General features: G+C 68.7%; 48 protein-coding genes, 1 tRNA gene and 1 pseudogene (1 of these 50 only partly in view). 24 read left to right on the top strand and 26 right to left on the bottom strand.

Annotated elements, in window-relative coordinates; all coding sequences use genetic code 11:
- Positions 1–57: 57 nt before the first annotated feature.
- From NBG84_RS28515 to NBG84_RS28500, 4 genes are read left to right on the top strand one after another with little or no spacing between them, the layout of a single operon-like run.
- Positions 58–948, top strand: a complete 891-nt coding sequence (locus NBG84_RS28515) for a phosphatase PAP2 family protein (protein ID WP_250922648.1) — start codon at positions 58–60, stop codon at positions 946–948.
- Entirely contained in the window at positions 878–1999 is a 1122-nt protein-coding gene (locus NBG84_RS28510) for a hypothetical protein (protein ID WP_250922493.1), read from the top strand. Before NBG84_RS28515 ends, NBG84_RS28510 begins: the two co-directional genes overlap by 71 nt.
- Positions 1990–3576: a hypothetical protein gene (locus tag NBG84_RS28505; protein ID WP_250922492.1), complete on the top strand. Its 1587-nt coding sequence runs from the start codon at positions 1990–1992 to the stop codon at positions 3574–3576. The genes NBG84_RS28510 and NBG84_RS28505 overlap by 10 nt, the downstream gene beginning before the upstream one ends.
- Positions 3573–4904, top strand: a complete 1332-nt coding sequence (locus tag NBG84_RS28500) for an AAA domain-containing protein (protein ID WP_250922491.1) — start codon at positions 3573–3575, stop codon at positions 4902–4904. The genes NBG84_RS28505 and NBG84_RS28500 overlap by 4 nt, the downstream gene beginning before the upstream one ends.
- A gap of 794 nt (positions 4905–5698) precedes the next feature.
- Here NBG84_RS28500 and NBG84_RS28495 read toward each other — a convergent pair.
- Entirely contained in the window at positions 5699–7150 is a 1452-nt protein-coding gene (locus NBG84_RS28495) for an NsdA family TPR-like regulatory protein (protein WP_250922490.1), read from the bottom strand.
- Between the two features lie 227 nt (positions 7151–7377).
- On the opposite strand from NBG84_RS28495, the gene NBG84_RS28490 reads away from it, so the two are divergent.
- Positions 7378–7899: a hypothetical protein gene (locus tag NBG84_RS28490; RefSeq protein ID WP_250922489.1), complete on the top strand. Its 522-nt coding sequence runs from the start codon at positions 7378–7380 to the stop codon at positions 7897–7899.
- A gap of 391 nt (positions 7900–8290) precedes the next feature.
- Positions 8291–9160 (top strand): spermidine synthase, encoded by an 870-nt coding sequence (locus NBG84_RS28485; protein ID WP_250922488.1) that lies wholly within the window; start codon positions 8291–8293, stop codon positions 9158–9160.
- A gap of 58 nt (positions 9161–9218) precedes the next feature.
- Here the strand turns inward: NBG84_RS28485 and NBG84_RS28480 are convergent, their stop codons facing one another.
- Positions 9219–9716, bottom strand: a complete 498-nt coding sequence (locus NBG84_RS28480) for a hypothetical protein (protein ID WP_308312119.1) — start codon at positions 9714–9716, stop codon at positions 9219–9221.
- Positions 9717–10026: 310 nt separating this feature from the next.
- Between NBG84_RS28480 and NBG84_RS28475 the strand changes: the two genes are divergently transcribed.
- The 3 genes from NBG84_RS28475 to NBG84_RS28465 all read left to right on the top strand — a co-directional run bounded on the left by NBG84_RS28475 (position 10027) and on the right by NBG84_RS28465 (position 14207).
- Positions 10027–10728, top strand: a complete 702-nt coding sequence (locus NBG84_RS28475) for a response regulator transcription factor (RefSeq protein ID WP_250922486.1) — start codon at positions 10027–10029, stop codon at positions 10726–10728.
- 52 nt (positions 10729–10780) lie between these two features.
- Entirely contained in the window at positions 10781–12208 is a 1428-nt protein-coding gene (locus NBG84_RS28470) for a sensor histidine kinase (protein WP_250922485.1), read from the top strand.
- Positions 12209–13394: 1186 nt separating this feature from the next.
- Positions 13395–14207, top strand: coding sequence for an alpha/beta fold hydrolase (locus NBG84_RS28465; protein ID WP_250922484.1), 813 nt, complete (start codon positions 13395–13397; stop codon positions 14205–14207).
- A gap of 287 nt (positions 14208–14494) precedes the next feature.
- Here the strand turns inward: NBG84_RS28465 and NBG84_RS28460 are convergent.
- The 3 genes from NBG84_RS28460 to NBG84_RS28450 form a co-directional block, all read right to left on the bottom strand.
- Positions 14495–14567 (bottom strand) — tRNA-His (locus tag NBG84_RS28460).
- A 226-nt stretch (positions 14568–14793) separates the two neighbouring features.
- Positions 14794–15396 carry an oligoribonuclease gene (gene orn, locus NBG84_RS28455; RefSeq protein ID WP_250922483.1) on the bottom strand — a complete coding sequence of 201 codons (603 nt, stop codon included), beginning with the start codon at positions 15394–15396 and terminating at the stop codon, positions 14794–14796.
- 9 nt (positions 15397–15405) lie between these two features.
- On the bottom strand, positions 15406–16599 hold the full coding sequence (locus NBG84_RS28450; protein WP_250922482.1) for a GlxA family transcriptional regulator: 1194 nt from the start codon (positions 16597–16599) through the stop codon (positions 15406–15408).
- Between the two features lie 1718 nt (positions 16600–18317).
- Here NBG84_RS28450 and NBG84_RS28445 point away from each other — a divergent pair.
- Positions 18318–18839, top strand: a complete 522-nt coding sequence (locus tag NBG84_RS28445; RefSeq protein WP_250922481.1) for a universal stress protein — start codon at positions 18318–18320, stop codon at positions 18837–18839.
- A 275-nt stretch (positions 18840–19114) separates the two neighbouring features.
- Entirely contained in the window at positions 19115–19684 is a 570-nt protein-coding gene (locus tag NBG84_RS28440) for an acetate uptake transporter (protein ID WP_250922480.1), read from the top strand.
- 253 nt (positions 19685–19937) lie between these two features.
- On the opposite strand, the gene glmS is transcribed toward NBG84_RS28440, so the two are convergent.
- The 3 genes from glmS to NBG84_RS28425 form a co-directional block, all read right to left on the bottom strand.
- A complete protein-coding gene (gene glmS, locus NBG84_RS28435) occupies positions 19938–21755 on the bottom strand; it encodes a glutamine--fructose-6-phosphate transaminase (isomerizing) (RefSeq protein WP_250922479.1) in 1818 nt (605 codons plus the stop codon).
- Positions 21756–21844: 89 nt separating this feature from the next.
- Positions 21845–22135: a hypothetical protein gene (locus tag NBG84_RS28430; RefSeq protein ID WP_250922478.1), complete on the bottom strand. Its 291-nt coding sequence runs from the start codon at positions 22133–22135 to the stop codon at positions 21845–21847.
- 67 nt (positions 22136–22202) lie between these two features.
- Positions 22203–23102 carry a DUF4429 domain-containing protein gene (locus NBG84_RS28425; protein WP_250922477.1) on the bottom strand — a complete coding sequence of 300 codons (900 nt, stop codon included), beginning with the start codon at positions 23100–23102 and terminating at the stop codon, positions 22203–22205.
- Between the two features lie 325 nt (positions 23103–23427).
- Here NBG84_RS28425 and NBG84_RS28420 point away from each other — a divergent pair, with 325 nt between their 5' ends.
- Positions 23428–25035 (top strand): beta-N-acetylhexosaminidase, encoded by a 1608-nt coding sequence (locus NBG84_RS28420; RefSeq protein ID WP_250922476.1) that lies wholly within the window; start codon positions 23428–23430, stop codon positions 25033–25035.
- A gap of 283 nt (positions 25036–25318) precedes the next feature.
- Here the strand turns inward: NBG84_RS28420 and NBG84_RS28415 are convergent, their stop codons facing one another.
- The 4 genes from NBG84_RS28415 to NBG84_RS28400 all read right to left on the bottom strand — a co-directional run bounded on the left by NBG84_RS28415 (position 25319) and on the right by NBG84_RS28400 (position 31092).
- Complete coding sequence (locus tag NBG84_RS28415) at positions 25319–26485, bottom strand: acyl-CoA dehydrogenase family protein (RefSeq protein WP_250922475.1); 1167 nt, start codon at positions 26483–26485, stop codon at positions 25319–25321.
- A 4-nt stretch (positions 26486–26489) separates the two neighbouring features.
- On the bottom strand, positions 26490–27428 hold the full coding sequence (locus NBG84_RS28410; protein WP_250922474.1) for a hydroxymethylglutaryl-CoA lyase: 939 nt from the start codon (positions 27426–27428) through the stop codon (positions 26490–26492).
- Entirely contained in the window at positions 27421–29388 is a 1968-nt protein-coding gene (locus NBG84_RS28405) for an acetyl/propionyl/methylcrotonyl-CoA carboxylase subunit alpha (RefSeq protein ID WP_250922647.1), read from the bottom strand. Before NBG84_RS28405 ends, NBG84_RS28410 begins: the two co-directional genes overlap by 8 nt.
- 87 nt (positions 29389–29475) lie before the next feature.
- Positions 29476–31092, bottom strand: a complete 1617-nt coding sequence (locus tag NBG84_RS28400; RefSeq protein WP_250922473.1) for a carboxyl transferase domain-containing protein — start codon at positions 31090–31092, stop codon at positions 29476–29478.
- Between the two features lie 288 nt (positions 31093–31380).
- Here NBG84_RS28400 and NBG84_RS28395 point away from each other — a divergent pair, with 288 nt between their 5' ends.
- From NBG84_RS28395 to NBG84_RS28385, 3 genes are all read left to right on the top strand, one after another.
- Positions 31381–31980, top strand: a complete 600-nt coding sequence (locus tag NBG84_RS28395; protein ID WP_250922472.1) for an SACE_7040 family transcriptional regulator — start codon at positions 31381–31383, stop codon at positions 31978–31980.
- Positions 31981–32294: 314 nt separating this feature from the next.
- On the top strand, positions 32295–33074 hold the full coding sequence (locus tag NBG84_RS28390) for a phosphatase (protein WP_250922471.1): 780 nt from the start codon (positions 32295–32297) through the stop codon (positions 33072–33074).
- A gap of 102 nt (positions 33075–33176) precedes the next feature.
- Positions 33177–33407 carry a hypothetical protein gene (locus tag NBG84_RS28385; RefSeq protein WP_250922470.1) on the top strand — a complete coding sequence of 77 codons (231 nt, stop codon included), beginning with the start codon at positions 33177–33179 and terminating at the stop codon, positions 33405–33407.
- A 34-nt stretch (positions 33408–33441) separates the two neighbouring features.
- On the opposite strand, the gene NBG84_RS28380 is transcribed toward NBG84_RS28385, so the two are convergent.
- The 3 genes from NBG84_RS28380 to NBG84_RS28370 form a co-directional block, all read right to left on the bottom strand.
- On the bottom strand, positions 33442–33837 hold the full coding sequence (locus tag NBG84_RS28380; protein WP_250922469.1) for a hypothetical protein: 396 nt from the start codon (positions 33835–33837) through the stop codon (positions 33442–33444).
- 66 nt (positions 33838–33903) lie between these two features.
- Positions 33904–34554 carry a COX15/CtaA family protein gene (locus tag NBG84_RS28375; protein WP_250922468.1) on the bottom strand — a complete coding sequence of 217 codons (651 nt, stop codon included), beginning with the start codon at positions 34552–34554 and terminating at the stop codon, positions 33904–33906.
- Positions 34555–34659: 105 nt separating this feature from the next.
- Complete coding sequence (locus NBG84_RS28370) at positions 34660–35397, bottom strand: MerR family DNA-binding transcriptional regulator (protein ID WP_250922467.1); 738 nt, start codon at positions 35395–35397, stop codon at positions 34660–34662.
- 137 nt (positions 35398–35534) lie between these two features.
- Here NBG84_RS28370 and NBG84_RS28365 point away from each other — a divergent pair, with 137 nt between their 5' ends.
- A complete protein-coding gene (locus NBG84_RS28365; protein ID WP_250922466.1) occupies positions 35535–36851 on the top strand; it encodes an erythromycin esterase family protein in 1317 nt (438 codons plus the stop codon).
- A 26-nt stretch (positions 36852–36877) separates the two neighbouring features.
- Here the strand turns inward: NBG84_RS28365 and NBG84_RS28360 are convergent, their stop codons facing one another.
- Positions 36878–37972: a WD40 repeat domain-containing protein gene (locus NBG84_RS28360; RefSeq protein WP_250922465.1), complete on the bottom strand. Its 1095-nt coding sequence runs from the start codon at positions 37970–37972 to the stop codon at positions 36878–36880.
- 291 nt (positions 37973–38263) lie between these two features.
- Between NBG84_RS28360 and NBG84_RS28355 the strand changes: the two genes are divergently transcribed.
- Positions 38264–39118, top strand: coding sequence for an SMI1/KNR4 family protein (locus tag NBG84_RS28355; RefSeq protein ID WP_250922464.1), 855 nt, complete (start codon positions 38264–38266; stop codon positions 39116–39118).
- Here NBG84_RS28355 and NBG84_RS28350 read toward each other — a convergent pair.
- On the bottom strand, positions 39076–39714 hold the full coding sequence (locus NBG84_RS28350) for a hypothetical protein (protein ID WP_250922463.1): 639 nt from the start codon (positions 39712–39714) through the stop codon (positions 39076–39078). The genes NBG84_RS28355 and NBG84_RS28350 overlap by 43 nt on opposite strands.
- Positions 39715–40206: 492 nt before the next feature.
- On the opposite strand from NBG84_RS28350, the gene NBG84_RS28345 reads away from it, so the two are divergent.
- Together NBG84_RS28345 and NBG84_RS28340 are read left to right on the top strand one after the other, a co-directional pair.
- On the top strand, positions 40207–41115 hold the full coding sequence (locus NBG84_RS28345) for a radical SAM/SPASM domain-containing protein (protein WP_250922462.1): 909 nt from the start codon (positions 40207–40209) through the stop codon (positions 41113–41115).
- Positions 41116–41134: 19 nt separating this feature from the next.
- A complete protein-coding gene (locus NBG84_RS28340; protein ID WP_250922461.1) occupies positions 41135–41932 on the top strand; it encodes a protein kinase in 798 nt (265 codons plus the stop codon).
- A 182-nt stretch (positions 41933–42114) separates the two neighbouring features.
- Here the strand turns inward: NBG84_RS28340 and NBG84_RS28335 are convergent, their stop codons facing one another.
- Together NBG84_RS28335 and NBG84_RS28330 are read right to left on the bottom strand one after the other, a co-directional pair.
- Positions 42115–42315 (bottom strand): DUF397 domain-containing protein, encoded by a 201-nt coding sequence (locus tag NBG84_RS28335; protein WP_250922460.1) that lies wholly within the window; start codon positions 42313–42315, stop codon positions 42115–42117.
- On the bottom strand, positions 42312–43133 hold the full coding sequence (locus NBG84_RS28330; RefSeq protein ID WP_250922459.1) for a helix-turn-helix domain-containing protein: 822 nt from the start codon (positions 43131–43133) through the stop codon (positions 42312–42314). The genes NBG84_RS28335 and NBG84_RS28330 overlap by 4 nt, the downstream gene beginning before the upstream one ends.
- A gap of 340 nt (positions 43134–43473) precedes the next feature.
- On the opposite strand from NBG84_RS28330, the gene NBG84_RS28325 reads away from it, so the two are divergent.
- A complete protein-coding gene (locus NBG84_RS28325) occupies positions 43474–43986 on the top strand; it encodes an ATP-binding protein (protein ID WP_250922458.1) in 513 nt (170 codons plus the stop codon).
- Positions 43986–44879: pseudogene (locus tag NBG84_RS28320) on the top strand (endonuclease/exonuclease/phosphatase family protein); the annotation flags it as partial. The gene NBG84_RS28325 and the pseudogene NBG84_RS28320, both read left to right, overlap by 1 nt.
- A gap of 37 nt (positions 44880–44916) precedes the next feature.
- Here NBG84_RS28320 and NBG84_RS28315 read toward each other — a convergent pair.
- On the bottom strand, positions 44917–45870 hold the full coding sequence (locus NBG84_RS28315; RefSeq protein ID WP_250922457.1) for a cation diffusion facilitator family transporter: 954 nt from the start codon (positions 45868–45870) through the stop codon (positions 44917–44919).
- 508 nt (positions 45871–46378) lie between these two features.
- Between NBG84_RS28315 and NBG84_RS28310 the strand changes: the two genes are divergently transcribed.
- Positions 46379–47245 (top strand): GNAT family N-acetyltransferase, encoded by an 867-nt coding sequence (locus NBG84_RS28310; protein ID WP_250922456.1) that lies wholly within the window; start codon positions 46379–46381, stop codon positions 47243–47245.
- 78 nt (positions 47246–47323) lie between these two features.
- Here the strand turns inward: NBG84_RS28310 and tesB are convergent, their stop codons facing one another.
- Positions 47324–48202, bottom strand: coding sequence for an acyl-CoA thioesterase II (gene tesB, locus NBG84_RS28305; RefSeq protein ID WP_250922455.1), 879 nt, complete (start codon positions 48200–48202; stop codon positions 47324–47326).
- A gap of 5 nt (positions 48203–48207) precedes the next feature.
- Positions 48208–49365: an acyl-CoA dehydrogenase family protein gene (locus NBG84_RS28300; protein ID WP_250922454.1), complete on the bottom strand. Its 1158-nt coding sequence runs from the start codon at positions 49363–49365 to the stop codon at positions 48208–48210.
- 411 nt (positions 49366–49776) lie between these two features.
- Between NBG84_RS28300 and NBG84_RS28295 the strand changes: the two genes are divergently transcribed.
- On the top strand, positions 49777–51459 hold the full coding sequence (locus NBG84_RS28295; protein ID WP_250922646.1) for a thiamine pyrophosphate-binding protein: 1683 nt from the start codon (positions 49777–49779) through the stop codon (positions 51457–51459).
- A gap of 239 nt (positions 51460–51698) precedes the next feature.
- Here the strand turns inward: NBG84_RS28295 and NBG84_RS28290 are convergent, their stop codons facing one another.
- The 4 genes from NBG84_RS28290 to NBG84_RS28275 all read right to left on the bottom strand — a co-directional run bounded on the left by NBG84_RS28290 (position 51699) and on the right by NBG84_RS28275 (position 56474).
- Complete coding sequence (locus NBG84_RS28290; protein ID WP_250922453.1) at positions 51699–53639, bottom strand: HtaA domain-containing protein; 1941 nt, start codon at positions 53637–53639, stop codon at positions 51699–51701.
- Positions 53640–53930: 291 nt separating this feature from the next.
- Entirely contained in the window at positions 53931–54296 is a 366-nt protein-coding gene (locus NBG84_RS28285) for a hypothetical protein (protein ID WP_250922452.1), read from the bottom strand.
- 265 nt (positions 54297–54561) lie between these two features.
- Positions 54562–55212, bottom strand: a complete 651-nt coding sequence (locus NBG84_RS28280; protein WP_250922451.1) for a response regulator transcription factor — start codon at positions 55210–55212, stop codon at positions 54562–54564.
- Between the two features lie 47 nt (positions 55213–55259).
- The gene (locus NBG84_RS28275) at positions 55260–56474 is read right to left on the bottom strand and encodes a sensor histidine kinase (RefSeq protein WP_250922450.1); all 1215 of its coding nucleotides are present in this window, start codon (positions 56472–56474) and stop codon (positions 55260–55262) included.
- A gap of 108 nt (positions 56475–56582) precedes the next feature.
- Between NBG84_RS28275 and NBG84_RS28270 the strand changes: the two genes are divergently transcribed.
- On the top strand, positions 56583–56854 hold the 5' portion of the coding sequence (locus NBG84_RS28270) for an ABC transporter ATP-binding protein (protein WP_250922449.1). 661 nt of this gene lie beyond the right edge of the window; the window shows 272 of its 933 coding nt (coding positions 1–272); it begins with the start codon at positions 56583–56585; its stop codon lies off the right edge, out of view.

The raw sequence follows: 56854 nt of genomic DNA, 5'->3' as shown, positions 1-56854 counted from the left end.
CCGTACGGTTGATCGGTGGCTGCTGACCACCGGAACATCTTTGGGGGAAAAGCTCGGATGCCGTACGCCGTGCCTCGACACCGGCCCCGCTGGTGGACCGAACTACTACTGCTCGCCGTCGTCTACGTCGCCTACTCGGCCGGCCGTCTGCTGGCCCGTGGTGATGTGAACACCGCGGTCGACCACGGCTTGGCGATACTCCGGGCCGAGAAGGCACTCTTCCTCGACGCCGAGACCCCCCTGAACCGACTCTTCACGGAAGTCCCGGCCATCGGCATCCCCGCCGACTTCCTCTACGCCTCCCTGCACTATCTCGTCACCCCCGCCATACTGATCTGGCTCTTTCGCCGTCGTCCGGCCCACTACCGGGCGGCTCGCACCTGGCTGATGCTCTCCACCCTCCTCGGTCTGGTCGGCTTCACCCTGATGCCGACCTGCCCACCGCGACTGCTGCACGCCAGCCATGGCTTCGTCGACACGATGGCCCAGTACAGCTCCTACGGTTGGTGGGGTGCCGAGGCCAGCGCCCCCCGAGGTCTCGGCGGGTTGACCAACCAGTACGCCGCCATGCCGAGCCTGCACGTCGGCTGGGCGCTGTGGTGCGGCGTACTCCTGTGGCGATACGGCCGTACACCGCTCATGAAGACGCTTGCCGTCGCCTACCCCCTGATCACCGTCATCGTGGTGATGGGCACCGCCAACCACTACTTCCTCGACGCCGTCGCCGGCGCCGCGGTGATGGGCGTCGGCGCACTGCTCACCCGCCCCGCCATGCGGTTCGCCAGCCGGGTGCGGGAGCGGTTCATCTCACAGCAACCGGCCGCCGAGGCACCCGGTGGCTCCCCCGTTGTCGGTGGCGGATGCCAGACTGCGCCGGGTGAGCGAATCCCTGGACAGCGGACCCCCTCCGCCGACGCCGACGACAGCACTGCGGCAGCGGCTCGCTGAATTGCGCGGCCCCGCCGCCCGCCCCCGCCCGCTCGATGCCCGGGCTCTCGCCGCACTCGCGGCCAACCCCGGGTGCAAGCGGCGTGCTCTGCTGGATGGCGCCGGGGTGGACAAGGGTGCTCTCGCTGCCGCGCTTGGCTCACCCATGGCGTCCGGACAGTCGCAGTTCGCCTTTATGCGGGGTAACGCCTTCGAAGCACGGGTGAAATCGGACGGCGGCGCTGAGTTGATGCGGCTGCTGGGGGTGGCGGATCCGACCGGACTCCAGCTCCCCGACCTCTCCGCGGCGGGTCCCGACGGTCGGGCGGCGCGCACCGCGCTCGCCCTGCGGGAGGCGACCACCGCCAAGGAATGGACTCTTCTGGACCATCCCATGCTCGCTCTGGAGGTCGCCGGCTCCCCCGCGTATCTGGAACCGGACGCGGTGGTAGTCCACCCCGACGGCCAGTGGACCGTCGTCGAGATCAAGTCCTTCCCGATGATCGACGCCTCCGCTGACGCTGCGAAAGTGGGTGCGGCGGCACGTCAAGCCGCGGTCTACGTGCTGGCGCTGGAGCAGGTTGCCGCCCGGACCGAGGGCGCGCAGGTCGCCCAGAGCGTGCTGCTGGTCTGCCCCAAGGACTTCTCCAACCTGCCCACGGCCTCCGTCGTCGACGTCCGCAAGCAGCTGTCGGTCACCCGCCGCCAGCTCTCCCGACTGACCCGCGTCGAAGACATCGCCGCCACCCTCCCGCAGGGAGCGACCTTCGATCTGGAGCGTTCTGGCGACGAGCTGATGGCAGCCGTCGACTCGGTGTCGGCCGCCTACGCCCCCGACTGCCTCGCCGCCTGTGAAATGGCCTTCCACTGTCGGGCCGCCGCCCGCACCGACGGTGACATCAGCGCACTCGGCCGCTCACTCCGCGGCGAGTTGGGCGGCCTGACGACCGGTAGCGCCGTGCTGGCCGCCGCTCGCGGCGAAGCGGGTGACCCGCGTGATCCGGCCGTAGCCGCGCTGCGCCGTGCAGCGGCCCTGCGCGCAGGCGCCCTGGAGGCCGCCGGATGTCGCTGATCACCACCTTGGCCCGGCTGGAGGCCGTCGAGTCAGGACGGGCCAGCCCGCTGGCGACCGTGCGCCACCGACAGCTGTCCGAGCACCCCCTGGTGCTGGTGCCACTGACGACGGCAGGTGAGGCCGGTGCTCCCTTGGGCGCGCTCATCGGCACCGACCGTCAGCAGCCACGGCTGCTCACGGTGGCCCAGCCGCGCGACCGCGAGCTCCGATTCGCCTTCCTCGCCGAGCTGGCCGATGCCGTGCTGCCCTATCTGGAGGCATACGGCGACGACGTCGAACTGGTCGAGCGAAACGCCACGGACGCCGAGTCGGGCAAGCGGATCAAGGAAGAGGTCGAGCTCTGCGCCGACGCGCCCCAACTGATCGTGCCGGGCCGGGCGGGCATCGACTTCGTCCGACTCCTGGGCCGGTCCATGCGCTTTCGCCGCACGGTCGAGCAGGACCCTGACGCGGCCTATCCCGCACCGCCCCATGTCCCACTCCTCGGCCGCTGGCTGACCCACTACGGTGAGCGCGCCCGGGTCCCCGGCTCCTCGCTACTGCTCGCGGCGACCGATCTCCTCAACCGGCACTGGGCGACCGGGCAATCCTCCCTGGAGGACCAGCACCTCGGCGCGTTGCTCGCCTGGATCGACCCCGCAGAGGGCGAGTCGGGGGCGCAGGCAGCGCTCCGGGCCGAGTCATATCGCGACCCGCGGGGACAGCTCGTCTGTCCGCCCGCCGGACCGGCCACCGACCCCGCCTTCGACAACCGTCTACTCGCTCCCGCGGTGGAGGCGTACGACCGGGTCCGCCAGCGCTGGCAGGCGGCCCAGGACGGTGATGAGGCCGACTCCTGGATGGGCGAACTCGCCATCGCCGAACGCGAGATCCGTCGACTGCTGCGCACCCAGATGGAACCCACCTGGCACTCCGTGTGGCGCGCCATCGACCTCGCTCGTGAGCTCCCGGAGGGCGCCAGGGTCGCGGACCGCTGGACTCGCGACCGCTGGTCGTTCACCGCTCACCGCGATCGGGTCAGGGCGGGGGAACCCCCCCAGCCTCGCCGCGATGACGCCGTCACCGCCGCACGCAAGCTCGCCTCCCGCGAGACCGCGCAGGCCCAACTGGAGGCCCAGGAGGCACTGGACGACCCCCTGGTGCTCGCCGGGCGCAGACTGTCCGGGGAGGCGTTCATCGGCGAGGTGACCGACGTCGTGATGGCCTGGTCCGAGTCCAAGCGTCCCGCACCCCGGCCCCTCCTCACCTTCCACACCGATGACCGCCCACATCTGGGCGAGCGGACCAAGGTCTACCGTTCACTGGACGGCAAACCGCAGTCGGCGGAGTTCGTACGGTACGAGACCGATGGCGTCCTGGTGCTGCGGCTGACCGACCGCATGGGCCGCGCCAAGGACCCTGCTGAGGGATCGGTTCCGGAGAAGGGCGACCGGATCGCCTGGACCCTGTTCGAGCACGACCAACGGGGCGGGCCCAAGCTGCCGGACCCCGAAGAGACGCCCTGGACCCACGGTGGCCCGCCCGGCACGGACGCCGAGTCCCCCGACCTCATCACCCCGGAGGACCTTCTGTGACCGTCTTCGACCCGGCGGCAGAAGCAGCCAAGGCGACCGACGCGATCCTCTCCGACACCCTGCACGGCACCCACCGGGGGATCGTCGTCGACTCACCTCCGGGTGCCGGGAAATCGACGCTCGTGGTCAGCGCCGCACGGGAGTTGGCCGCGGTGGGGCGGTCGTTGATGGTGATCGCCCAAACCAACGCCCAGGTGGACGATCTTGTCCTCCGACTGGCCGAGAAGGACCCCGAACTGCCCGTGGGGCGACTCCACAGCAACGACCCCGACCCCTACGACAAGGCCCTCAACGGTCTGGAGAACGTCCGCAAGTCCTCGAAGGCATCCGACCTCGCCGGCCTGGACATCGTGATCTCCACGGCGGCGAAGTGGGCACACGTCCAGAACGTCGAGCCTTGGCCGCACGCCATCGTGGACGAGGCGTACCAAATGCGCTCGGACGCGCTGCTCGCGGTCGCGGGCCTCTTCGAGCGGGCGCTCTTCGTGGGCGACCCGGGGCAGTTGGACCCGTTCTCGATCGTGGGCGCCGACCAATGGGCCGGACTGTCGTACGACCCCTCCGCAAGCGCGGTGTCGACCCTCCTCGCGCACAATCCGGAGCTGCCCCAGCATCGACTGCCGGTGTCCTGGCGACTCCCCGCATCCGCCGCGCCGTTGGTCTCGCAGGCCTTCTACCCGTACACCCCCTTCCGCAGCGGTACGGGACCGGAGGACCGGAAGCTGTCCTTCGGAGTGGTCGGGGACGGTTCCGCGCATGATCGTGTGATCGATGAGGCGGCTTGGTCAGGGTGGGGTCTGCTGGAACTGCCGGCCCGCCACACCCCGCGTACGGACCCGGAGGCCGTACGGGCGGTGGCGCAGGTCGTCCGCAGACTCCTGGACCGCGGCGGCGTTGCCACCGGCACGGCCGGGGCGACCCCGGCCCCGGTGACCGCCGACCGGGTGGCGGTCGGCACAGCCCATCGGGACCAGGCGGCCGCGGTACGAGCCGCTCTCGCCGAGCTGGGCGTGACGGATGTGACCGTGGACACGGCCAACCGGCTCCAGGGCCGCGAATTCGATGTGACCGTCGTACTCCACCCGCTCTCGGGCCGCCCGGACGCGACCGCCTTCCACTTGGAGACGGGGCGGCTGTGTGTGCTGACCTCACGCCACCGGCATGCGTGCATCGTGGTGTGCCGCGCTGGGGTGGCGGAGCTACTGGACGAACATCCCTCAACGGAGCCGGTTCAGCTGGGGGTGACGGTGAAGTTCCCGGACGGCTGGGAAGCCAACCACGCCGTCCTGTCCCACCTCGCCGAACACCGCGTCCCCCTGACCCGCTGAAACCCCTACGACCAGCACCCCTCACCCCCGGCCCCACCAGCCAACCCCCGGACAAGAGACCCCAACCCCGGGAACCTCGGACGCCTGAGCGCCCAGCCGGCACCCCCAGCCCTTCCGAAGGACACCCACCGGGGGCCACGGAGAACGGGCCTGGGCGTGGACGCGCGCAGGGGTGTTCCTTGGTTCCCCGCAGGGCGGGTGCCCAGGGGAGGAAGGGATACAGATCTCGGCGTGGTTGCGCACCGGGGGTTTCCCTGGTTCCTGCACAGGTCAGGGACCCGGGGTCAGGGGAGGCGAGTTTCGGATGGGTGCGCGCCGGGGTTTCCCCTGGTTCTTGCACAGGTCAGGGACCCGGGGTGAGGGGAGGCGAGTTTCGGATGGGTGCGCGCAGGGGGTTTCCCTGGTTCTTCCACAGGTCAGGTACCCAGGGGCAGGGGGATGCAAGTGTCGGATGGGGGCGCGCAGGGGGTGTCCCCGGAAGCGATCGACGGCAAGACCCGCATGCCGGCTCGGAGTCGCTTCAGGCCGTCGACGCTGAGGAGTCACCCCCGATAGCACCCCCCAACCCCCACCAACACAAGACCCCTCAGGCCAGGAAGCCCAAGGCCTCGACCACCAGCAGCCCCACGCAGACAAAGCACCCCGCCAAGGGGCATCCTCAGCCCGTCCGGCGTTTGAGGACGGAACCCTCCACCCCGGGTGAGGACACCCATCACGAGGACGCCGACCCCAGGCGCCCAAGCCCCCGAGCACAAGCACCCCCACCCCGGGTGAGGACACCGACACGGGGGCGCTCAGCCCAGGCGCCCAAGCCCGGAGGCAACCGCACCCCCACCCCCATACCTCCCCAGAAACTCCGACACCCCCGAGGCCGACCTATGCCCCCGTAGCGCCGTCGCCGTGGTGGTCAGGGTGGCTTCGATGCGCGTGGACTGGACTCCGTCCAGGAGTTCCAGCACGCGCAGACCCGCCTCCGCCGCTTCCTCCGGGGCACCCCCACGAGCGAGGTTCGCCGCCAACTCCGCCCGGTACAGCGCCAGATTGCGGGTGAAGCGGCGGTCCTGGAGCGAGGAGGCGCGGCGGGCGTGGCTGATGGCCCGTTGCCAGTCGCCCAGGGCTGCCCAGCACTGTGCTTGGAGGGCCTCGACCTCCGGCTCCCCGAAGAAGGACATCCACTCCGGGTCCGCGTCGGCCGCTCCCCTGGCGAAGTGGCCGTGTGCCCACCCCAGGGCCCTGGCGCACTCCGAACGGTCCCCCAGCCCTGCCCAGCCCCCCGCCTCGCGCAGCGCCAGCAGGGCCATGAGCCGCGGCGACCCTAATCCGCGGGCGGCCCCCAGCCCGGCCTGGGCCGAGCGGACGGCCTCTCGGTAGCGGCCCGCGTCGCGGGCCAGGAAGGACGTGTTGGAGAAGGCGTGTGCCTCCAGTCCCTGGTCTCCGGAGACTCGCGCGGTCGACAGCGCCTCCGCGTAGTGGGAGCGTGCGTCGTCGAAGCGGCCGGAGTCATGGGCCAGCCACCCCACGGACAGGGCGAGTTCACCGGCTCCCGTGTGGAGGCGGTCGGTGGTCGCGCGCCGGGTGGTGATGCCGGCGTCGAGGAGGGCGTACGCGGCCCGCAGTGGCTGGGCGGCCCGCTGGTAGAGCCCTTCCGCCCCGTGCCGGTCATCGAGGAGCCGGATGCGGCGTACCGCTTCTTCGAGGGCGGCGACCTCGGGCTCACCGACCCTTCGCTGAAGCGGTACGGACCCGGCGCCGGGTTGAGCCTCGTTCCCGGACCGCAGCACGGGGCCGAGCCCCAGCCCCGCCCCCAGTCCGAAGGACGCGGCCGCCACGGTGGCCGAACCGCCTGTCATGAATGCGCGACGCAACACGTCGTTCTCCTCGTCGCCGACGCTGTCGGTCCTACTGTCGACCTCGCTGCCGGACTGCGACCGTTCCGGCGCCGGTTCGACTGTCGGTCTGGTTCCCCGCCGTCCGCCACGCACCCGTTCCCGTTCTGCGAACCCCAGGTCCTTCAGCGTGAGGCCGGGGTACATATGGAGGAAGACCCGTTCGTACGCATAGTTCGGGCAGCGGATTTCGCCCGCTTCGACGCGCCCGATGTAGCGCGCGTCGCAGGAGACCTGTTCTCCGATCTCCCGAGCGGCCTTGCGTACGGCCGCCGCGAACTCCCCTGGTGAGAGCTGGCCCCTCAGCCGTCGGAAGACGGTGTTGGGAACTGCCCCGGATGTCCCTGACCTCGACGCCATGGCCGAGCCCTCTCTTGCGTGCGGCCGTGCTCTTGGCGAGCCAAGAACGTACCCGCTGTGACGAGTGGTCCGAGTTGAGTTTGGCTACAAAAGGGATAACTCGCCTGCGATCTGCCATGAACTGCCATCGTTTGGGCGGAGTGGCGCCGTAGCCCTTGACGCCTGAGGGCGTTGAACTCCTTGGAGGCGCAGTCCGTGTCTTCAGCCGAGTGAAGAGGGGAATCCCCATGTTGGATGTCGGCATGGAGACCAACGCCGGCGGCGGCGTACGGAAGCCCGCGACACCTGCCACGACTGCCGCTGCACCCTGCGTGACCACCGCCTATCCCACCCCGTGTGGGGCGCCCCCCGCCCCCGCGGGATCGCCCCGGCACGGCTGCGCGGCCTCGCCCGATCAGCTGGGAACGCCCTGCGATCTGGTGACCGTGCCCGCCCGTCAGGGGCTTGAGGCGGTGGACATCCTGCGCCGGACCGCTGCTCCGGCCGTCGGCCCGGTCCTCCACGACGGCGCCTGCGACACCCTGGGGTTCCTGGTCCCGCCGGGTACGGCGGACGGCTGGGATCTGCCGGGCAGCTCCTGTACGCGGACCTCGGGCCGGGGGCCGCGTATCCCCAGGGAGCTACCTGTTCGGGGCACGGGCTGGCTCCTCCCGCCGGGGGACGCGGACGAGGTCACGGACCCTGAGGCCCTTCGGGAAGCGCTGGATGAGGCGGCTCGGCTGATCGAGGCCGCGGACAGCTGCCGCTAGGCGGTGGTGGGAGCCCGTGCGGAGCGGCCGGTAGGAGGCTCAGAGATGCCCGTAGATGCCCGTAGATGTCTATGGCGCCCGTAGATGGCCGTACGGGTCAGCAGAGCAGTCGTACCAGACGGCCAGGTAGAAGACAGGGCGGCTCTCGGCGGGGAAGGGCCGCCCCGTCCCCCCTGCGGTGAGGCGCCCCCGGTCGTGAAGCGCCCCTGCGGTGAGGCGCCCCCGGTCGTGAAGCGCCCCTGCGGTGAGGCGCCCCCGGTCGTGAAGCGCCCCTGCGGTGAGGCGCCCCCGGTCGTGAAGCGCCCCTGCGGTGAGGCGCCCCCGGCGAAGCCCCCCGCCGCTCGGGGACCCCCGCAGGCGAAAGCCCTGCTCACCCGCCCATAATGGTCGGGTGGCAAAGAGCAAGCGGCGACGCGGTGGCGGGAGCGGCCCCGAACCGATCGTCGCGAAGGTGGACGGTGGGACGGCCGAGCTCATACCCGATCCCGAGCGCCCCCGGGCCTGGACCCTTCTGATCGACAGTGCTCCGCAGTCCCACACCGACCTCGACGACCCGGCCTATCTCTCCTTTGAGTACCAGCGCCGCCTGGGGCACATCGCGGACCTCGCCGCCGCGCCCGGCCGTCCGCTCAAGGTCGTTCACCTCGGTGGCGGGGCTTTCACCCTGGCGCGCTACATCGCCGCGACCCGCCCCCGTTCCACCCAGCAGATCGTCGAGTTGGATGCCCCGCTGGTCCAACTGGTGCGCGAACAGCTTCCCTTGGACCCCGGTGCTCGCATACGGGTACGGTCCACCGACGCCCGTGCTGGGCTTGGCAGGGTCCCGGACGGTTGGGCGGATCTGGTGATCGCCGATGTGTTCGGCGGAGCCCGGACGCCCGCGCATCTCACGAGCGTGGAGTTCCTCGCCGAGGTACGTCGAGTGCTCAGCGCCGATGGGCACTATGCGGCGAACCTCGCTGACGGGCCGCCCCTCGCCTATCTGCGCGCCCAGATCGCCACCGCGGCGGCCGTCTTCCCGGAGCTTGCGCTCGCCGCCGACCCTGCCGTGCTCCGAGGCCGTCGCTTCGGCAACGCCGTACTGCTGGCCTCGGGCGTTTCGCTGCCGGTGGCCGAGTTCACCCGCCGGGTCGCGGGTGATCCGCACCCCGGCCGTGTCGAGCACGGACGGGAGCTGATGGACTTCACCGGCGGGGCCACCGCGGTCACCGATGCCAGTGCCAAGCCGTCCCCCGCGCCACCGCCCGCGGTCTTCCGCTGACCACCGGCCGTTGAGGACCAGGCAGCGGACTGAGCCGCCGGGCCGGTCTGCGGGCCACTCACTTGTTGTAGAACTGCACCGTCGGCGTGGTCTCGTACCAGGTGCAGATGACCGCCGCTTCCTTGTCATCCTTGGTGAAGGAGACCCGGATCCAGTAGTCCTGCTTCCACACTTCCATCTTCCAACCGGCGTTGGGCGTCGCGGAGGCCAGTTCGGCCGAGGACGCGGTCATATCGAAAACGACCCGGCCCCCGTCCACCGTGTACGCCTGCACATCACTTGATGGATCGGAGGTCGTGGGGGTACCCGCGGGCTCCGACGATGCGGAAGGCGTGACGCTCTTCGTCGGCTTCTCGTCCGTCGGTTCATAGGACGGAGCGGGGACCTGCTCTGTCGGGGGTTCGTACGGAGTGTCGTGCGAACTTGGCCTCGCCGGTTTGCTCGACTTGTCCGACGGGTTCTTGCTCACCGATTCCTGCGGCTTGGAGCCCTGGGTGGTAGGGGTGTCCGCCTTGATCGGCAGCGCGAGCGGTCGGTCGTACGCGGTCCCGGACATCACCGTATGGACGCCCCACCAAGACAGCGTTACCGCAGCCCCCGTGGACAGCGACCACGCTATGGCATGTACAAGTCCTCTACGCATCGGGGCCATACTGCACCACGCACCGGCCATCTGTCCTCAGTGGGATGCAGCTACTCCGGATCACGCGGGGAAGCCGGAAATTTCGTACCCGCGAGCGGGCCCGCGAGGGTGTGTACGAGTGCCCCAGACTGGCACAGAAGTGACACGCAAGTGGCTGATGTGTCCATCGTGGTGGTGGCCGGGGTGGCGACCGGGGTACTCCGTATGGCGTACGGTGCCGCTCATGGCAAGTGTGCTCGTCGTCGAGGACGACCAGTTCGTGCGCTCCGCCCTCATCCGACACCTCACCGAGGCTTCGCACACGGTGCGGAGTGTCGGCACGGCACTTGAGGCGCTGCGCGAAGTGGCTCATTACCGGTTCGACGTAGTCATTCTGGACCTCGGCCTGCCCGATCTAGATGGCTCTGAGGCTTTGAAGATGTTGCGGGGAATCACGGATGTTCCAGTGATCATCGCGACCGCGCGGGACGATGAGACGGAGATCGTCCGTCTTTTGAACGACGGCGCAGATGACTATCTGACCAAACCCTTCTCCGTTGAGCATCTGTCCGCAAGGATGGCTGCCGTACTGCGCCGCTCGCGCGCCACGGCCGGGGAAGCCCCGCCCTCGCGCGTCATCCAGGTCGGCGGGCTGTCCATCGACCCCTTGCGTCGGCAGGCCGAACTGGATGGGCGAGCACTCGACTTGACACGCCGCGAGTTCGATCTGCTTGCCTTTCTCGCCGGGCGACCCGGAGTGGTCGTACCGCGCAAGGAACTGCTCGCCGAGGTCTGGCAGCAGAGTTACGGCGATGACCAGACCATCGATGTCCACTTGAGTTGGCTACGGCGCAAGCTCGGTGAGACGGCTGCACAACCGCGCTATCTGCACACGCTTCGCGGAGTCGGAGTGAAGCTGGAACCGCCGATCGGCCCCCGCCAGTGATGCCGGGCTGGCCGCACGGCACCCAACCCGGACACCAACGAGGACATCAAAGATGAGATGGGCGCTGGTCAAGGTCTCTCTGGCAGTCACGACGATGGTCGTGGTCGCCTTTGCCGTACCACTGGGGCTCGTCATCAAGGAGATGGCTCGTGACCGGGCCTTCTCCAACGCGGAACGCCAAGCGGCAGCGATCGGCCCGACCCTCTCCATCACCTCCGACCGGGCCAAGCTGGAGGTGGCCATGATGTCCACACAGGCCGGTGCGGCGGGCCGGATGGCCGTGTACATCCCTGCCGCGACCGAAGGCGGCGACATCGTGGAAGTCGGTGTACGACGCGCCCCCCAGGCCGATCTGGAGACCGCGCGGGGCGGTCGGGGCTCCATCACCGAGGTTCCCGGCGGCTCGTCGCTACTCCAGCCCAACGGGCTCAGCACCGGTGGAATCGCCGTCGTCGAGGTGTTCGTCCCGGCTCACGATGTCACCAAGGGCGTCACCACCGCATGGCTGGTACTTGCGGGTGTGGGCATCGCGCTCGTCGTCGGTTCGGTCGCGGTCGCCGATCGACTCGGCGTACGGATGGTCCAGCCCGCCCAGCGACTCGCTGGCGCCGCCCACGACCTGGGGGAGGGGGAGTTGGGGGCCAGAGTGCCCGAGGAGGGGCCCACCGAGTTGAGGTCGGCGGCGATCGCCTTCAACGCCATGGCCGACCAGGTTGTCCAACTCCTCGCGAACGAAAGGGAGTTGGCGGCCGACCTGTCCCACCGGCTCCGTACGCCGCTCACCGTGCTGCGACTCAATGCCGCCTCGTTGGGCGAGGGGCCCGCTGCCGACCAGACCAGAGCCGCCGTCGAGCAGCTGGAGCGCGAGGTCGACATCATCATCCGTACGGCCCGCGAGGCCAAGCCGCAGACCACGGCGCCGATCGGTCCGGGCGCCGGCTGCGATGCCTCCGAAGTGGTCCGGGAGCGGATGGACTTCTGGTCGGCGCTCGCGGAGGACGAGGGCCGCAAGGTCCGTGTCGCCGGAGTCGACCGCCCGGTACGCATCCCCGTAGCCCGCCCCGAACTGGCCGCCGCCCTCGACGCGCTGCTGGGCAATGTCTTCCGGCACACCCCGGAGGGAACGGCGTTCTCGGTCGATGTGCACAACGGCGATGACGCCGTCATCGTGCTGGTCTCCGATGCGGGTTCGGGCATCGCCGACCCGGCGGCGGCCATGGCCCGGGGCAACAGCGGAAGCAGGGACGGTTCCACGGGGCTCGGGCTGGACATCGTGCGCCGGGTCGCGGAGTCAACGGGCGGAGACGTCCGCATCGGCAGTTCGGTACTCGGCGGCACCGAGGTACGGGTCTGGCTCGGGCTCGATCCCCGCGGCCCCGGCCCGGAGGAGCGCCGCCGTGGACATCGGGGAACCGAACGACGACGCCAGCGGGTGCCGGCCCGAACCCGGTCCCGGGTCGGCGAGGGCGTCGATTCCTGAGGGCGCGGTGCGCGCCCGCGTCCAGGACTGACGCGTCCGTCATGGGCACGCCATCAAGGCCCCTCCTGTAGGGCCCTTGATGGCGCCCCGCTCCCCGTGGGGTCACCGGTGGGCGGTCGGCGGGCGCTGGGGGCCCACAGCCCCGCCTGGCGCGTTGTGAGCCGGGCGAGCTCTGAGCGGCCGCCGAGGCCAGGGCCACGTTGAGCGGGGCTCGGGGCGGGGTGTGCGGCCCTCGTGGCGACCGGTGTGACTGCCCGAGGCGACCGGGAGAGCCGGCGAATCCGGCACCGTGGATGACAGTTCCATGAAGCCAATATGACGCGAGCATGACGCACAGCTAACGCGGCCCTGACGGGTCCATTGGTTAATCGGTTCCGATGCTGTCCTTAAGAGCGCCCTAAGAAGTACGGCTCAGACGTCGAATTGGTGTTTTGTCCGTTCAAGGATCGCTAGCGTGCTCCCGCACCCAAGTTCCGTACGGACCCCCATCCGTACACCCCCCGTTAATCCCCCATACGTACACCCCAGAGGCAGGCGCAATGGCCAGCAGGACCGACCGGCGCAGGGCGAACGGTAGGGCGCGAGCCCTCCGTGCGCTTTCCGTCGGCTGTCTCGCGGGTGCGGGCCCCACCCCGCAGCCCATCGGCCGGCCTGCCGCAAAGCGCACACCCGCGACTTCTGCCCCCGTGCCGACGACGACTCGCTCGTCTTGCTCGTCCACGCACGGGGCCCCCACGCAGGAGACCCCCACGCAGGAACCCCCCGCGGGGTGCGCGCCGTCCGGCCCGGTGGTCGGGATGGGCTCCAGGCCCGCCCGAAAGGCATTCGCTGTCACCGGGCCGGACGGCATTGCCGTCACCGAGTACGCCGGCCAGCCGTCACGGGCGCTGTCACTGCCGGTATCTGACGCTTGGTGTACCGGCGGCGGAAGGCCCACCGCCCCTGCAGGCACTGCTGCCCTACGGAAGCCCGCCGCACTTGCTCAGGTGCGCGCAACCGGCCCGTAGCCCCCCAGGCAACTCCTGCCCCCCACACGCGCGTCCCGGTCGGCTCCCCCCAATCCGACCGGGACGCGCTCTTTCGTTTGGCAAAGGTTGCTTGAGGCCCATGGCCTTGGAGCCGGAAGCGGGGTAAAAGAGCAGTCGGCCGCCCCCTCGCCACGTCACACAGAGTTCGAGGAGTTGTGATGAACAGTCTGCCGACTGCGCCCGTCGACGATGAAGGCCGTCTTGCCCACGACATCGCCGGCGAGGGGCCAGCCGTTGTCCTCCTCCACGGTGGCCTGCTCGATCTGACCGTGTGGGACGAGGAGTTCGAGGTGCTGGCCGCCGACTACCAGGTGATTCGATACGACGCCCGCGGGCACGGGCGCTCCTCATCGGTGACCGGCGACTGGTCACCTGCCGAGGATCTCCACGCCCTGCTCTCCCATCTCTGCGTCGAACGCGCCCGGTTGGTCGGAGCCTCCCTCGGCGCTCGAACGGCACTCGACTTTGCGCTGCTGTACCCCGAGCTGACCGAGTCCCTGGTGCTTGCCGCGCCGGGGATCAGCGGCCGGCCCTTCGTCGATCCCTATGTCATCCAGCGCACCGCGGCCCAGGTGAAGGCAGTGACCAGGGCCGATGGGGGAGAGCTCTTCGTCGAGGAGTTCCTGCGCCTGTGGGTCGATGGGCCCCATCGACTGCCCGAGGAAGTGGAGCCGGCGCTACGGGGTCGGATGAGGACCACCGTCGCCGCGAACGTCCGCGCCCACTCGGGTGGACTGGGTACGGGCCGCCCGCGGGAGGTGGGCGCGGCGGGACGGCTTCATGAGATCTCGGTACCGGTGCTGGCCCTGCTGGGCGATCTCGACAGCAGCGATATCGAGGGCAATGTGGAGGCATTGGCTGACGCCGTCCCCCATACCCGGGTGGCTCGGCTGTCCGGCGCGGGTCACATGGTCAACCTGGAGGCCCCTGAGGCCTTCCTCAAGGAGGTCACGGCCTTTCTAGCGGGCTGACCGTTCCCTGCGCACCTTGCGGGCCCTCCACGGGTCCGCAAGGTGCCCAGCGGCCCTCAGCTCGCGATGAGCAGGGCCTTGGGGGGCTGGACTGGGTGGGGGTCGGCGGAATCCCCCGGATTTCGGCGGCGCTCTCCGACTTCCGGCACTCCTGGGTCCCAGATCGCCGCCGCTGGGTTGCCGCATCCACGTTGCCGCGTTCGAGGGGGACGCGGCACGATCCGAGCCAGCGCACGACATGACGAAGGGCTGATCTGTCGGAACAGATCAGCCCTTCGATCATTCAGGGTGAGTGACGGGACTCGAACCCGCGGCATCCTGGACCACAACCAGGTGCTCTACCAACTGAGCTACACCCACCATGACCGGTTACTTTTCTGACCGGCCGAGAAAAAGTGTACAGGGTCCCGGAGGGTGCTCGCGCCACGATTTATGAGCCGTTGTCGCGATGCCGTTCCTGCCAGTGAGCGACCCGATGGCGGGCCGTTTCCGGCCCGCCATCGGGTCGGTATGGACAGCAGGAGGCGCCTCTGGTTTCAGCGGTTTCAGCAGTATCAGCTGTGTCGGCAGGGGTGGGAGAGGGCTCTCACTCCGCGGGCACCACGTGCTTCGCTGCGATGGCCTTCGCCGTTTCGGAGTCCGGCCCGGGCTGTGGCACGAAGACCGCCTCCCGGTAGTAGCGGAGCTCTGCGATGGACTCGCGGATGTCCGCGAGCGCCCGATGGTTGCCGCTCTTGTCCGGGCTGTTGAAGTAAGCCCTCGGATACCAGCGGCGCGCCAGCTCCTTCACTGAGGACACATCGACGATCCGGTAGTGGAGGTAACCCTCCAGAGCGGCCATGTCACGCGAGAGGAAGCCGCGATCCGTGCCCACCGAGTTCCCGCAGAGCGGGGCCTTGCCGGGCTCCTTCACATGTTCACGTACATACGCGAGGACCTGGGCCTCGGCGTCGGCGAGCGTGGTGCCGGCGGCCAGCTCGTCGAGGAGGCCCGAGGCGGTGTGCATGTTTCGCACCACCTCGGGCATCGTCGCCAGCGAGCTGTCCGGAGGGCGGATCACAATGTCCACCCCGTCACCGAGCACATTCAGTTCCGAGTCGGTGACCAGCGCGGCCACCTCGATCAGTGCATCGTCCGTCAACGAGAGCCCGGTCATCTCGCAGTCGATCCACACCATACGGTCGTTCATGCGTCTACCTTATGGCGCACTCCGCTGACCGGGCAGGCTTGGACGACCGTGACCCGCTGCGTACGCCTGGGGCGCCGTTGGCCGACCCAGTTCCGGTGGGCCGACCGGGGAGCCCGGGATACCGGCCGTGGTACGCCGTGCCTGGATCGGTACCACCGACTCCACCACCGATGTCGGTGCCGACTCGCCCTGCGGCCGTCGGACCCGGTAGGCGGCTCGGTACGCGGCCGGGGAGGAGCCCAGCTGTCTGCGGAAGTGCCCCCGCAGAGCGACCGGGGAGCGGAAGCCGCAGCGGCCCGCCACCTCGTCAACCGAGTAGTCCGAGGTCTCCAGCAGCCGCTGGGCCTGGAGGACCCGCTGGGTGATCAGCCACTGGAGCGGTGCGCTGCCGGTGAGCGAACGGAATCGCCGGTCGAAGGTGCGTCGACTCATGTAGGCCCGGGCGGCCAGCGTCTCCACGTCGAACTGCTCATGGAGATGCTCAAGCGCCCAGGACACCACCTCGGCCAAGGGGTCCGACCCGATTTCCTCAGGTAAAGACCTGTCCAGATAGCGCTCCTGCCCGCCACTGCGGCGCGGTGGCACAACCAGCCTGCGGGCAAGTGCTCCGGCGGCCTCGGTGCCATGGTCGGTGCGCACGATATGGAGACAGAGATCGATTCCAGCCGCCGTGCCAGCGGAGGTGAGCACATCGCCGTCATCGACGAAGAGCTCACGCGGGTCCACATGGACGGACGGGTACCGCTTGGCCAGTGTCGGCGCGTACATCCAGTGGGTGGTCGCTGGACGGCCGTCCAGCAGCCCTGCCGCTGCGAGTACGAACGCACCGGTGCACAGTCCGACTATCCGGGCTCCCTCCTCGTGCGCCCGACGCAGTGCGTCGAGTGCCTCGGGCGGTGGCGGTGAGGTGATCGACCGCCAGGCCGGTACGACGACGGTTCCCGCCCTGCCGATGGCCTCCAGGCCGTACGGCGCGGTCAGTTCGAGCCCGCCGGTGGTTCGCAGCGGACCTTCCTCGCCTGCACAAACGAGCAGTCGATAGCGAGGAACTCCGGCGTCCTGACGGTCGATTCCGAACACCGAGAGCGGGATGGAACTCTCAAAGATGGGGCCGCCGCTGAACAGCAGTACCGCGACGACTTCCCGGCGCCGGCGCCCCGAGAGCTTTCGTGCTGCCTCCGGTGCGGCGGAGTCCTGATTCATGACGCTAAGCCCCCCTCGGTATTCGCGTCTCCCCGTTCGTTTCGGGCCTTTCGCTCCTGCACGTTTCCCCTCGGTTTTGCACGAGTCCCGAGCCTTCGATACTCATGATCGAATCTACTGCGTCCCGTGACGCCGCCGTGACAAGTTCGTCATGCCCCGCTATGTCTGCATGAGAACTTGGCGCGAAGCATTCGATCACGAAGCGTTCCACTCGTAAGGCCCTCAGGGAAGTGCGTCTCACACGCATGGCCCGTCCCCGTAGGGTGCAAGCGCCGCGAATAGTCCTTTCCTGCCAGGTGACAAGGGGGTACACAGGCCATTTCCCCAAGGGAGGGGTAGTAGCGCGAAGTTGGCTGAAACTATACGGGTGCGCGCGTATGAACGGGTCAGCCTTGGCCCTTGTTTGGGTCAGTCGGACCGCCCGTGTCCCCGGTCTTGGCGACCTCGGGGGTGGACCCTCTCAGACGCGCGATCCACCCGTCCCGGATGCGCTGGGCGGCCACCGGTGCCTCCCTCTCGCTCCCGCCCGGTCGGCCGCGTCGCCCGTTCGCCGGCCTCAGTTCGCCAGGTGCGTTCCGAGCGCCGCAGAAGCACCCTGCATACGGTGGTCACGGCGGCCAGGCCGAGTGCTGCTGCGACTGCCCCGCCGAACGAGGTCCCATACACGACGAGGACGACCGGAACGAGCAGACAGCTGAACGCACCCCAGCGGACCACATCCCCCGCCGAGTCGGTGGGGTGCGCGGTGGGGTGCGCGGCGGGCTCAGGGGCGGCTGCGGGCGCGTGGGCACGGGTCCTGCGGGCGTTGCGGGCTGCGGCGGACGGCTGTGCCGGCATGGAAACTCCCTTGGGCTGCGGGGTGACCGTGGTCCCAACGACGAACCGAGCCCTCCGGTCACTGGCGCGCGGTTCGGTTCGGCCGACTGCCGCGCGACGGCCGGGGCGGCGAGGAGCACCGATGAGCCCCGGTCGGCCACGCTTGTGGTGGATTGCCGTCCGGCCGGTGGCGACTCGACAGGGGATGGCGGGCGCTGGCTCCCCGTGAGCGGTTGGGGGCGGTATGGCCATGCTGTGCGTCCGGGGCCGGGCTGGCGGGGCGAGGCTTCCGTTCGAGTCGGATCGTATCGTCTCGCTGAATTCGGCCGCGCGCCTGGAGGTGTGGTGGGCCCCTCGTCCCGGTCGCTCCTGGTGCGAGCGCCGTATGGCTTTCGGGCAGGGCCTTCGCGGGGGCCTGGCGGGGCGGCTGCCGTAGCCGTGACCGGGAGCCTCAAGCGTGGACGCAGGGGTACGGCTGGGGCACCGGGGCGGGCGACCGGATTCTGGGTGCGCCCCCGCCGGCTGCCGTTCCGCGCCCGAGGGGCGGGTGGGAGAGGTGTTCGCCGCCCTTCCGCCCCCTTGTGCGCGAGGGTTTCCCTGCCTCCGGCCCCCAGCCGTCCCAGGGCGCCGGTCGCACGAGCTGCCGGGCCCCGAGTCTCGGAAGGCGGTGTCCGGCGCGGGCGCACACCCCTCGAAAGAACGCTGTAGACACCATCCGGCATTGCCATACGGGGACAGCTCAGGCATCCTCCCTTCAGCGCCCGTATGACGTATCGGGCCCTGGGCAGAAGAGGAGTGTCGCCGTACCCTTACGGGTATGGGCCAGGGAAGATGATTCCCGGACACAGCCTCCGTCGCCAAGTCGTTCCCTCCCACTGAGGACTTCCTTCGCCGAGACACCCATGGCCGGTCACGAGATCCCCGAACCCGCGGACCGCAAGCAGGTAGCCGACCCGTTGTCGGATCTGCAAGCGGCGGAAGAGTCGCGCCCTTCATGCGACCCAGCGTTCCGACACGGTGTTGTCGTCGGCTTCGACGGATCGACCTCAAGTGAGCGCGCGCTCGCGTACGCCATCGGTATGGCCCGGCGCTTCGGCTCCGGGCTGATCATCGTTCATGTGGCGAACCGGCTGCCGACCACCGTCTGGGCGGGCTGTGAGCCCCCGGTCTTCGTGGATGTGCCGGACCATCGCACCGAGGTCCTCGGTCTGGAGTTGGCCTGCGCCGACTACCTCTCCGAGGTGCCGTGGATCCTGGTGGAGCGCGGCGGCGACATCTGTCATGAGTTGGAAGAGGTCGGTCGGGAGTACTCGGCCGACGCGATCGTGGTCGGTTCCACCCATGGGATCGTCGGCCGCATCTTCGGCTCGGTGGCCGGCCGGCTCGCGCGACGCGCGCAGCGGCCCGTCGTTGTCATCCCGTAGCCCGTAGCCCGTAGCCCGTAGCCCGTAGCCCGTAGCCCGTAGCCCGTGGATCGTTGGGCGTGGATCGTTGGGCGTCGGGGAGGGCCGGTGCTCGGTGGCCCCGTGGTCGATGGTTGCCGCCACGATGTGGCCCATCTCACCAACTCCCCAGGAATGCAAGCAAATTTACCGGCGCGTAAAGGTGAATTGTGAGCTTGTGAAGGGTACATAACGGTCGTTGGGTTGCTTCACAACTGCGTTTCACACAACTGCACAGGAGACGAAGGGAGCCCGCCGTGGACAAAGAAGTCTCTGCGGGAAGCGCTAGTACCTCTACTCTCGGTCATCTCGCCCTCGGGTTGACCCTGCTGGCGTTCGGCATCGGCAACACCGATGTGATTGACGGTGTGACGGTCCTGGATGCCGCCGGGCTCGCCACCTGGGTCGGTGGTGTCGCCCTCTTCATAGCCGGACTGCTTGAGTTCCGCGCGGGCAACGGCGGTTCGGGCACGGCGTTCGCCGGCCTCGGCGCGTTCTGGTTCACCTGGGGGACCGGTGCGGGCCCCGGGGTCTCCTCGGAGGCAGCCGGACTGTTCCTGCTGCTGTGGGCCCTGTTGGCGCTGACCTTGACGGTGGCCTCGGCAGGTAGCGGCATCTTCACCCAAGGGGTGTACGGGCTGCTCACGGTCTCACTGCTGCTGCTGGGGATCGCCGCGCTCGCCGAGAGTTCCGGATTGGCGAAAGCGGGCGGCTGGGTCACGGTGGTGACCGGCCTGGCCGCTTGGTACGGCGCGACGGCCGCGCTCGCCAAGTGGCCGACCTTCTCCGGACGCGCTGCCGGCCGGGGAGTGACGGCCACCGGCTGAGGCCGCGCTGGCCGGTGCGCTCTGGGCCGCGCGCCGGCTCACGGAGTCCCCTCGGGCGTAGTTGGTGGCGACGCGCGAGGGGACTGCGCTGTTGTCTGAGTGGATCGTCCCCGCTCATCCGTACTCAGTGGTGGCCGGGCCCGCCGGTTGCCCGCTGTGTTCGGGCAGCCGGGCGTAACACCGGAAATGCTGGGCAATGCACAAGGGCCGGGCGTACGTCGGTCGTACGCCCGGCCCCTGTCGCGTGGAAGACCTACTCCACGGTCACCGACTTCGCCAGGTTGCGCGGCTTGTCGATGTCACGCCCCATCGCCAGGGCCGTGTGGTAGGCGAAGAGCTGGAGCGGGATGCCCATGAGGATCGGGTCCAACTCGTTCTCGTTCTTCGGTACGACGATGGTGTGGTCGGCCTTCTCCTGCTCCCTGTGGGCGACGGCGAGGATACGGCCGCTGCGGGCCTTGATCTCCTCCAGCGCCGCCCGGTTCTTCTCCAGCAGATCGTCGTCGGGCACGATCGCGACCGTCGGCAGCGCCGGCTCTATCAGCGCCAGCGGTCCGTGCTTGAGCTCGGACGCCGGGTACGCCTCCGCGTGGATGTAGGAGATCTCCTTCAGCTTGAGCGATGCCTCCAACGCCACCGGATAGCCGCGCACCCGGCCGATGAACATCATCGACTGCGCTCCGGCGTACTCCTCCGCCAGCTTCTTGATGTCCGCCTCGGACTCCAGGATCTCCGTGATCTGGGCGGGCAGCCTGCGCAGCCCCGCGATGATCCGCTTGCCCTCGGAGACCGAGAGGTCACGGATTCGGCCGAGGTGCAGGGCGAGCAGGGCGAAGGCGACGACCGTGTTGGTGAAGCACTTGGTGGAGACGACGCAGACCTCGGGCCCGGCGTGTACGTAGGTGCCTCCGTCGGCCTCTCGGGCGATCGCGGAGCCGACGACGTTCACCACGCCCAGGACGCGTGCGCCCTTCCGCTTGAGCTCCTGGACCGCGGCGAGTACGTCATAGGTCTCGCCGGACTGGGAGACCGCGATGTAGAGGGTGTCGGGGTCGACCACGGGGTTGCGGTAGCGGAACTCGGACGCGGGCTCGGCGTCGGCGGGGATGCGGGCCAGGGATTCGATGAGCCCGGCGCCGATGAGCCCGGCGTGGTACGAGGTGCCGCAGCCGAGGATCTTGACCCGGCGGATGCCCCGCGCTTCACGGGCGTCCAGGTTGAGGCCGCCGAGGTGCACGGTGGAGAAGCGGTCGTCGATCCGGCCGCGCAGCACCCGGTCCACTGCCTCCGGCTGCTCGCTGATCTCCTTGTGCATATAGGTGTCGTGGCCGCCCATGTCATACGACTCGGCCTCCCACTCCACGGTGGTGGGCGTGGCCGTCGTCGTGGAGCCCTCGGTGGTGTAGGTGCGGAAGTCATCGGCCTTGAGGGTGGCCATCTCGCCGTCGTCCAGGGTGACGATCTGGCGGGTGTGGGCGACCAGAGCGGCGACGTCGGAGGCGACGAACATCTCCTTCTCGCCGATGCCGAGGACGACGGGGGAGCCGTTGCGGGCGACGACGATGCGGTCGTTGAAGTCGGCGTGCATCACGGCGATGCCGTAGGTGCCCTCGATCGACTTCAGCGTCTGGCGGACCTTCTCTTCCAGGGTGTCGGCCTGGGAGCGGGCGATGAGGTGGGTGAGCACCTCGGTGTCGGTCTCGGAGGCGAAGACCACACCTTCGGCCTCCAGCCGGACGCGCAGCTCGGACGCGTTGTCGATGATGCCGTTGTGGACGACCGCGACCAGTCCGTCGGCGCTCAGGTGGGGGTGGGCGTTCTCATCGCTGGGCGCGCCATGGGTCGCCCAGCGGGTGTGGGCGATGCCCGTGGTGCCGTTGAACCGCTTGGGGACACGAGCCTCAAGATCGCGGACCCGTCCCTTGGCCTTGACCAGCTTCAGCCCGGTCGCCTTGGGGCTGGTGATCACTATCCCCGCCGAGTCGTACCCCCGGTACTCCAGCCGCTGGAGCCCTTCCAGCAGCAGTGGTGCCACATCGCGCCTACCGATGTATCCAACAATTCCGCACATGAGGTTGTTGCCCCTCCATTGATCGGGTGTGTGCCCGAGCCACGGCCTGCCCTGATGGGCCGTGGCTGGCCGCTGATCGCGAACGACCGTCAGCCATAGACGATGCGGCGCAGCTGGCGGAGCGACAGCTCCGGCGGCGCCACAGCGCGGTGCGGGAGCTCGCCCGCTATCCGCTCGAAGATCTCCGTGTTCACCAGGCCACCGGATTGGAGTTCGCGGTGGCGGCGGCGGACGTAGTCCTCGGTTCTCTCGTCGAAGTACGCCAGGACATCGAGCACCACCCGGGCTGCCTCACCGCGCTGGAGCGCGGTGCTGCGGACCAGATGGTCGATGAGGTCGTCGTATGAGGGTGGACGACCGGCCTGGTGTTGTTCGAGCACCCGTAGATACTGAGGGGCGGATCGGGGCTTTTGCAAGAATTCTGCCCGATTGCGGGCAGAATCTCGGCTAGAGGCGTCGAAGGATTGCCTGTTTGGCGGTGGTGAACTCGTCGTCCGTCAGTATGCCGCTCTGATGGAGTTCGCCCAGTTCGCGTAGTCTGCGCAGCAGGGCATCATGATCGTTATCGCCGTCTGGGGCGGTGTCGCCGGCGAGGCTCTTGCTGGGTCGCGCGGGCGTCGCCTCGATCGCCGCCGCCTTCGTCGAGGCGTAGGGGTGGGGCATCCGGGCCACGACGGCCGCGGCCACCAGTGCCATGAGCGGGTCCTTGCGAAAGCCCCACAGCTCCACGGCGTGCGGATCGTACTTCGGTGGGGCATTGCCGACCGACCTGCTGATGGTGAAGCGGAGGTGGCCGTTTCCGAGACCTGACGAGGGGGCCCACTCCACCTCCTCCACATCGCGCAGCGCGATGGTGCTGGGGCCGCCGGAAGACTTGGACTCCTCGGCCGTCCAGCTCCACGACAACTTGATCTGTTCGCCGTCGAAGGCCGCGGTGCCATCGCCGGCGCTGACCGCGATGGGCAGGCTCGGGCCCGGTAGCAGATAGCGATCGACCGGATCGGTGCCGATCTGCTCGATCAGCAGGGCGTTGCGCACTTCGTCGACGAAGTACTCGGCGACTCCGGTGCGATCGCTGCCCACGGTCAGTTGATAGGGGTCCGAGCCGTCCTCCAGCTTGCCCCCGGTGATCTGGATGAGTGGGTCCGCGCCGTCGCGCAGCCGAAGGCGGAGCCTGCCGGACTTGCGCCCGGTGGAGAGGGAGACACCGGCAACTGCTTCGAGTGGTACGGCGAGTTCGCCGAGGGTCTTGCGGAGCAGACCCACGCCCTTGTCGGAGCCGGGCACGATGCGCACGGTGTCTCCGTCGAAGGTCCAGGTGCCGTCCTTCTGGATGATTTCCGCCATGACGGAGATTGTTTCACCGCGGGCGGAGGAACGGTGGCGTCCGCTTGCTGTGGGGCGGGTGTGGGGCGTTCTTGCCCTGGTCAAGAGCCTTCAGGCGGTGCGGTGGGGAAGCGAAGGGTCGATTGCCGCACCCGCTTCCGGCCACGGCGAGTGGGTGTTCCGGCGGTGGCGGTACCGGCCCCGGTCGCGCGAGGGCGGCGCCCAGGTGTGGGGAATGTGACCGTAAGCTCAGGTATTGGTCTATACCTTGACCCGGGCCTGAGGGCACGATACGCATGATGGGCGTCCTCGTCGTGATGTCCTCGAAGGGAATCAGCCTGTGATCATGCCCGGAACGCTTCCCCGTCTGTTCGGTGCGCTGCTTCTTCTCGGTGGGGCGGGTGTCGGCTGCTCCAGCAGCGATGACGATGCCAAGCAGCCCCCCAGTGAGGGCAAACCCGTACCCGCGCTCGGTCGGGTCATCCCCGCCCCCGCCTCGGTGAAGCCCGGCGGCAACCCGTACGTCCTGACCGAGACCACCGCGATCCGTATCGACGACGCGCGTGAGGTGCGGGCCATCGGCGAGTACCTCGCCGGGCTGCTGCGCCCCTCCACCGGATACCCGCTGCCCCTCACCACCGACCAGGGGACCGGCGGCATCCTGCTGCAACTGAGCGAGACCGAGGGCTCCCTGGGCGATGAGGGCTATCGGCTGACGTCCAGCGGCGAGCAGCTCACGCTGGTCGCCCGCAAGCCCGCGGGTCTCTTCTACGGTGTGCAGACGCTGCGCCAGCTGCTGCCCGCGGCCGTGGAGAAGGACAGCAGGCAGGACGGGCCCTGGGAGATCCCCGGTGGCACGGTCACGGACGCCCCACGCTACTCCTACCGCGGTGGGATGCTCGATGTGGCCCGCCACTTCTTCACCGTCGACCAGGTCAAGCGCTATATCGATCAGCTGGCCCTCTACAAGATCAACAAGCTGCATCTCCACCTCACCGACGACCAGGGGTGGCGCCTGGCCATCGACTCATGGCCCAGGCTGACCGCGGTCGGCGGTTCCACCCAGACCGGCGGCGGCTCCGGCGGCTACTACACCAAGGCCCAGTACACGGAGATCGTCGAGTACGCGGGCTCCCGCTATCTCGAAGTGATCCCGGAGATCGACGGGCCGGGTCACACCAACGCGGTCCTCGCCTCGTACGCGGAACTGAACTGCAAGGACACCGCCCCGCCGCTGTACACGGGCATTGATGTGGGCTTCAGCTCGCTGTGCGTGGACAAGCCGGCGACCTATGACTTCCTCGACGACGTGATCCGCGAGGTGGCCGCGATCACCCCGGGCAAGTACATCCACATCGGCGGCGACGAGGCGGACAACACGAGTCATGAGGACTATGTGACCTTCATGGACAAGGCGCAGGCCATCGTCCTCAAGTACGGCAAGACGGTGATGGGTTGGCACCAGTTGGCGGGCGCGGAGCCGGTCGCCGGTGCGGTGGTCCAGTACTGGGGGTACGGCCGCACCGAGGCACCCGAACGCGAACTGGTGGCCGCGACCGCGAAGAAGGGCACCCTCCTGGTGCTCTCACCCGCGGACCGCACCTATCTGGACCACAAGTACACCTCGGAGACCGGACTCGGTCTCCAGTGGGCGGGCCTGGTCGAGGTGGACCAGGCATACAAGTGGGACCCGGCGAACTATCTGAAGGACGTGGGCGTCGAGGAGCACTCGGTGCTCGGAGTGGAAGCCCCGCTCTGGACCGAGACCCTGGCCACCAGCTCGGACCTGGAGGTCATGGCGTTCCCCAGGCTGCCCGGTGTGGCGGAGCGCGGCTGGTCCGAGGGCGGCGAGTGGGACGAGTACAAGCTGCGGCTGGCAGGCCACGGGCCGCGTTGGGACGCGATGGGAATCAAGTTCTACAAGTCCCCGGTGGTGCCGTGGCCCAAGGCTTGATCCCCCCGGCCCGTCCTTCTCGCCCGGTGCGGGTCGGATGAGCTGACAGACGTGGGGCTCGGCGCGGCTGCGCGCCGGGTCCCGGCTGACGGCGGTGGGCTGGGGGCTTGCTGCGGCTGCCATCAGCCCTTACCGGTCGGGCGAGTTGTACATCCTCCAGAGGTCTCACGCACTTGTGCGGGGAGAGGCCCTGGGTGGGCGCGGAGGGCACCGGCTCGTGTGACCGACCGAGGGGTCGGCCAGATCGGTGAGGCCGACCCCGTCGCCAGGGATCGCACAGCGGTCAGCGAGGCAGCCCCAGTTCGCGGGCGATCAGCATGCGCTGGACCTCGCTGGTGCCCTCGCCGATCTCCAGGATCTTGGAGTCGCGCCACATCCGGGCCACCGGGTACTCGTTCATGAAGCCGTAGCCGCCGTGGATCTGGGTGGCCTCGCGGGCGTTGTCCACGGCCACCGTGGAGGAGTAGAGCTTGGCCAGCGCCGCCTCCTTCTTGAAGGGCTCGCCCTGCACCAGCCGGGATGCCGCGTCCCGCCAGCCCACCCGGGCCATATGGGCCCGCATCTCCATGTCGGCGATCTTGAACTGGATGGCTTGGTTCGCTCCGATCGGCCGGCCGAAGGCGTGCCGCTCCTTGGCGTACTTCACGGACTCGTCCACGCATCCCTGGGCCAGGCCCGTCGCCAGCGCCGAGATCGCGATCCGGCCCTCGTCGAGGATGCGCAGGAACTGGGCGTACCCCCGGCCCTGTTCGCCCAGCAGGTTCGCCAGCGGTACGCGCACATCGTCGAAGGAGAGTTCCCGGGTGTCCGAGGCGTTCCAGCCGACCTTGGAGTAGCCGGGGGCGACGGTGAAGCCGGGTGTTCCGGAGGGGACGATGATCGAGGAGATCAGCGGTTTGCCCTCGGGGGTGCGGCCGGTGACGGCCGTGACGGTGACCAGGCCGGTGATGTCCGTACCCGAGTTGGTGATGAAGCACTTGGAGCCGTTGATCACCCACTCTCCCGATGCCTCGTCGCGTACGGCGGTGGTCTTGGTCCCGCCCGCGTCCGATCCGGCCTCCGGCTCGGTCAGTCCGAAGGCGCCCAGCATCTCGCCCGAGCAGAGCCGCGGCAGCCACTCCCGCTTCTGCTCCTCGGTACCGAACTGGAAGATGGGCATCGCGCCGAGGGACACCCCGGCCTCCAGGGTGATCGCCACCGAGGAGTCCACCCGCGCCAGTTCTTCCAGGGCGATGCCGAGGGCGAGGTAGTCGCCGCCCATCCCGCCGTACTCCTCGGGGAAGGGCAGCCCGAAGAGGCCCATCCGGCCCATCTCACGGACGATCTCATAGGGGAACTCATGCCGCTCGTAGAGATCGCCGATCTTGGGAGCGATCACCTCATGGGCGAACTCCTCGACCGTACGGCGAAGTTCCTCGTGCTCGGGTGCGAGCCGGTGGTCAAGCGACATGGGGTTACTCCTTGTGGGAGAGGGCGCGAACGGTACGGGAGGGGCTGGGGCGGCCCAGTCGGTCGGCCATCCAGGCGCTGGTGGCGGTGAGTAGGCCGAGATCGACGCCGGTATCGATACCGAGGCCGTCGAGCATCCACACGAGGTCTTCGGTGGCGAGGTTTCCGGTGGCGCTCTTGGCGTAGGGGCAGCCGCCCAGGCCGCCCGCCGAGGCGTCGACGGTGGTGACACCGTGCTGGAGCGCGGAGAGGGTGTTGGCGAGGGCCTGGCCGTAGGTGTCATGGAAGTGGACGCCCACGGCCGAGACCGGTACGCCGTCGGAGCCCAGCGCGGTGAGCAGCGCGCGCACCTGACCGGGGGTCGCGACGCCGATGGTGTCGCCGAGCGACAGCTCATCGCACCCGAGGTCCATCAGCCGCTGGGCCACGGCGACGACCTGGGCGATGGGGACCGGGCCTTCCCAGGGGTCCCCGAAGCACATCGACAGATAGCCGCGGACCCGCAACTCCTCGCCCCGGGCGCGGGCGATGACCGGGGCGAACATGGCGAGCGACTCGGCGACGCTCCGATTGAGGTTCTTCCTCGCGAACGTCTCGGTGGCCGAGCCGAAGACGGCGATGGAGCGCGCGCCCAGGGCCAGCGCCCGATCGAGTCCGCGTTCGTTCGGTACGAGTACGGGCAGCGAGACCCCGTCGATGTCATCGAGCAGGGGGAACAGCTGCTCCGCGTCGGCGAGCTGCGGAACCCACCGCGGGTGGACGAAGCTGGTCGCCTCCACGGTCGTCAGACCGGCCGCGGCAAGCCGATGGACGAACTCGGCCTTCACCTCGGTCGGGACGATCGCCTTCTCGTTCTGGAGGCCGTCGCGAGGGCCGACCTCATGGATGCGCACCCGGGCGGGAAGTCCGCTCGCCGGAACCCGCATCGGCAGTCCCTCAGCCATGTGCCGCCTCCGTTCCTTCCCCTTCGCCACCGGGCTCGTCGGGGGTGACCACGGCCAGCAACTGGTCCATGGCGACGGTGGAGCCGGGGGTGACATCCAGTTCGGTGACCGTGCCCGCGTGGGGCGCGGAGATGACGTGCTCCATCTTCATCGCCTCCACCACCAGCAGGCTCTGTCCGGCTTCGACCCGGTCGCCGACGGAGACCTTGACCACGGTGACCGTGCCGGGCATGGGCGCGGCGAGGGTGTCAGCGCCGGCGTGGGCCGCGCCGCTGAGCAGGGCGGCGACCGGGTCATGGTCCTGGATGTGCCAGGAGTCGCCGTCCCGCCCGAGCCAGGCGCCCGCATGGTGGAAGGTGTGGGTGACCCCGTCCGTGGTGACCGTGACGGTGTCATCGGTGACCGTGAAGTCGGTCGGGGGCCGCTGGGTGACGGGTTCGAGTCCCGCTACCCGCAGGGGGAAGGCGAGCGGCGCCGGGGTGCCGCCGAGCCGCCAGCCGCTGGGCACCGAGAAGGGGTCCGTCCAGCCCTGGTCCGGAACGGGGGAGAGCCGGGTGAGCCGGATGGCCGCGGCCGCCGCGTACACCTCGTCCGCAACACCCTCCGGGACCAGGCCCCCGGCTTCCCGCTCCACCAACCCCGTGTCCAGGTCCCCCGAGACAACGGCGGGATGGGCCAGCAGCCGACGCAGGAAGCCGGCGTTCGTCGGCACCCCGAGCGTCACCGTCTGAGCCAGGGCCGCACGCAGCTTGCGCAGCGCGGTCGGTCGGTCGGGGCCGTAGGCGATCACCTTGGACAGCATCGGGTCGTACAGGCTGGAGACCTCGGTGCCCTCGCTCAGGCCCGAGTCGGTGCGGATGCCCGCTCCCCGCGGCTCGCTCAGCGCCAGAACCGTGCCGCCGGACGGCAGAAAACCCCGGGACGGGTCTTCGGCGCAGATCCGGGCCTCGACGGCATGGCCGGTCAGGGTGATGTCGTCCTGTCCGTAGGGCAGGGGCTCGCCGGCCGCGATCCGCAGCTGCCACTCCACCAGGTCTATCCCCGTGATCAGCTCGGTGACCGGGTGTTCGACCTGGAGTCGGGTGTTCATCTCCATGAAGTAGTAGGCGCCGCGGTCGCCGCCGGGGACGATGAACTCGACCGTGCCCGCGCCCACATAGCCGCAGGAACGGGCCGCTTCCACGGCCGCCGCACCCATCGCGGCCCGGGTCGACTCGTCCAGCAGGATCGAGGGCGCCTCCTCGATGACCTTCTGGTGACGGCGCTGGAGCGAGCATTCGCGTTCGCCGAGGTGCACCACCTCGCCATGGGCGTCGGCCAGCACCTGGATCTCGATGTGCCGGGGGCGGTCGATCCACCGCTCCACCAGCAGGGTGTCGTCGCCGAACGAGGACCGCGCCTCGCGGCGGGCGGAGGCGATCTCCTCCAGCAGCGCGGACTCCAGCCGGGTCAGCCGCATCCCCTTGCCGCCGCCGCCCGCCGACGGTTTGAAGAGGACCGGCATCCCGATCTCCCGCGCGGCGGCGGCCAGTTGGTCATCGGTGAGCCCGGAGCCGGAGGAGCCGGGCACCACCGGCACCCCGGCGGCCCCCACGGTCTCCTTGGCCCGGATCTTGTCGCCCATCAGCGCGATGGCCTCGGGCGGCGGGCCGATGAAGACCAGGCCCGCGTCAGCGCAGGCCCGGGCGAAGCCGGCGTTCTCGGCGAGGAAGCCATAGCCGGGGTGGATGGCCTGCGCCCCGGTGCGGGCGGCGGCTTCGATCAGTCGCTCCCCGCGGAGGTAGCTCTCGGTGGCGGGCGCGGGGCCGATACGGACCGCGGTGTCCGCCTCCCGTACATGGCGGGCGTCGGCGTCCGCGTCGGAGAACACGGCCACCGACCGGACTCCCAGCGCGCGCAGGGTCTGGATGACCCGGACCGCGATCTCACCCCGGTTGGCCACCAGGACCGTGTCGAACATGGCCGGTGCGGGGCTCTTCCCGCCGTGCTGAGCTGGTGTCTTGTCCATCGTCGTCTTCTGTAGTGGCTGCATCGTCACGGGGTGTCCTCACATCCGGAAGACGCCGAAACCGGGCTCACCCAGCGGCGCGTTGGCACAGGAGGTCAGGGCGAGGCCCAGCACCTGGCGGGTCTCCATGGGGTCGATCACACCGTCGTCCCAGAGCCGGGCCGTGGCGTAGTAGGCGCTGCCCTGCTGCTCGTACTGTGCGCGGATCGGGGCCTTGAAGGCTTCCTCGTCCTCGGCGGGCCACTGCTCGCCGCGCCCCTCCAACTGGTCGCGCTTCACGGTGGCCAGGACGGACGCGGCCTGCTCGCCGCCCATGACCGAGATCTTGGCGTTGGGCCACATCCACAGAAAGCGGGGGGAGTAGGCCCGGCCGCACATCGAGTAGTTCCCGGCGCCGTAGGAACCGCCGATGACGACGGTCAGTTTGGGGACGCGTGTGCAGGCGACCGCGGTGACCATCTTGGCGCCGTGCTTGGCGATACCACCGGCCTCGTAGTCCCGGCCGACCATGAACCCGGAGATGTTCTGAAGGAAGACCAGGGGGATACCGCGCTGGTCGCACAGCTCGATGAAGTGCGCGCCCTTCTGGGCGGACTCGGAGAACAGGATGCCGTTGTTGGCGACGATGCCGACGGGATGGCCGTGGACACGGGCGAACCCGGTGATCAGCGTCTGCCCGAACTCGGCCTTGAACTCGGCGAACCGAGAACCGTCGACGACCCGTGCGATCACCTCCCGGACGTCGTAGGGCGTACGGGAGTCCACCGGCACCACCCCGTACAGCCCCGCGGGGTCGGCCTTGGGCTCCTCGGTGGGCTCGACCGTCCAGGGCAGCGGTCCCCGGGCGGGGAGGGTGGAAACGATGGTGCGGACGATCCGCAGGGCGTGGGCGTCATCCTCGGCGAGATGGTCGGTCACCCCGGAGACCCGGGAGTGCACCTCACCGCCGCCGAGCTCCTCCGCGGTCACGACCTCGCCGGTCGCGGCCTTCACCAGGGGTGGCCCGCCGAGGAAGATCGTGCCCTGGTTCCGTACGATCACGGCCTCGTCGCTCATCGCGGGGACGTACGCGCCCCCCGCGGTGCAGGAGCCGAGGACGGCCGCGATCTGGGGGACGCCGGCGCCGGAGAGCCTGGCCTGGTTGTAGAAGATCCGGCCGAAGTGGTCCCGGTCGGGGAAGACCTCGTCCTGCATCGGCAGGAAGGCGCCGCCGGAGTCAACGAGATAGATGCACGGCAGCCGGTTCTCCAGGGCGATCTCCTGGGCCCGCAGATGCTTCTTCACCGTCATCGGGTAGTACGTGCCGCCCTTGACGGTGGCGTCATTGGCGACGATCACCGTCTCGCGTCCGCTGACCCGCCCGATCCCGGCGATCACCCCGGCGGCCGGCGCCGAGCCGCCGTACAACCCGTGGGCCGCGAGAGGGGCCAGCTCAAGGAAGGGGGAGCCGGGGTCGAGGAGGGTGTCGACACGGTCGCGCGGGAGCAGCTTGCCCCGGGCGGTGTGCCGGGCTCGGGCCTTCTCACCGCCGCCGAGCCGGGCCTCGGCCAGCTTGTCGCGCAGTGTGTCCGCGAGCTGCCGGTGGGCCGCCTCATTGGCCTGCCAGGCCGTGGAGGCGGGGTCTGCCGTGCTGGTCAGCACGGGTGCCTGCTGCATCGTGTCGAGCCCCCTTGCTTGGAAGTCCTGCCGACCGACTGGACCCACCGACCGGATCGACCGGACCCACCGGCTGGATCGACCGGCCGCGCTGTCGATACACCCGTACGACCCGTCCGTACGAGTCACCCGTACCGCTGGGTACATCGCCCTTTGGCCCTGAACCGGTCTTGTCGTCCGCAATGGGACTGAAAGGGCCTGTTCGGGTCGGCATGAATTCAGTTAATGAGCGTTAACGTCTCCCTTCAGGTTAACGACCGCTAACAGGGTTGTCTAGAATCTGATGTCATGAGCACCAGGACGGACGCCACGACCCGCCGCGAGCAGATCCTCAAGGAAGCCGCTCGTCTCTTTGCCGAGCGCGGATTCCATGGCGTGGGCGTCGATGAGATAGGGGCGGCCGTCGGCATCAGCGGCCCCGGTCTCTACCGCCACTTCGCCGGTAAGGACGCCATGCTCGCCGAACTGCTGGTGGGAATCAGCGAGCGGCTACTGAGCGGCGGGCGACTACGGGTCGAGGAGTCGGCCACCGACGCCGAGGCGCTGCTGGCGTCACTGATCGACGGCCATATCGACTTCGCCCTCGATGACCGTCCCCTGATCACCCTCCACGACCGCGAGCTCGACCGGCTGCGCGACAGCGACCGCAAGCTGGTGCGTCAGCTCCAGCGGCAGTACGTGGAGCTCTGGGTCGCCGCCGTGCGGGAACTGCATCCGGTGGTCGCGGAGGCGGAGGCCAGAGCCGCCGTCCACGCGGTGTTCGGACTGCTGAACTCCACCCCGCACCTCGGTTCCTACGGCGATGGACTCCTGGGCCGCGCGGCTACGGAAACGTTGCTCCGCCGACTGGCGCACGGGGCCTTCGCCGCCCTGACGCCGGTTGACTGACGCCGGTTGACCGACTGCGGTGGCCTGGCCGTGGTGAGCCAGCCCCTCGGGCCCGAGGCCGGCGGAGGTCGAGCGTTGCCGGAAGCCTGAGGCGCGATGCGCCAGGACCCGTCATCCGGGGTAGCTCCGGTGTGGCCCTGACGCCCTGGGCCGACGCATCTTCCCGGGCGGCCCGGCGGAACTCCCTCCCATCGCCCAGCCCCGGCGCTACCCCGTCCCCACCCGCCCCAAGACTGAGCGCCTACGGCGTGATCAACGGCTCATGTGCTCCCGCCAGGGGCGTGCCATCCAGATGATGGCGGCACAATGGGGTAATGCCGATACCGAGCCGTGCCGCACTCGTCGAACACCTTGTCCGCACCCGTATCGCAGGGAATGTCGCCACACCGCGCGACAACAACCTCTCCCACTACCGTCTGCTCGCCAACGGCGATCGCCACTACTGGCTCGGTCTTGAACTCGGTGACCGTTGGAGCGATGAGCAGGACGTGCTCGCGGTGATGGCCGAGCGATGCGGAGTCAACGACGACCCGCAGCACCGCGTCGGCCAGGACACCATCGACCCCGAGCTCACGGTCGACGCCCTCGAACGCTTCGCCGCCCGGCTGCGCAAGGCCGCGGCCGGACGGGAACGCGTACTGTTCGCGACCGGCCACCCCGGGGGGCTGCTCGATGTGCATCGGCAGACCGCGGACGCGCTGCGCGCGGCGGGATGCGAGATCGTCCGCATCCCGGGTGGGCTGATGGCGGACGAGGGCATGGTGTTCCAGTTCGCCGATGTGGCGATGCTGGAGCGCGGCGCGACTCTCTGGCACACCCACTCACCCGCTCCGATGGCCGCCGTCCTGGACGGCCTGGAGCGCGCGGGCCGGCCGCTTCCCGATCTGGTGGTGGCCGACCACGGCTGGGCCGGCTGCGCCGGTCAGCGCGGACTCGATGCCGTGGGGTACGCCGACTGCAATGACCCCGCCCTCTTCATCGGCGAGGCGGAGGGCACCCTTCAGGTCACCATCCCGCTCGACGACCATGTGATGGACCCCCGGTTCTACGACCCGATGGCGGAGTACCTGCTGGACGCGGCGGGTCTGGGCTAGCGGCTCCGCCCGCACCGCGGGCGGGACTTCACCGGTGACCTGCGGTTCCGGGTCGGGCATCATTCCTATACGGTCGGTGTGTCGAACACCTGGAGGAGCCCCGTGCACAGAGGCCCAGTCGATGTGGACGACCGCGCCCGGCGGGCGGTGGCTCTGCGGCGGGTACAGATCGCGCTGCTGGGACTGGTCGTCGCCCTGGTCGCCGTCCGGATCTCCACTGACGACCTCGGCAGCGACACCGAATCCGCCTTGTTCGGCCTGACGGCCTCGGCGGGCCTGCTGATCGGCGCCCTGGAACGCTACCGGGCGGGCCTGGCGAAGCGGCCGCGATGACTCGGGCCAGTGCCTCAAGCCCTGAGCCGTCCCGCTAGCCCTCCTGACTCGCCGCCCTCTGCTTGGCCAGACTGAAGCGCCACCTGGCCCATGGCACCATCGTGCCGAAGAAGAAGAGGACCACGGCGAATATCACGAACCCCTGCGAGGTGCCCTTGGCGAGGGCGGCCATGATCCCGACCGGGGCGCCACTGGCGAAGCCCAGTGTGGGCTGCCAGTTTCGTCCGTAGGCGGCCCAGGGGAAGGGGCCGAACAGCACCGCCGCCGAGACGATGATCATGGCGAAGTACCGGCCGCCTCCCTCGGGCACCCCGCAGGAACCGGGTCCCGAGTCGCTGGCGCATCCCAGCGCGATTGCCTCGGCTCCGGCCCAACCGAGCACGGCCATGGCCGCGGCCGTGATAGCTGTCCACACCCATATCCGCATCACGCGCTGATGATAGGAGCGGGCAGGGCCGTGGGGGGCTTTCGGTGACCGGATTCTGTTGCCGGGAGGCTAGTCCAGAAGACCGCTGAGGGTGACATAGAGCCGGACCCGCCCATCGGAGTCGTCGACTCCGATGCACAGGTCGCGACGGTCCAGCAGCCAGCCGTTGGGACGGCAGGTCTCCTGAGGTCGGTCCAGTCTGCTGATGATCTCGTCGCGGGAGAGGCCGGTCGTACTCCCGATCTCCAGCAGTCGGTAGCAGTTCCCCGAGCCGCAACTGCTGCTGTGTGAGACGACCTTGAGACCGGAGGGCAGCGCCGGGACCGCGCGGGCGGAGGGCAGGGATGCCTCACTCATCATCAGTGTGTACAGCAGGGAGCCGCAGAAGGTGATGGCGAGCAGGGTGCCCAACAGGCCGATGGCACCATTGCGCCGATGGGTCCAGGGTTCGGGGCCCGGGCCTTCCTGGTGGCGTTCCCAGGCTGCCCCGCAGGTGATCACAAGCGTGGCGCCGACCGCATGGACAAGATGCGAGTCCGCTCTGGGGGCGCCCACCCAACCGTGCTGGACGGCGACCAGCAGACCGGCACCGGCCAGTAGTGCGCTACCGACCACCGACCTCATCAACGGGGTGCGCGCCAGCCGCCACCAAGCGATCAGCGGTACGGCGGCGAAGAGTAGACCCAGCGCGGCGACCCACATGCGGTGTGTACCCCTCACAGTGGACGACGGTGGTACGCCTGAGGACGGTGTGGTTTCGTTGTTCGGTTCCCCCGCACGTCGTACGGCCTGCGGTCCCGAGCGGAGCCGTGCAGGTCACCCGGCCTACGGTGCCGGGTCGTGCGGCCGGGGCAGCGGGCCGAGGCCGTTGACACAGGTGGTGAGTTCGGCCGCGGCGGCGAGCATGGCGAGACGGCGGTTGGTGAGCCTGGTGCGCCAGTCATGGAGAGCGGCTCCCAACGGTGCCAATCCTCCCGCGTCGCGCACCTGAGCGATCAAGGGCGCGATCTGATGCAGCAGATAGCCCCCGCGCCGGAGTTGGTGCGCCAGATGGGCGTCCCGCACATCGGTGGGCGTGTAGACGCGATAGCCGGTCGCCGGGTCTCGTCGGGGTCGGATCAGGTCTGCCCTCTCCCATTTGCGGAGAGTGGCAGGGCGGATTCCCAACTGCTGGGCAAGCGGCCCGATGAAGGTCGCAGCGCGCTCCGATTGGGCCGGGGGCTCTGTCGACGCCAGGTCGTGGAGTGCCTTTTCCACTGCGGCAAGGGTCCTGCGGTCCTGGAGGAGTTGGCCGTGGCTCTCGTCGACCAAGGTGAGGGCGGCATCGAGATCACCGTTGTTGAGCGTGCGCATGATCTGCGAGGCGCAGTGGTGGCCGTGCCCCGGTACGAGCGCGATAAAGGTGCGCAGGGCCTGCGCGTGCAAGGCGGTGTAGAGCCGGTAGCCGTGCGGGGTGCGTTCCGCGGCCGGCAGGATGCCCTCTTCCTCGTAGTTGCGGATGGCCTGAGTGGACAGCCCATGCTCACGCGCGAGGTCCACCGGCCGCAGTTTCCTAATGCTCATCCTGTCCTCCGCCTTGAAGGTCTTGCGGGGATCTCGCACTGACTTCCGTTAAAAGTCTCAACCGGCATCTCAACGATACGGTTGAAGGTATCGCAAGCAGTCGCAAGAGGTCGCCAGCGTGGATGAGGTGCCTGCCCATGCCCGTTCAGTTCTCCTTCCCAGAGTCCGGATGGCCCTTCTCGGACGGTGGTGGAATCCAGCTGGAAACCGCGCTCACGTCATTTCTCCACGCCAGGGAGGCCCCGCCCAGGCTGCTGGGCCTTGGCGAGCCCCTGCACGGCGAGGAGGAGTTTCTCCGGTTGCGCAATCAGCTGTTTCGGTACCTTGCCGAACGGGAGGGATACCGCTCGGTCGCGATCGAGAGCGACTGCTTGTCGGCCCTCATGGTCGATGCGTTCGCGGCGGGGGCCGAGATGCCGTGGGAGACGGTGATGGACGCCGGCTTCAGCCATGGATGGGGGAAGTCGCCCGCCAATCGCGAACTGGTCGCCTGGATCAAGGAACACAACGAGGACCGCGACCCGGTGGACCAGATCAGGTTCCACGGTTTTGACGCGCCCCTTGAGTACTCGGGCGCCGCCAGCCCCCGTCGCGCGCTCCGCGCCCTGTATGACTACCTCGCTGCTCAGGTGGAACCCTTGCCGCCGCAGGGCGGTTGGAACACCATCGACCGGCTGATCGGCGCTGATGAGCGATGGACCAACCCCGCGGCGATGATGGACCCGACGCAGTCCGTGGGTGCGTCCGCCGAGGTCGGCGCGTTGCGTTTGATCGTGGACGAGTTGATGGGTGTGTTGAAGTCCCAGTCCCCGCATCTCCTCGCCACCACATCACGGCAGGAGTGGGAGCGGACCAGCCTCCATGGCCGTACGGCGACTGGTCTGCTGCGGTACCACGCGGCGATGGCTGACACCTCCGATGCCCGGATGGCACGGCTGATGAGCCAGCGCGACGCGATGATGGCCGACAACCTGCACTCCATCGCGGCGGTGGAGGCACCTCGGGGACCCACGCTGGTGTTCGCCCACAACCGCCATCTTCAGAAGCACCAGAGCCGGGTGGAGGGCACCTGGCAGGGGACGGAGTGGTCGCTGCGCTGGTGGAGCGCCGGGGCGATCGTCAGCGCACAACTGGGCCCCCAGTACGCGTTCCTCGCCCTGGCCCTGGGGTCCGCCACCGACCATGGGCTGGGCGTCCCCGCACCGGACACCCTGGAGGGAGTGCTCTACGCCAGCACGGACGACCGCTGCTTCACCACGGGGCAGAGCCTTACGGGAGAAGTCGAAAGGACCGGTGTGGTGCCCACTCTGCGGACCGGCGCATCCCACCACCACGGCTACTTCCCCCTGGAGCCGGACCAGCTCGGCAGTACCGATGGGGTGATCTTCCTCAGGGATGTTCCTTCGAGCACGGAGGGGCACCAGGGACGCGATGGGGAGGAGTGCGGTGGGTGAGGTGACCCGTAGGCGTCCCCCGGTGACTACTGGCTCAGCACCCAGGTCTGCACCCGCTTGTCATAGCCGCCGGTGGCGATCCGCAGTTCATCGCCGACCTGGATCGGACAGAGCGCGCGCACCCAGCCGCAGCCGAACGGCCCGAAGAGGAAAGTGGCTCCGCCGACCTCGCCGACCTGCGTTCCCGTGGTCGGGTCCCAGAGCTTCACCCCCGGCCCATCACCGGCGGAGGCCAGGAGATTCCGCTCGCCCACCCTGATCTCACAGAGGGCGTGGAGAGCGCTGAAGTCATCCCCCATCACGGTGAAGTCATCCTCCATCACATGGAGTTGCTCCCCGGTGGCCGGGTTCCAAAGACGCGCTTTCGCATCGGTGCCGGCCGAGGCGAGTAGCGTTCCGCCCGCTGTCCTCACTTGGCACAGCGCGGTCGCGAAGCCGTCATGGCCGGTCAGCACCCGCAGCTCCTCGCCCGTGTTGGGGTCCCACAGTCGTACGGTCTTGTCCGCATGCCCGGAGGCGATCATTTCCCGGCCGTCGACCTCCACCGCGCACACCGCCAGGACCTCCCCGGCCTTGGGGGACATGACCTTGGTAGATTCGCCCGAGATGGGTTCCCACACCCGGACTGTGCCGTCCCGCCCGCCAGCGGCCAGCATCACCCCTTCGCCCACCCGCACCTGGCACACGCTGAGCACCGCGGAACCCGACCCTTTGAGGCGGGAGACCTGTTCGCCCGTACTCGGGTCCCACAGCCGCACCGACTGGTCGTCTCCACCGGACGCGAGCAGGACCCTTCCCTCGACCTCCAGCTCGCACAGGGCGTTCACCCACCCTCTGTGCCCTTTGAGGAAGGTGACCACTTCCCCGCTGTCCGGGTCTCCGACCCTGATCGCCCACTGGGCCCCGGCATACGCCAGTAGGGGACGGTCGCCCACCCTGACCTGGCACACGGAAAGGAAGTTCGGCGCCAGCGCCTTCAGGATCAGCCTGCGGACGATGACCACTAACACCACGCCCCCGAGCGCACTGAGCAGTGCCTGGCTCACGGTGAGCACCTGGAACAGAGCCAGCCCCAAGATCACCGCCAACAGCAGACGCACCCACGGGATGCGGAACGACACCGTATGAAACGCACGCACAGTGTTCGGGTTGGTCAGCACCGTTGTTTCCCCTCAACCGATGTGATGTGGCTCCAATTGTCCGACAGCAGAGGCGCGTTGAGAGGGTGTTCGTCCTTCGCCGTACGCGTACTCAGCGGAGGGTTGAGCCGGCGAACCGCTGCGAGACGCCGGGGAGAAGCAATCGGTCCTCCGACTGACCGATCGTGCTTCGCGGCGGGCTCAAGTCGTGATCACAGCTGACGCGCGGTGGCCGGACCCCTCTGTCAGTGGGCGGTGCTTGACTCTCTTGCCATGGATGTCGAACAGCTGCAAGGAGCCGTTCAGAGACTCGTATGGCCGGACCATGGTGATCTCAACTGCGGGGAGTCAGGGCACCCGGCGGGGCACAGCTGTCTGCTTGCCTCCGATGGCACGGGCATCGACGAAATCCTGCGGGAACTCAGCAATTGGTACGGCACCCCGCTCACCCAGGACAGCGCACTGGCTGCGCTCCCCAGCGATATACCGGTGAGCTGGGAGTGCGTCTGGGCATATGGCGGACGGTGGATCGGGCTAGGCAGGGACACCAGTGCCGAGGTCGCCCGACCGCTGCTGACGGTCGCCCATCGGCCCGCCCCGAGCACAGCGGGGCTGCCGGCGGACGCGTCGTGGGTGGATCGGCTGGTCGCCAGCACGGGCTGGGAGCCGAGGGAGCTGTCCGAGGTCGACTGGGCGGATATCGAGTCCCGGCTGGGTACCCGGCTGCCGAGCGACTACAAGCGTCTCATCGACACATTCGGCGACGGCCTGTTCAACTCCCTGCTCGATGTCTTCACCCCCGACAACGTCATCTGGCACACCGAGTACTTCGCGCGACAGGGTCAGGAGTCATGGGAGCCCCATCCGCCTTTCCCCGCTCCGGGCGGGCTGGTGCCCTGGGCGGGCAATGAACACGAGCAGTCGTTCTACTGGGTCGCCGACGATCCCGACCCTGACCGGTGGACCGTCTACGCCACCTACGAAGGCCCCCAAGAGGGAATCCGTTTTGACTGCACCGCATCGGAATTCCTCTTCCGCCAGCTCACCGACCCCGAGAACCCCTTCTCCGCCGACTACTTCCGCGCTCACTGGTTCCAGGCCTGCGACCCTTCCGATGAGCGCTCATAGGGCAGCCGGGAGCTCTCTGGCAGAAGGGCCCGGGCGGGCGGAGCCTGGTCAGTACGGGCAGCGTGGCGGCTCCGGAACCTTCCCCCGGTGCGGCTGGGTGTATCGGATGCGGCGACAGCCCGCTCCCAGAGCTTCAGCCCGGCCCGAAGAAGCTCACGCACAGCGGCTGTCTCCTCGTCCGTCCAGGCGTCTTCGCCGCTGTGCCTGGAGAGGGGATCGCCCGAGTAGATCTTCTCGTAGGCCATGTTGTGGATCGCCCCCTGCGAGGGCATCGACGAGCGGGCCTTCAGACTGTGGGAGAGATCATCGAAGAAGTTCCACGCCTCCAGCAACAGACCTGCCGAAGCCAACCGCAGATGAGGGTGCTTGACCCACTGCCGTACGGGACGTAGATCGAGCGCGTCGTCCACTTCCGGGACGAGCTCCCAACGGTTGTTCGCACAGTGCTCTTCGAGCGCCTGAAGGTCATCGAAGGCCGCGAGCCGCCCATGGGCGTCAACGATGAGTTCGGCGGGCTCATCACCCTCTCCGGGCCGCCAGATGAGGAACAAGTCCCGTCTTTCGACGCTGATGCGGTACGGGTAGTGGTCGGTCATACGAGGCCTCCGCGCTGGGATGCAGCGGCGACGGTCGCGCTACGGGGGTCATCCTGCCCGGAGTAATCGTTGGGGGGCGCGTCAATTTTGACGATGCGCTGGGCACAGGGGTCCCTACCGTTGAAGACCAGACCGTTCACCGCCTGGCAGTCCCGGCTCATGCCGAGAATTCGTGGAAGTGCCGGATCTCGGACCGAAGCCAAACGGCGCCTGTCAGCCCAATAGGTAGGCGCGCAGGGGCTCAAGCGCTGCCCAGCGAACTCAAAGTCAGATCGCTGAGGGCCTTGCGCGCCCCCCAACGCGCTGCTGACAAGTCGCACCGCCCGTACCTACGCTGATTCAACCCTGTCCGGAGCATGAGGCTCGAAATGTGGGCAAGCCCGTGCTGCGCCTCGCGCTCACCGACCGAGATCGGCAAAACCGTCCTGAGTCTGGTCCACCACCACACCAGGGCCGTCAACCAATTCTTCTCGATCAACGAGGTTCTACAGCATGACAACACAGGCAACGGAAGGTTTACACCCGACACGAGTTGAGGGTCTGCTTTGGCTCGACCTGACGCGAAAGTGCCAGCTCAACTGCGTGCACTGCTACAACGGCTCAGGCCCCGAGGGGGCTCACGGGACGATGACGCGCGATGACTGGATCACGGTCATCAACGAGGCAGCAGAGCGCGGCATCGACCGGGTCCAACTCATCGGCGGGGAACCGACCCTCCACCCCGACGCCATCGCTCTCGCCTGCCACATCCTGAGCCTCGGTCTGCGGCTGGAGGTGTTCACCAACCTGGTACGTGTCACGGACGACTGGTGGGAGATCTTCCAGCACAGGAACACCACAGTAGCCACGTCGTACTACTCGGATCAGGCCGGTGAGCACGACGAGATCACTCGGAGGCCCAGCCACGCCCGTACTCGGAGCAATATCGTCAAGGCGCTGGGACTCGGCATTGAGCCCGTGCTCTCGATCATCGAGTGCGACGACAAGCAGCGTGTCAACGAGGCACGTAGCGAACTGGCCGGCCTGGGTGTGCAACGGATCAAGGTTGACCGAGTGCGCCCCTTCGGACGCGCCGTCTGCGGCAGTGGTCAGGCGATGGACCTCTCTGGGCTCTGCGGAAAGTGCGGTACGGGCCGGGCTGCGGTCGGTCCCGACGGCAATGTGACGCCGTGCGTTTTCACTCCGTCCCTTGGGGTCGGGAACGTCCTCGACGGCGGCTTGGCCGGTATTCTCGACGGTCCCGTCATGGGTGCCACGAAGTCTCTCATCCGTGAGTCCGTGCGCATGGGCAGAGGAGGAGAGGACGATGACGATGACGGGGGGAACAAGTGCAACCCGGGAACCGTCCCCGAGGAGTGCCGTCCTGGGCACCCTGGCAGCACCTGCCTTCCAAGGAACTAGTCCGCAAGGAAGTTGACGTATGACCGATCGCCTCCCTGACTCCGAATTCCTGAACCTCGTCAGGCCCTTTACCGGGTCCGTGGCGGAGATGCGGCCCACCGAGCGCGGCTTTATGACCGATGTCCTGGTGCTGATCGACGGGGACCTCGGACGCTTCTTCGTCAAGGGGGTTCGGAACCGGGAAGGGGGGCGTCGGGATTCGCTGATCCGCGAGCGGCTGGTCAACGAGGAAGTTCGGTCGGTTTCACCGCGCCTGTGCTGGCATACGGAGAACGATCAGTGGATGGCGCTGGGCTTTGAGCAGGTGGAGGGGCGGCCTAGCCGTTTCGAGCCGGGTTCCCCAGACCTCCCGGCCGTGCTGGACCTGCTCGGCAGGGTCCAGGAGATTCCACTGCCCGCCCTAGTCGAGGACTGGCATGAGACAGGGTGGGATGCCTTCGCGGCCGACGAAGCGGAAGCTCAACTCTTCCGGGGTGACAGTCTCATCCACGGAGACGTGGCGCCCGACAACTTCCTCATCGGTGCGGGAGGCAGTTGGGCAGTTGACTGGGCCTGGCCGACGCGGGGTGCCGGTTTCATTGATCCCGCGTTCCTGGTTCTTCAGCTCATCTCCGCAGGCCACGCTCCAGCGGCTGCGGAACATCTGTTGTCCGAGTGTCCTGGCTGGTCGAAATCGGACCCCCAAGGCATCGACGCGTTCGCCAGGGCAAACCTCCGGATGTTCCGCCACCGCGCGGAGCGATACCCCGAGCAGACGTGGCTTCGCGCTATGGAAGCGACCGCGCAAGCCTGGGTGGAGCACCGGTCAGCGGAGTAGCGCAGACCCACTTTTGCACGTTCGGGCCGAACACCTCAGCCGGGGAGCGCGGTTGTGGCTGTTGCGCCGTCGCCTGTGTAGGCCGACCGGCCCGGGAATGGCGATGCGGAGTGTTCGACCCAGGGGTTCGGGGGCGAACACTCCGCATCTTGTTGTGTGCGATCAGACTTTGATCGGGGTGCCTATCGGGCGGCGAAGGCTACGAACTGTGCCCACGCGGGGCTTGGTACGACCAGCGCGGGGCCTTGCTTGTCCTTGGAGTCGCGGATGCCGACCTGGTGGTCCAGGCTTGCGACCTCCAGGCAGGCGTTGCCGCTACCTTCTGAATAGGAAGACTTGAACCAGTCGACGCTGGCCGGGCTTGGGTTCACGGTATGGGTCATTTGATCTCTCGGGCTAGGGTTCGGATGAATTCCGGAGTCTCTTCAGGAGGCAGCGCTGATGCGGTCAGTCGCTCGAATCTCCTACTGAAGACCCCGACATCGCGGGGCTTGCCGGACATTGAAAGAGCACCCCACGCGTTGTCCACCTGGACTTGTGACGGAAGTACGTTCCCCATGTCCAGGATGCTGAAATCGCCTGTGAACCGGTACCGGTGTCCCGAGGATGGCAGAACTTGGATAGTGATGTTCTCTCTCTCCGATAGCATCACGATCTCCCTGCACTGCTCCTGAAGAACCTCTATGTCGCCGATGACATGACGGAAAGCAGGCTCTCCGATGATGGCGTGAAGACGCACCGGCTCTTCATCTCGCGTCAGAAACTCACGTCGCCGCATCCGTAGCCGTACCGCCTTGTCCACCGACTCGCTGGTGACTTCCAGAACCGGCTGCTGCATGGCAAAGATTGCGCGAGCGTAGGACTCGGTTTGGAGACTGCCCCACGGCAGCAGAGGATGGAAGGCACGGATCATCCGGGCCTCCTCCTCGATACCGACGAACTTCGACATGAGCGGCGGTGTCATTACGTCTTTGTAGTCCGACACCCACTCTTCGCTTGACGCCTCACGCTGGATGTCGAGAAGCTCTTCGATGCTCCGCTCGTCGGAAACGCCATATCGCTCCAGAAGTGAGCGAAGGTGACCCGACTGCCGGAGTGAGGAGAGTCCTGTCTCGGCGCGCTGCAACATCGCCTCTGAGAACGGTAGACCCTCTGCTGCTTCCTCAATTGTGTAGCCCGCTGTGAGGCGTAAGCGACGCAACTCTTGCCCTAGTGCGATGCGACGCCCCGTCGGCCTTGTTCGACCTGGCAACGTACTCTCCCTCCCGGCCCCAAGCGCGCGTCATCCGCAGGGATGGGCGCGCCATCTCAGCTGATCTGCGCGCCATCTCGGCTGATGTGCGCAGTGTTTCACCCCATGCGTGCGGCACGACAGACCATCTGCACGCTCTGGCATTTTCCAATGTAGTCCTCGCCGGATGATTCTGTGAGGACTCAGTTGAATCCTAATGGCGTGGTCCGTCAAGCTAGTTGGGCCAGCAAGGCCCGGTCTCCGAAGAGCCTGCGGTGCACCCATCCAGACAGATCGCGGAGGCTGATCAATGCCGATCAGAGCCACAACCCGAACCACACCCACCGTCCACCACACCGGCACCTTCACCGCCTACCTCCCTCCCCCCACCCCCGGCTTCGAGCTCAGCCTTGGCCGAACGACTCCACCCGGAGCGCCCCTCAGTGAGCTGGACCGGTTGCGCCCCGGACAGGTGCGCGGACTTGGGCGGGCGCAGTTGCGGTACTGGGGGGTGGAGGAGTTGGCCGATGATGCCGAGTTGGTGATCTCGGAGCTCGTTACCAATGCCTTTCAGCACGGGACGGGGGACACCGTCCGCGTATGGCTGGGGCGTACCGCCACCCATGTACGCATCGAGGTGGGTAGTCAGAGCGCGGGCAGTTGGGGAGACGGCGGGATGCCGGTGCCCCAGGCCCGGCAGGCGCGGCCGATGGATGAAGGAGGGCGAGGGCTGGGTTTGGTTGAGGCGCTGGCCGACTGCTGGGGGGTTGGGGCGCAGGATGGGCGGGTCTGGTGTGCTTTTGCTCTGCCCGGGGGGTCCTGATGCGGGCGCCCGCTCCCGATATGCGGGAGCTCGCTCGGTGTGTACGGGCCCTGATGGGGCTGGACGCGCAGCAGGAAGGCTCTCGGCTGCTGCGGCTGCGGGCCGTGAGCTGGAATCTGCATCTCGGTGGTGTGGACGGTGTCCTTGAACGTCGGCTGCGGACTCAGGCGCAGGTACTGGCCGCCTTACAGCCGGATGTGCTCGCGCTTCAGGAGTGCACCTTCTGGGATGAGCATGAACACCGGCGGTTGTTGTGGATGGCGCATGAGCTGGGGATGGTCCCGGCGCGGATGGAGCGGTCCCGGATTGGGGATGGGCGCAATCACACCGCTCTGCTCTATCGGCCCACCACTTTGCGGTTGGTGGGACAGCGCGCCCTGGGCGTTGGGGTGTTTCATCATGCGCTGATCCGGGCCAGGTTGCGGCCGCTCCAGGCCGAGGACGCCAGCGATGATCTGCTGGTCTTCGCCACTCACTTCACCTACAGCGACGGTGACAGTCGGCTACGGGAGGCGCGCTGGCTCACCGGTTGTGCGGGGGAGGGGGCGGGCCTGCCCGAGCGGGCGGTGTTGTTGGGGGATCTGAACTGCTCGGGCCTCTTGGACACCGACCCCGAGGACTGGGGTGGCGTAGCGCGTGCGCTGCACGCACGGTATCGGCTCGTCGATGAGGAGGGCCGCTTCGGTGCGATGGACCGGCGCGCCCTTCAGGTGCTGTTGCACTCCGGTTGGACCGATCCGCAGTCGCTGATCGGGGAGTGGCGGGCGCCCACCGTGGGCCATGGCGGGGTGGACGAGGGGGAGGAGCCCGTACCGCTGCGGTTGGATCACATCCTGGTGCGCGGTCTGCCCGTGACCGCGTACCGCACCCATGACACCCCACTCGCGCGCCAGGCATCCGATCATCTGCCCGTTGTGCTCGACACCCATCTCAGGGCGCCTCGTCCCCAAGACCCGGGGTCGGGTCCAGATAGACCCGGCGGATCGCGGGGAAGCGTTCGCGAAGCTGCTCTTCCGCCTCCTCGCACGCCCACTCCACCTGGCGGGCGCTCGACGCGTCCCGGAAGTCGACCTTCGCCGCGATGAGGATCTCCTTCGGGCCCTGGATCAGGGTGGTGAGCTCCAGTACGGCCACGATGTGCGGGACGGTGAGGATCTCGTCCACCACCGCGTCCCGCATTCGGCGTGGCAGTGCGCGGCCGATGAGGAACTGGGCGTTGCTGCGGCCCAGTTCCCAGGCCACGTACACCAGGAGCAGCCCGATCAGGATCGAGGCCACCCCGTCGAAGACGCCCGAGCCGCTGAGCTGCGCCCCGAGCAGTCCGCCCGCGGCCAGGAGCAGGCCGATCAGGGCTGCCGTGTCCTCCATGACGACGGCCTTGACCGCGGTGTCCGGGGTCGCCCGGAAGTAGTGGCTCGCGGAGGTGTCGAGCAGGGCGGCTTCGGCGCGGACCTGGCGTACTCCGGTGCGCAGCGAGAAGCCCTCCAGGAGGAAGGCGATGGCGAGCACGATGTAGGAGATGAGGGGGTCGCCCAATTCCTCGCCGTGGGTGAGGGTGTGGATACCGTCGTAGATGGCGAAGACCGCGCCGCCGACGAAGGTGGCGACGGATGCCAGCAGTGCCCAGACATAGCGTTCGGGGCCGTAGCCCAGCGGGTGGTCTTCGTCGGCCGGGCGTTCGCTGCGTTTGAGCGCGGTGAGCAGAAGCAGTTCGGTGACCGTGTCGGCCACCGAGTGCGCCGCTTCCGAGAGCATGGCGCTGGAGCCGCTGATGATGCCGGCGATCGCCTTGGCCACGGCGATCCCGAGGTTGGCGGTGGCGGCGACGATGACGGTGAAGGTGCTCTCGGTGGGGGCAGCGGGCTTGCTGTCCGGTTCGCTCATGTATGCGACCGTATTGTGTGCTTCCCGCTGGGTGCGGGACCCGCGCCCGTGCCCCTTGGGGCATCTGCTGCATTCGGTCCAAGAGCCGTTTTTCGGTACGAAGGAGATCAGGAGGCCTAGTGCTGGTTGGCCGGCGCGGGGCGGATGTCCTGGCGCGCTGTGGTGGGGCTGGTCGGTAGACATGTCCCGCGTCAGGCTGTGTTGTCACTGCCCCGGGATACGATCACGCCCTCGATAGGCCGGACGGAGATCGTGAGGGACTCGCGGCTATGGGGGGTGGGTTGCACGGTCCCCGGCAGCCGGCTCGGGACCGGAATTATCTTGCCGTGTCCCTGCCCCCCACCTCCGTTTCCGTGCTGGCCCCGACGCTGGACGCTCTTTAGTCGTCTACCGTCCAGGCCATCCCCCTTCGATCATTTGGCTGCCTTCCCATGTCCCCGAACCCACACCACGCCATCCGGTGGAAACCGAGTGCGGGCAGCCGGTGCGGTGGTGTGTCATCGAGGGCATGACGATTGTTCTGGGCAGGCCGGGAGTCGACGGGCTGGGCGCGGCGGTGGGCGCGCTGCGGGAGTGGCAGTACGACGGGGCTCCGATGCAACTGCATCCGGGGGACCTGGGCTGGTTCTGGCGGTTCGGCGCGAAAGAGGCCGCCGCCGAGGTCAGGACGTGGAGCCGGGACGGAGAGATCCTCGGTGTCGGGCTGCTGGACGGGACAGGACTGCTGCGGCTGACGGTCGCGCCGGACGCGCTGCTGGACGAGGAGTTGGCGCGGCGGTTGCTCGCGGATGTGACCGAGCCGGAGCGCGGTGTGCTGCCGGCGGGGGAGGCGACCATCGAGGCTCCGGTGGGTGCACTGGTGCGCGAACTGCTCTCCGAGGACGGCTGGCAGGCCGACGAGCCGTGGACGTCGCTGTGTCGCGACCTCACCGAGCCGGTGGAGGACCCCGGTGTGCGGATCGAGGTGGTCGGGCCGGAGCGGGCGCGGACATTCGCCGACGTACTGCGGGCCGCCTTCGCCAGGTCGAGTTTTTCGGCCGCTCAGTGGCAGACGATGGCGGCCGGGCTGCCCTACGCCGACGCACGATGCCTGCTCGCGTACGACGACCAGGGCGACGCGGTGGCTGCGGTGGCGGTGTGGTCGGCCGGTCCGGGCAGGCCCGGGGCGCTCGAACCGATGGGTGTGCACCGGGAGCATCGCCGTCGTGGCTACGGCGAGGCGATCACCGTCGCCGCGGCGGCCGCACTCCAGGAGTTGGGCTCCTCAAGCGCGATCGTCTGCACCCCGAGTAGCAATGTCGCCGCCGTCGCCACCTACCGGTCAGCCGGATTCCAGCAACGCCCCGAGGTCCGGGACCTCTACCGGGGCCCCTAGTCGCCGCTGGTCGACTCATCGGGGAAGGACGCCGGGGCTCATCTCGTCGTCTCCAGGGCGGCGGGTGCGGTGGTGGGCTCAGCGGGGGACCCGGACCACGCCTTCCTGGATCACCGATACCGCCAACCGGCCGTCCTCGGTGTAGATACGGGCCTGGCCCAGCCCCCGGCCACCGGACGCGGACGGTGACTCCTGGTCGTAGAGCAGCCATTCGTCCGCACGGAACGGCCGGTGGAACCACATCGCGTGGTCCAGCGAGGCGCCCACCACATCGCCGACCGTCCAACCGCCGCGCCCATGGGCGAGCAGGACCGAGTCAAGCAGGGTCATATCGGACACATAGGTCACCAGGCAGACATGCAGCAGCGGGTCGTCGGCGACCTTGCCGTTGGCGCGGAACCACACCTGGGAGCGCGGCTCGCGCGGTGCGCCGACGCTGCCGAACGGTGGGGCGTCGACATAGCGCAGATCCACCGCCGCCCGGGCCTGGAGCAACCGCTCGGCGATCTCGGGGTCGATCAACTGCGCGTACGCCGGCAGGATCTCCTCGGCCGTGGGCAGCGAATCGGGCGCGGGCGCGGACGGCATCGGGGCCTGGTGCTCCAAGCCCTCCTCGTACGTCTGGAAGGACGCCGAGAGATGGAAGATCGGCTGGCCGTGCTGGACGGCGACGACCCGGCGGGTGGTGAAGGAGCGTCCGTCACGGATGCGGTCGACCGTGTAGACGATCGGGGCACCGGGGTCGCCCATGCGCAGGAAGTACGCGTGCAGGGAGTGGGCCGTCCGGTCTTCGGGGACGGTACGGCCCGCGGCCACCAGGGCCTGGGCCGCCACCTGTCCGCCGAAGACACGGGGGATGACCGCACTACGCGACTGGCCGCGGAAGATGTCCTGCTCGATCCGCTCCAGATCGAGCAGGGCGAGCAGTTCATCGAGTGCGGCGTTGCTGGTGTCCAAGGCGGTTACAGCCCCATGGACTTGGCGATGATCGACTTCATGACCTCGCTGGTGCCGCCGTAGATCCGGTTGACCCGGTTGTCCGCGTAGAGGCGGGCGATGGGGTACTCGTTCATATAGCCGTAGCCGCCGTGCAGTTGGAGGCACTTGTCGATGACCCGGTGGGCGACCTCGGTGCAGAAGAGCTTCGCCGAAGCGGCCTCCGCGGCTGACAGCTCGCCCGCGTCATGTGCTTCGAGAGCCCGGTCGACGACGGCTTCGGCCGCGTCCACCTCGGCCTTGCAGGCCGCCAGCTCGAACTTGGTGTTCTGGAACGAGGCGACCGTCTTGCCGAAGACCGTACGGTCGGTGACATAGCTCTGGGTGAAGCGGATGGCGGCGCTGGCCTGGGCGTACGCGCCGACGGCGATGGCGAGGCGCTCCTGCGGGAGGTTCTGGCCGAGGTAGGAGAAGCCCTTGTCCTCCTCGCCCAGCAGGTCTTCGGCCGGGATCCTGACATCGGTGAAGGCCAACTCGGCGGTGTCGGAGGTCTTCAGGCCGAGCTTGTCGAGCTTGCGGCCGACCGTGTAACCCTCGGCCTTGGTGTCCACCACGAAGAGGGATATGCCATGGCGGCGGTCCTCGGGCGTGGCGGGCGATGTGCGGGCGCAGACGATCATCCGATCGGCGTGGACACCACCGGTGATGAAGGTCTTCGAGCCGTTGAGGACGTAGTGCGTGCCGTCCTCGGAGAGCTTGGCCGTGGTCTTCATACCGGCGAGGTCGGAGCCGGTGCCGGGCTCGGTCATGGCGATGGCGTACATCGCCGCGCCGCTGACGAAGTCGGGCAGCCAGCGCTTCTTCTGCTCATCGGTGGCATAGCCGAGGAGGTAGGGGAGGCAGAGCGCTACATGGACACCGGAACCGCCGAAGGAGACCCCGGCGCGGGCGGACTCCTCGGTGATGACCGCCTGCCACTTAAACGATCCCTCGCCGGCGCCGCCGTACTCCTCCGGTACCTCGATACCGAAGATGCCCAGCTCACCGAGCTTGTAGTAGAAGTCGCGGGGCGCCTGGCCCGCCGCGTACCACTCGTCGTACACGGGGACGACCTCGGCCTCGATGAAGGCGCGGACGGTCTCTCGGAACGCCTCGTGATCCTCGTTGTAAACGCTGCGGCGCACGTACGCCTCCTCGGTGAGATGTCTAAGCGCTTGCTCAGTTGAAGTTACCGGCTGGTTACTCGGGCTGTCCAGAGAGAGGGGGCGCCTGGTGCATCACAGCCGGACCCCCGCTGCCGTGGGCCCTTTTCTCTGTGGGCCACCCTCGGCTTCTGGATCTGTTCCGCTGCCTTTAAGGTCGAAAACGCAAGGAAGTACAGGAGGGGGAGGCGGGCAGCTATCCGTGCCGCCTCGTCCATCACGTTCCCCCTCCTCTGCGGAAACAGATCGCGATCATGACCCGGCGGATTGCCGCACCGGCTGCCGAAGCCAACAGCCAGGCTGAGGCGCGACTTCTGGATGGGGCGCGAAGACCGGACCGAGGACGAGAGCAGGACAGACCGTGAAGACCGGACCGTACGCGAGGGCAGAACGGTGAGCCACGACCACGACGTCGAGCTGAGGCCCACCGCACGCCAGACCGAGGCCGCGCTCAACCCGCCGCCCGGTCGCACCGGCGGTGACCTCGTCATCGAGACCCTGCACGGCCTCGGCGCGACCACCGTCTTCGGGCTGCCGGGACAGCACGCCCTCGGTCTCTTTGACGCACTGCGCCGCTCCTCACTGTCCTATCTGGGGCTGCGCGTCGAGAACAACGCGGGATTCGCCGCCGACGCCTACGGCCGGATCACCGGTGAGGTCGCCCCGCTGCTGCTCTCCACCGGGCCGGGGGCGCTGATGTCGCTGGCCGCGCTCCAGGAAGCGGCGGCGGCGAGCTCTCCGGTACTGGCGATCTCCAGCCAGATCCCCTCCGCCGGGCTCGGCGGCGGGCGGCACGGCTATCTCCATGAGCTGCGCGACCAGCAGGCATCCGCCCGCGGCCTGGTGAAATCTGTACACACCGCCCGAACCGCCTCACAGATCCCGTCCGCGATCGCCGCCGCCTGGCAGTCGGCGCTGACCGCACCACACGGTCCGGTGTGGGTGGAGATCCCCCAGGACGTACTGCTCGCCGAGACCGTGCTACCGGTGGTGACCGCGGTGGACGCGACCCCGGACGACATCCTGCCCCGACCGGAGTTGACCGCCGTCGCGGCGCACCTGCTGGCGGGTGCGGAACGCCCGGCGATCATCGCGGGCGGTGGGGTCGTACGCTCCGACGCGGCCGGCAAGCTGCGGGCGCTCGCCGAGCGGATCAACGCACCCGTGGTGACCACCTACGGCGGCAAGGGGGCCTTCCCCTGGGGACACCGTCTCTCCCTCCAGTCCTGGGTGGAGGACCGGCACACCACCGACTTCCTGGAGGACGCCGATGTCCTGCTGGTGGTGGGCTCCGGACTCGGGGAACTCTCCTCGAACTACCACACCTTCGCCCCGAGGGGCCGGGTCATCCAGATCGAGGCCGACGCCGGGAAACTGGAAGCCAACCACGCGGGGGTGGGCATCCACGCGGATGCCCGGATCGCACTGTCGGCGCTGCTGGAAACGGTGGAAGCCCGGCCCGACGACCGCGCACCGCAGCGGGTGCGCACGGTCCTCGACCGGATCACGGCCCGCATCGAAGCCCAGGGCAGGACGCTGGAACAGTCGCTGCTGACCGCGATCCGCGCGGCCCTTCCCGATACCGCCCCCAGCTTCTGGGACATGACGATCCTGTCCTACTGGGCCTGGGCGGCCTTTGACGCCCGCCGTCCCAACACCATGCACTCGGCACAGGGCGCGGGCGGCCTCGGCTATGCCTTCCCCGCAGCCCTGGGCGCGGCCGCGGTCGATCCCAGCGGGCCGGTGCTCGCGGTATCGGGCGACGGCGGGGCGATGTACTCGATCGCGGAGCTGGCGACCGCGAAGCAGTACGGGCTCCCGGTGACCTGGCTGATCGTGGACGACGGTGGATACGGCATCCTGCGCGAGTACATGACGGACGCCTTCGGGCAGGCATCGGCGACCGAGCTGGTCGGCCCGGACTTCGTGGCGCTGGCCCAGTCGTTCGGGGTGCCGGGGGTACGTACGACACCGCAGGCGCTGGCGGAGGATCTGGCAAAGGCCCTGGCCGAGCCGGGGCCCTCGGTGGTGGTGCTGCCGGCGCTGCTGAGGATGTTCGCGCCGACGCATCTGTAGCGACACATCCGTAGCCGGGGTGTCCGTAGTCGCCGCGCCTGTTGTCGGCGGTGCGTTGACGGCCGATGTCAGGCGTCGCCACGCAGCCGTACGGCAGAAGAGGCCCGGCCGGTGGTGGGGAACCCTGGGGCTCCCCGCCACCGGCCGGATCTCTCTTGTACGGCTACTCGCTGCCGCTCCTCATGTCCCGCGCCGCTGAGGGGATATGTGGGGTGCGGGCCAGCTCTTGGGGCCGTGGGTCAGCGCACGTCGATGTGGTCGCTGGCGCTGGTGGTGCCCAGGTAGGACGCGTTGGCCGCGAAGACGGCCCGCCAGTTGCCGTCCTTGCTGGCGGTGAACGCCTTGGTGAACACGCCCTTGCTGTTGGTGCGCACGGTGCCCAGGTTGGTCCAGGTCTTGGAGCCATTGGCCTGGAACGAGATCGTCACCGACTGGCTCGCGGCGTTCTTCCACGTACCGTCCAGGCCGCGCAGCGTACCCACCACGGTCAGCGAGCGGCCCTTGCGGACCGGCTCCGGGCTCGCGTTGAAGCCCGAGATGGCGGTCTTCAGCCGCACGTCCACGGCGTCGACGGCGCTGCTGGAGGTCTTGACGTCGGCGGTGCCGCCGTAGCGGGCGCGCCAGTCGCTGTCCACGGTCGCGGTGGCCGTGGCGGAGAAGGTGCCGTTGGCGGCGGTCGTGGCGGAGGTGGCCTTCTTCCAGGTGGTGGTGCCCTTGACACGGGACTCGATCACCAGGGCGGTCTTGGCCACCGGACGCCAGGTGTTGTCCGTCGCTCCCACGGTCTGGAAGACGCCGGTGAGCGTCAGCTTGCTGCCCTTGGCGACCGGGTCCGGAGCGGCCTTGAACGAGGCGACCCGGGTGGGTACGGCGCCGACGAAGAGCTTCGCCGACGAGGAGGCCACCTCACCGGCGGCGTTGCTGAACACCGCGCGGTAGCGGCTGGCGTTGAGGGCGACGGTCGACTTCACCGAGAGGGTGGCCGAGGTGGCTCCGGCGACCGGGGCCCAGGTCACGCCCTCGTCGGTGCTGCGCTCCCAGCGAACCGAGTCCGCGCCGTTGGCGGCAGCGGTGAAGACGGCCGTGGCGCCCGAGCGCACCGAACTCGACGCGGGCTGGGTGGTCACCTTGGCGGGGCCGAAGCTCAGCAGCTGGGAGACGTCCTGGGCACGCGAAGACATCCAAAGCGGGTCGGCGGCGGTGGGGTGCGAGTTGAAGCTGGAGACGAAGCAGGCGGTGGTACGGCAGTCCACCACGGGCTTGCCGGACGGGGCGAAGGTCTCGGTGAGGGTCAGCTCGGTGCTGAAGGTGCCCTCAGCGCTCACCGCGGGAACATAGGCGGCATTGCCGAAGAGGCTCGGGAAGGTGACTCCGTCGAGCGCGACGGACTGCGCCAGATAGACACCGCCACGGGGCTGGTAGCCCTTGCCGCTCACGATCACCTTGGTACTGGCGCCCAGGCCGGAGATCTGGGTGACGGTCAGGGTGGGAACGCTGACCGTGCCGCCGAGGGCGAGGTTGTCCAGTGCGGTACCGGCCGGGTACATCGGCCGTCCCTGGAAGGCGAAGCTCTCCCCGCCCTTCGCGGTGATGGTCGCGGTGATGCCCTTCCAGTCGAGCTTGGAGCCGCTGAGGGCGCTCGCCGACGCCTTCAGCGTGGCGAAGGGCACGGCCTTGGTGGTGGCGGGGGTGCTGCCGACCAGGTTGGTGGTCACATCCACGAAGAGCGTGCCGGTGCCGTCCTTCAGCACGACCCGCGGGTTGGCGAGGGTGATCGCCGTGATGTCGTGCGTGGGGACCGAGTAGGTCACCGAACCACCGAAGCGCACATCGGCGTCGAGTCCGGCGGGGTTCACCGCGCCATGGACGACCGGGTAGGCGACGACGTCACCCGCGCCCTTGGTGGCGCCACCGGCGACGGTCACCGTGCCGCCGTTGTTGGCGACATAGCTGTTCCAGGACGCCTTGAAGCCCCAGCCGGCCTGGCCGCTCACCAGGATCGGGCTGGCGGCGGTGGCGGTGCCGCCCTTCGGCGCGACGGCCTGTGCGTTCGCCGCGGCGGCCGCAGCTGCCGGAACGGCGGCGGCTGCGGTGGCGGGAACGGCCAGGACTCCGGCGCCGACCGATACGACGGTCAGAGTGGCGAGGGCGGCGAGACGGCTGCTGCGAGGCATGGACATGCGCTGCATGTCTCCTTCGGGACAAGGGGCGACATACACGTGTAAGCGCATGGCTGTGCCCTGGGTTCGAACAGGAGGTGGTGACCGGCTTGGCGGAGTGGGGGACCCGAAGTCGACGCTGATCATATTAGGTGAGGCTTACCTAAAGTGTCACTATCGTGTTCCTTCGATTCCCGTTCGATGGGCTTCGATGGGTTTCGATAGCGCCACCAGATTGGGCGGGTTGAGTGGGTTCGGGTGGTGGTCGGCCAGCGGCGAGAGCCCCTCGACGACCCCGTCCGCTTGCTCCGCTCAGGGTTTGACGTCCGGCACCTGTACGGGCAACCCGGCGTACCAGCCGTCGGCGACCAGCCAGAACGCGGTCAGGACGGTGAGGACCAGCACGGCTCGCCCGGCGGCACCCGCCCCGGAGAGCCGCAGCCCTCCCACGCGCGGCAACCACCATGCCGCGAGCGCGCATCCGGCGCCGACCAGGACCGTCAGCGGAAGCTCCGCGTAGAGCACGCTCCAGTTCGGTCCGCTCTCGAACCCGGCCCGCGCTCGCACCTCCGCCTGCGCGGCCCATGCGGCAAGGCCGATGAAGCCGCCCAGGAGGGCGACCAGCAGGCCGGTCAGCGCTTCAGCCCGCTCCCTGATGAACCCGATCCTCTGCTTCATGATCCCGATTGTGGCAGCCGAATCCGGCGCGTTCACAGGGGCCCGGTATCGCTGTCGAACGACCGGAACAGGGGCCCTGGGCAGGTGTTCTCGTCCGGTGGCGGCCGTGGGCAACGGGTCGCCGCGCCCTGGGAGTTGACGGTGGGTCGGTGTACCGAGGTCGGTCAGGGCTCGACAGCGCCGGGGCGCGGAGCGATGGATGGTGGGACAGGGATCGGCGACGGGCGCTGACATATGGGCCACTTCGCCGGGGCATCGCGCGGTTCTAGGCCGGGGCCACGAACCCCGACTCATACGCGGCGATCACCGCCTGGGTCCGATCGCGGGCGCCCAGTTTGGCCAGTACGGCACTGACATGGGTCTTCACCGTCTCGGTGCCGACGACGAGTTGGGCGGCGATCTCCGCATTGGACATCCCCCGCGCCATCAGGCGCAGCACCGCGGCCTCACGGTCGGTCAGCGCCGCGCGTCGCATCGCCACGCGGGCCGCGCTGGTGCCGTACTCGGCGGCCAGCGAGCGCACGGCCGCCGGAAAGAGCAGCGATTCGCCCTCGGCGACCAGCCGTACCGCGTTCACGATCTCGGCCGGGCGGGAGCGCTTCAGCAGAAAGCCGTCCGCGCCCGCGCGCAGCGCGTCGTAGACGTACTCGTCGTTCTCGAAGGTGGTGATGACGACGATCTTGGGCGGATCGTCGACGGTACGCAGGATGGCCCGGGTCGCCTCGATGCCGTCGAGGAGCGGCATCCGTACATCCATCGCGACGACATCGGGGCGCAGTTGCCGTACGAGGGGGATGACGGCGGCGCCATCGGCTGCCTCGCCGACCACCTCGATGTCCGGCTGTGCCTCCAGGACGGCGCGCAGGCCCGCGCGTACGAGTGGTTCATCGTCGACGAGGAGCACGGAGATCGGCACCTGGTCAGCCTAAGTCGTAACCCATGGCGTTCCTCGTGGTGGGCGGGTCATCGTGGCGCGCGGGCGCGACGCGTGGGGGCCAGATCCAGCGGCAGGTCGACGCGCACCCGCCACTCGTCCTGGTGCGGGCCGGTGGTGGCCTGACCGCCGAGCAGTGCGGCCCGCTCCCGGATGCCCCGCAGCCCGCTGCCCCCGGCTCGTCCGCCAGCCAAGGTGGTGACTGTGGCCGATGTGTCCAGAGGGTTGCGCACCTCCAGTTCCAGCGACTGGTCCGTGACGTTGATCCATATCCGGGTCCGTACCGGGCCCGCGTGCCGCAGCACATTGGTCAGCGACTCCTGAACGATGCGGTAGCCCTCCCGGGACACCGGCCCGGGGAGGGCCGCCACCGGGCCGGTCACCTCGGCATGGACCTCCGCGCCGGAGGCCCGTGCGGACGCGAGGAGCCGGTCGGTGTCGGCGAGGGTGGGACGGCCGCTCGCTGGCTGCCCGGACTCGCGCAGCACCACCAACACCCGCTCCAGATCCTCCAGCGCGGCCCGTCCGGTCTCCTCGATCGCGGTCAGCGCCCGCTCGGTGAACTCCGGGTTCCGCGCCGCCCTGGCCGCGCCCGCTTGCAGCACCGCGACCGTCAGCGCGTGCCCGATCGAGTCATGCAGTTCGTGGGCGATGCGATTGCGTTCCAGCAGCTGCTCGGTGCGCTCCTCCAGCGCGGCGACCCGCTCGGCGGTCGATGGGCCGAGCAGCCAGAGAGCGGCAACGGTGATCAGTTTGCCGCCGCCCACCGCGGCGGCGATCAGGGCGATGATCGGCAGCGGCGCCAGCAGGCCGTACCACCAGGGGCTCTCGGTCAGCCCGAGGAGCGTTACGCGGGTGTCATCGCCCGCCGCGGCCAGCCCCAGATCGATGGAGAGACCGGGGAGGTGCACCGTGAGGTAGGCGAGGGTGTTTCCCAGGACCAGTCGGATCTCCAGCCACAGGACGGTGCGCCAACGATCCGGCCAGTTCGCCGAAGGCGCGGCGGAGATGCCCGATCCCGAGTCCTTGAAGCCCTGCCCGGTCAGCAGCAGCCGCGCCTGAAGCCCTTCGACGAGTCGCACGGCGGGGATCAGACCGGCGAACGCCAGTGACAGCAGGGGCACATAGAGCTTCTCCTCGTCGAAGACGAGGACCCACATGCCGATGACGATCACACTGATCAGCAGATGCAGCCAGCGGGTGTAGGTGACCCACCGGGTCAGCGGGCGAAGGAAGCGGGGCATCTGGACATCGTGCCAGCGTACGAAGGGTTCCGGCTCCCCCGCATGGGGGAGTGACCCGCCACGGCAGGGGGAGGCGGAGACGCCCGTCCGGCGGTCAGGCTTACTCGCATGACCAGCATCGATGTAGTGAACCTGACCAAGGAGTACGGCCAGACCCGTGCTGTGGACGGCCTGACGTTCAGTGTGCTGCCCGGCCGGGTCACCGGCTTCCTCGGACCGAACGGTGCGGGCAAGTCCACGACCATGCGGCTGGTGCTCGGCCTGGACCGGCCGACCTCCGGTACCGCCACGGTCGGCGGGCGGAGCTATGCCTCGCTCGATGAACCACTGCGCACGGTGGGCGCTCTGCTCGACCCAGGCGCCGCGCTGGGCGCCCGTAC

Origin of the sequence: Streptomyces albipurpureus (genome assembly GCF_023701525.1) — a bacterium.
Taxonomy (GTDB): Bacteria; Actinomycetota; Actinomycetes; order Streptomycetales; family Streptomycetaceae; genus Streptomyces; species Streptomyces albipurpureus.
Note: the sequence above shows the minus strand (reverse complement) of the source record. Positions and strands in the feature narration are given on the sequence as shown.

What these genes read in the sequence shown, in the direction of transcription:
- NBG84_RS28345 (WP_250922462.1), top strand. Translation starts at nt 40,207, where the DNA reads ATGACAACACAGGCAACGGAAGGTTTACACCCGACACGAGTTGAGGGT.
- NBG84_RS28315 (WP_250922457.1), bottom strand. Translation starts at nt 45,870, where the DNA reads ATGAGCGAACCGGACAGCAAGCCCGCTGCCCCCACCGAGAGCACCTTC.
- NBG84_RS28395 (WP_250922472.1), top strand. Translation starts at nt 31,381, where the DNA reads ATGAGCACCAGGACGGACGCCACGACCCGCCGCGAGCAGATCCTCAAG.
- NBG84_RS28480 (WP_308312119.1), bottom strand. Translation starts at nt 9,716, where the DNA reads ATGTCCGGGACCGCGTACGACCGACCGCTCGCGCTGCCGATCAAGGCG.
- NBG84_RS28370 (WP_250922467.1), bottom strand. Translation starts at nt 35,397, where the DNA reads ATGAGCATTAGGAAACTGCGGCCGGTGGACCTCGCGCGTGAGCATGGG.
- NBG84_RS28410 (WP_250922474.1), bottom strand. Translation starts at nt 27,428, where the DNA reads ATGGCTGAGGGACTGCCGATGCGGGTTCCGGCGAGCGGACTTCCCGCC.
- NBG84_RS28365 (WP_250922466.1), top strand. Translation starts at nt 35,535, where the DNA reads ATGCCCGTTCAGTTCTCCTTCCCAGAGTCCGGATGGCCCTTCTCGGAC.
- NBG84_RS28350 (WP_250922463.1), bottom strand. Translation starts at nt 39,714, where the DNA reads ATGACCGACCACTACCCGTACCGCATCAGCGTCGAAAGACGGGACTTG.
- NBG84_RS28390 (WP_250922471.1), top strand. Translation starts at nt 32,295, where the DNA reads ATGCCGATACCGAGCCGTGCCGCACTCGTCGAACACCTTGTCCGCACC.
- NBG84_RS28310 (WP_250922456.1), top strand. Translation starts at nt 46,379, where the DNA reads ATGACGATTGTTCTGGGCAGGCCGGGAGTCGACGGGCTGGGCGCGGCG.
- NBG84_RS28415 (WP_250922475.1), bottom strand. Translation starts at nt 26,485, where the DNA reads ATGTCGCTTGACCACCGGCTCGCACCCGAGCACGAGGAACTTCGCCGT.
- NBG84_RS28400 (WP_250922473.1), bottom strand. Translation starts at nt 31,092, where the DNA reads ATGCAGCAGGCACCCGTGCTGACCAGCACGGCAGACCCCGCCTCCACG.
- NBG84_RS28290 (WP_250922453.1), bottom strand. Translation starts at nt 53,639, where the DNA reads ATGTCCATGCCTCGCAGCAGCCGTCTCGCCGCCCTCGCCACTCTGACC.
- NBG84_RS28355 (WP_250922464.1), top strand. Translation starts at nt 38,264, where the DNA reads ATGGATGTCGAACAGCTGCAAGGAGCCGTTCAGAGACTCGTATGGCCG.
- NBG84_RS28420 (WP_250922476.1), top strand. Translation starts at nt 23,428, where the DNA reads ATGCCCGGAACGCTTCCCCGTCTGTTCGGTGCGCTGCTTCTTCTCGGT.
- NBG84_RS28505 (WP_250922492.1), top strand. Translation starts at nt 1,990, where the DNA reads ATGTCGCTGATCACCACCTTGGCCCGGCTGGAGGCCGTCGAGTCAGGA.
- NBG84_RS28470 (WP_250922485.1), top strand. Translation starts at nt 10,781, where the DNA reads ATGAGATGGGCGCTGGTCAAGGTCTCTCTGGCAGTCACGACGATGGTC.
- NBG84_RS28490 (WP_250922489.1), top strand. Translation starts at nt 7,378, where the DNA reads ATGTTGGATGTCGGCATGGAGACCAACGCCGGCGGCGGCGTACGGAAG.
- NBG84_RS28335 (WP_250922460.1), bottom strand. Translation starts at nt 42,315, where the DNA reads ATGACCCATACCGTGAACCCAAGCCCGGCCAGCGTCGACTGGTTCAAG.
- NBG84_RS28275 (WP_250922450.1), bottom strand. Translation starts at nt 56,474, where the DNA reads ATGCCCCGCTTCCTTCGCCCGCTGACCCGGTGGGTCACCTACACCCGC.
- glmS (WP_250922479.1), bottom strand. Translation starts at nt 21,755, where the DNA reads ATGTGCGGAATTGTTGGATACATCGGTAGGCGCGATGTGGCACCACTG.
- NBG84_RS28475 (WP_250922486.1), top strand. Translation starts at nt 10,027, where the DNA reads ATGGCAAGTGTGCTCGTCGTCGAGGACGACCAGTTCGTGCGCTCCGCC.
- NBG84_RS28405 (WP_250922647.1), bottom strand. Translation starts at nt 29,388, where the DNA reads ATGTTCGACACGGTCCTGGTGGCCAACCGGGGTGAGATCGCGGTCCGG.
- NBG84_RS28515 (WP_250922648.1), top strand. Translation starts at nt 58, where the DNA reads ATGCCGTACGCCGTGCCTCGACACCGGCCCCGCTGGTGGACCGAACTA.
- NBG84_RS28450 (WP_250922482.1), bottom strand. Translation starts at nt 16,599, where the DNA reads ATGAATCAGGACTCCGCCGCACCGGAGGCAGCACGAAAGCTCTCGGGG.
- NBG84_RS28325 (WP_250922458.1), top strand. Translation starts at nt 43,474, where the DNA reads ATGCCGATCAGAGCCACAACCCGAACCACACCCACCGTCCACCACACC.
- NBG84_RS28425 (WP_250922477.1), bottom strand. Translation starts at nt 23,102, where the DNA reads ATGGCGGAAATCATCCAGAAGGACGGCACCTGGACCTTCGACGGAGAC.
- NBG84_RS28495 (WP_250922490.1), bottom strand. Translation starts at nt 7,150, where the DNA reads ATGGCGTCGAGGTCAGGGACATCCGGGGCAGTTCCCAACACCGTCTTC.
- NBG84_RS28340 (WP_250922461.1), top strand. Translation starts at nt 41,135, where the DNA reads ATGACCGATCGCCTCCCTGACTCCGAATTCCTGAACCTCGTCAGGCCC.
- orn (WP_250922483.1), bottom strand. Translation starts at nt 15,396, where the DNA reads ATGAACGACCGTATGGTGTGGATCGACTGCGAGATGACCGGGCTCTCG.
- NBG84_RS28285 (WP_250922452.1), bottom strand. Translation starts at nt 54,296, where the DNA reads ATGAAGCAGAGGATCGGGTTCATCAGGGAGCGGGCTGAAGCGCTGACC.
- NBG84_RS28445 (WP_250922481.1), top strand. Translation starts at nt 18,318, where the DNA reads ATGGCCGGTCACGAGATCCCCGAACCCGCGGACCGCAAGCAGGTAGCC.
- NBG84_RS28465 (WP_250922484.1), top strand. Translation starts at nt 13,395, where the DNA reads ATGAACAGTCTGCCGACTGCGCCCGTCGACGATGAAGGCCGTCTTGCC.